Origin of the sequence: Xanthobacter dioxanivorans, from assembly GCF_016807805.1 — a bacterium.
GTDB lineage: Bacteria > Pseudomonadota > Alphaproteobacteria > Rhizobiales > Xanthobacteraceae > Xanthobacter > Xanthobacter dioxanivorans.
The window spans coordinates 2,118,699-2,175,149 of record NZ_CP063362.1 but is presented as its reverse complement, the minus strand read 5'-3'; the positions used below and the strand labels follow the sequence as shown (position 1 = coordinate 2,175,149).

General features: G+C 64.2%; 55 protein-coding genes and 3 pseudogenes (2 of these 58 running past the window's edge). 33 read left to right on the top strand and 25 right to left on the bottom strand.

What is annotated here, in order from left to right:
* On the top strand, positions 1–1,071 hold the 3' portion of the coding sequence (locus EZH22_RS10310; protein WP_203195541.1) for an acyl-CoA dehydrogenase family protein. 33 nt of this gene lie to the left of the window's left edge; the window shows 1,071 of its 1,104 coding nt (coding positions 34–1,104); its start codon lies off the left edge, out of view; the stop codon is at positions 1,069–1,071.
* Between the two features lie 68 nt (positions 1,072–1,139).
* On the opposite strand, the gene EZH22_RS10305 is transcribed toward EZH22_RS10310, so the two are convergent.
* Complete coding sequence (locus tag EZH22_RS10305) at positions 1,140–2,405, bottom strand: ABC transporter substrate-binding protein (RefSeq protein WP_203195540.1); 1,266 nt, start codon at positions 2,403–2,405, stop codon at positions 1,140–1,142.
* Between the two features lie 263 nt (positions 2,406–2,668).
* Between EZH22_RS10305 and EZH22_RS10300 the strand changes: the two genes are divergently transcribed.
* On the top strand, positions 2,669–3,442 hold the full coding sequence (locus EZH22_RS10300) for an enoyl-CoA hydratase/isomerase family protein (RefSeq protein ID WP_203195539.1): 774 nt from the start codon (positions 2,669–2,671) through the stop codon (positions 3,440–3,442).
* Between the two features lie 179 nt (positions 3,443–3,621).
* Here EZH22_RS10300 and EZH22_RS10295 read toward each other — a convergent pair whose 3' ends face one another.
* The 9 genes and pseudogenes from EZH22_RS10295 to EZH22_RS10255 all read right to left on the bottom strand — a co-directional run bounded on the left by EZH22_RS10295 (position 3,622) and on the right by EZH22_RS10255 (position 14,346).
* A complete protein-coding gene (locus EZH22_RS10295; RefSeq protein ID WP_203195538.1) occupies positions 3,622–4,320 on the bottom strand; it encodes an ABC transporter ATP-binding protein in 699 nt (232 codons plus the stop codon).
* Positions 4,313–5,080, bottom strand: a complete 768-nt coding sequence (locus EZH22_RS10290) for an ABC transporter ATP-binding protein (protein WP_203195537.1) — start codon at positions 5,078–5,080, stop codon at positions 4,313–4,315. Before EZH22_RS10290 ends, EZH22_RS10295 begins: the two co-directional genes overlap by 8 nt.
* Complete coding sequence (locus tag EZH22_RS10285) at positions 5,080–7,104, bottom strand: ABC transporter permease (protein WP_203195536.1); 2,025 nt, start codon at positions 7,102–7,104, stop codon at positions 5,080–5,082. The genes EZH22_RS10290 and EZH22_RS10285 overlap by 1 nt, the downstream gene beginning before the upstream one ends.
* Before the next feature lie 214 nt (positions 7,105–7,318).
* Complete coding sequence (locus tag EZH22_RS10280) at positions 7,319–8,857, bottom strand: class I adenylate-forming enzyme family protein (protein ID WP_203195535.1); 1,539 nt, start codon at positions 8,855–8,857, stop codon at positions 7,319–7,321.
* Between the two features lie 61 nt (positions 8,858–8,918).
* A complete protein-coding gene (locus tag EZH22_RS10275) occupies positions 8,919–10,637 on the bottom strand; it encodes an AMP-binding protein (protein WP_203195534.1) in 1,719 nt (572 codons plus the stop codon).
* Between the two features lie 15 nt (positions 10,638–10,652).
* Positions 10,653–11,719, bottom strand: a pseudogene (locus EZH22_RS10270) (CaiB/BaiF CoA transferase family protein).
* An 80-nt stretch (positions 11,720–11,799) separates the two neighbouring features.
* Entirely contained in the window at positions 11,800–12,483 is a 684-nt protein-coding gene (locus tag EZH22_RS10265) for an enoyl-CoA hydratase/isomerase family protein (RefSeq protein ID WP_231711514.1), read from the bottom strand.
* 49 nt (positions 12,484–12,532) lie between these two features.
* Complete coding sequence (locus tag EZH22_RS10260) at positions 12,533–13,519, bottom strand: beta/alpha barrel domain-containing protein (RefSeq protein ID WP_203195532.1); 987 nt, start codon at positions 13,517–13,519, stop codon at positions 12,533–12,535.
* Complete coding sequence (locus EZH22_RS10255; RefSeq protein WP_203195531.1) at positions 13,516–14,346, bottom strand: enoyl-CoA hydratase/isomerase family protein; 831 nt, start codon at positions 14,344–14,346, stop codon at positions 13,516–13,518. Before EZH22_RS10255 ends, EZH22_RS10260 begins: the two co-directional genes overlap by 4 nt.
* Before the next feature lie 236 nt (positions 14,347–14,582).
* Here EZH22_RS10255 and EZH22_RS10250 point away from each other — a divergent pair, with 236 nt between their 5' ends.
* Entirely contained in the window at positions 14,583–15,407 is an 825-nt protein-coding gene (locus EZH22_RS10250) for a cyclase family protein (protein ID WP_203195530.1), read from the top strand.
* An 82-nt stretch (positions 15,408–15,489) separates the two neighbouring features.
* Here the strand turns inward: EZH22_RS10250 and EZH22_RS10245 are convergent, their stop codons facing one another.
* The 4 genes from EZH22_RS10245 to EZH22_RS10230 all read right to left on the bottom strand — a co-directional run bounded on the left by EZH22_RS10245 (position 15,490) and on the right by EZH22_RS10230 (position 21,968).
* A complete protein-coding gene (locus tag EZH22_RS10245; RefSeq protein ID WP_203195529.1) occupies positions 15,490–16,737 on the bottom strand; it encodes an ABC transporter substrate-binding protein in 1,248 nt (415 codons plus the stop codon).
* A gap of 345 nt (positions 16,738–17,082) precedes the next feature.
* A complete protein-coding gene (locus EZH22_RS10240) occupies positions 17,083–18,474 on the bottom strand; it encodes a porin (RefSeq protein WP_231711411.1) in 1,392 nt (463 codons plus the stop codon).
* A 511-nt stretch (positions 18,475–18,985) separates the two neighbouring features.
* A complete protein-coding gene (locus EZH22_RS10235; RefSeq protein ID WP_203195527.1) occupies positions 18,986–20,809 on the bottom strand; it encodes a flavin-containing monooxygenase in 1,824 nt (607 codons plus the stop codon).
* Between the two features lie 229 nt (positions 20,810–21,038).
* Positions 21,039–21,968: a BKACE family enzyme gene (locus EZH22_RS10230; protein WP_203195526.1), complete on the bottom strand. Its 930-nt coding sequence runs from the start codon at positions 21,966–21,968 to the stop codon at positions 21,039–21,041.
* 199 nt (positions 21,969–22,167) lie between these two features.
* Here EZH22_RS10230 and EZH22_RS10225 point away from each other — a divergent pair, with 199 nt between their 5' ends.
* Together EZH22_RS10225 and EZH22_RS10220 are read left to right on the top strand one after the other, a co-directional pair.
* Positions 22,168–23,451 carry an acetyl-CoA hydrolase/transferase family protein gene (locus tag EZH22_RS10225; protein WP_203195525.1) on the top strand — a complete coding sequence of 428 codons (1,284 nt, stop codon included), beginning with the start codon at positions 22,168–22,170 and terminating at the stop codon, positions 23,449–23,451.
* A 9-nt stretch (positions 23,452–23,460) separates the two neighbouring features.
* Positions 23,461–24,309, top strand: a complete 849-nt coding sequence (locus EZH22_RS10220; protein ID WP_203195524.1) for an HpcH/HpaI aldolase/citrate lyase family protein — start codon at positions 23,461–23,463, stop codon at positions 24,307–24,309.
* A gap of 146 nt (positions 24,310–24,455) precedes the next feature.
* Here EZH22_RS10220 and EZH22_RS10215 read toward each other — a convergent pair whose 3' ends face one another.
* Both EZH22_RS10215 and EZH22_RS10210 read right to left on the bottom strand, forming a co-directional pair.
* Positions 24,456–25,610: an acyl-CoA dehydrogenase family protein gene (locus EZH22_RS10215; protein WP_203196488.1), complete on the bottom strand. Its 1,155-nt coding sequence runs from the start codon at positions 25,608–25,610 to the stop codon at positions 24,456–24,458.
* 72 nt (positions 25,611–25,682) lie between these two features.
* Complete coding sequence (locus EZH22_RS10210) at positions 25,683–26,534, bottom strand: alpha/beta fold hydrolase (RefSeq protein ID WP_203195523.1); 852 nt, start codon at positions 26,532–26,534, stop codon at positions 25,683–25,685.
* A gap of 130 nt (positions 26,535–26,664) precedes the next feature.
* Here EZH22_RS10210 and EZH22_RS10205 point away from each other — a divergent pair, with 130 nt between their 5' ends.
* The 3 genes from EZH22_RS10205 to EZH22_RS10195 all read left to right on the top strand — a co-directional run bounded on the left by EZH22_RS10205 (position 26,665) and on the right by EZH22_RS10195 (position 29,004).
* Positions 26,665–27,846 carry a thiolase family protein gene (locus EZH22_RS10205; protein ID WP_203195522.1) on the top strand — a complete coding sequence of 394 codons (1,182 nt, stop codon included), beginning with the start codon at positions 26,665–26,667 and terminating at the stop codon, positions 27,844–27,846.
* Entirely contained in the window at positions 27,843–28,229 is a 387-nt protein-coding gene (locus tag EZH22_RS10200; RefSeq protein ID WP_203195521.1) for a Zn-ribbon domain-containing OB-fold protein, read from the top strand. The genes EZH22_RS10205 and EZH22_RS10200 overlap by 4 nt, the downstream gene beginning before the upstream one ends.
* Before the next feature lie 70 nt (positions 28,230–28,299).
* A complete protein-coding gene (locus EZH22_RS10195) occupies positions 28,300–29,004 on the top strand; it encodes a TetR/AcrR family transcriptional regulator (RefSeq protein WP_203195520.1) in 705 nt (234 codons plus the stop codon).
* A 332-nt stretch (positions 29,005–29,336) separates the two neighbouring features.
* Here the strand turns inward: EZH22_RS10195 and EZH22_RS10190 are convergent, their stop codons facing one another.
* Entirely contained in the window at positions 29,337–29,621 is a 285-nt protein-coding gene (locus tag EZH22_RS10190; RefSeq protein WP_231711410.1) for a PepSY domain-containing protein, read from the bottom strand.
* Positions 29,622–29,814: 193 nt separating this feature from the next.
* Here EZH22_RS10190 and EZH22_RS10185 point away from each other — a divergent pair, with 193 nt between their 5' ends.
* From EZH22_RS10185 to EZH22_RS33150, 8 genes and pseudogenes are all read left to right on the top strand, one after another.
* A complete protein-coding gene (locus EZH22_RS10185; RefSeq protein WP_203195518.1) occupies positions 29,815–30,486 on the top strand; it encodes a response regulator transcription factor in 672 nt (223 codons plus the stop codon).
* Positions 30,483–31,844, top strand: a complete 1,362-nt coding sequence (locus EZH22_RS10180; RefSeq protein WP_203195517.1) for a sensor histidine kinase — start codon at positions 30,483–30,485, stop codon at positions 31,842–31,844. The genes EZH22_RS10185 and EZH22_RS10180 overlap by 4 nt, the downstream gene beginning before the upstream one ends.
* A gap of 81 nt (positions 31,845–31,925) precedes the next feature.
* On the top strand, positions 31,926–32,294 hold the full coding sequence (locus tag EZH22_RS10175; protein ID WP_203195516.1) for a hypothetical protein: 369 nt from the start codon (positions 31,926–31,928) through the stop codon (positions 32,292–32,294).
* Between the two features lie 35 nt (positions 32,295–32,329).
* Entirely contained in the window at positions 32,330–32,800 is a 471-nt protein-coding gene (locus tag EZH22_RS10170; protein ID WP_203195515.1) for a DUF2271 domain-containing protein, read from the top strand.
* A gap of 17 nt (positions 32,801–32,817) precedes the next feature.
* Entirely contained in the window at positions 32,818–35,010 is a 2,193-nt protein-coding gene (locus tag EZH22_RS10165; RefSeq protein WP_203195514.1) for a PepSY domain-containing protein, read from the top strand.
* Positions 34,991–35,946, top strand: a pseudogene (locus EZH22_RS10160) (FAD:protein FMN transferase). Before EZH22_RS10165 ends, EZH22_RS10160 begins: the two are co-directional and overlap by 20 nt.
* A 158-nt stretch (positions 35,947–36,104) precedes the next feature.
* The gene (locus EZH22_RS33155) at positions 36,105–36,692 is read left to right on the top strand and encodes a ferric reductase-like transmembrane domain-containing protein (RefSeq protein ID WP_333473720.1); all 588 of its coding nucleotides are present in this window, start codon (positions 36,105–36,107) and stop codon (positions 36,690–36,692) included.
* Positions 36,692–37,456 carry a hypothetical protein gene (locus EZH22_RS33150; RefSeq protein ID WP_333473719.1) on the top strand — a complete coding sequence of 255 codons (765 nt, stop codon included), beginning with the start codon at positions 36,692–36,694 and terminating at the stop codon, positions 37,454–37,456. The genes EZH22_RS33155 and EZH22_RS33150 overlap by 1 nt, the downstream gene beginning before the upstream one ends.
* A gap of 307 nt (positions 37,457–37,763) precedes the next feature.
* Here EZH22_RS33150 and EZH22_RS10150 read toward each other — a convergent pair whose 3' ends face one another.
* Complete coding sequence (locus EZH22_RS10150) at positions 37,764–38,330, bottom strand: Spy/CpxP family protein refolding chaperone (protein ID WP_203195513.1); 567 nt, start codon at positions 38,328–38,330, stop codon at positions 37,764–37,766.
* Between the two features lie 167 nt (positions 38,331–38,497).
* Here EZH22_RS10150 and EZH22_RS10145 point away from each other — a divergent pair, with 167 nt between their 5' ends.
* From EZH22_RS10145 to EZH22_RS10085, 13 genes are all read left to right on the top strand, one after another.
* The gene (locus EZH22_RS10145) at positions 38,498–39,853 is read left to right on the top strand and encodes an IS1380-like element ISPme1 family transposase (RefSeq protein ID WP_012112698.1); all 1,356 of its coding nucleotides are present in this window, start codon (positions 38,498–38,500) and stop codon (positions 39,851–39,853) included.
* Between the two features lie 409 nt (positions 39,854–40,262).
* The gene (locus EZH22_RS10140; RefSeq protein WP_203195512.1) at positions 40,263–41,750 is read left to right on the top strand and encodes an aromatic/alkene/methane monooxygenase hydroxylase/oxygenase subunit alpha; all 1,488 of its coding nucleotides are present in this window, start codon (positions 40,263–40,265) and stop codon (positions 41,748–41,750) included.
* A gap of 96 nt (positions 41,751–41,846) precedes the next feature.
* The gene (locus EZH22_RS10135; RefSeq protein WP_203195511.1) at positions 41,847–42,095 is read left to right on the top strand and encodes a toluene-4-monooxygenase system B family protein; all 249 of its coding nucleotides are present in this window, start codon (positions 41,847–41,849) and stop codon (positions 42,093–42,095) included.
* A gap of 7 nt (positions 42,096–42,102) precedes the next feature.
* Positions 42,103–42,465, top strand: coding sequence for a Rieske 2Fe-2S domain-containing protein (locus EZH22_RS10130; protein WP_231711409.1), 363 nt, complete (start codon positions 42,103–42,105; stop codon positions 42,463–42,465).
* A gap of 11 nt (positions 42,466–42,476) precedes the next feature.
* Positions 42,477–42,773: an MmoB/DmpM family protein gene (locus EZH22_RS10125; RefSeq protein ID WP_203195510.1), complete on the top strand. Its 297-nt coding sequence runs from the start codon at positions 42,477–42,479 to the stop codon at positions 42,771–42,773.
* Between the two features lie 24 nt (positions 42,774–42,797).
* Positions 42,798–43,820, top strand: coding sequence for a ferritin family protein (locus tag EZH22_RS10120; protein ID WP_203195509.1), 1,023 nt, complete (start codon positions 42,798–42,800; stop codon positions 43,818–43,820).
* A 70-nt stretch (positions 43,821–43,890) separates the two neighbouring features.
* Positions 43,891–44,880, top strand: a complete 990-nt coding sequence (locus tag EZH22_RS10115; protein ID WP_203195508.1) for a 2Fe-2S iron-sulfur cluster-binding protein — start codon at positions 43,891–43,893, stop codon at positions 44,878–44,880.
* A gap of 130 nt (positions 44,881–45,010) precedes the next feature.
* A complete protein-coding gene (locus EZH22_RS10110; RefSeq protein ID WP_203197009.1) occupies positions 45,011–45,412 on the top strand; it encodes a luciferase domain-containing protein in 402 nt (133 codons plus the stop codon).
* Positions 45,413–45,441: 29 nt separating this feature from the next.
* Positions 45,442–46,503: an alcohol dehydrogenase catalytic domain-containing protein gene (locus EZH22_RS10105; protein WP_203195506.1), complete on the top strand. Its 1,062-nt coding sequence runs from the start codon at positions 45,442–45,444 to the stop codon at positions 46,501–46,503.
* The gene (locus tag EZH22_RS10100) at positions 46,500–46,904 is read left to right on the top strand and encodes a 2Fe-2S iron-sulfur cluster binding domain-containing protein (RefSeq protein ID WP_203195505.1); all 405 of its coding nucleotides are present in this window, start codon (positions 46,500–46,502) and stop codon (positions 46,902–46,904) included. Before EZH22_RS10105 ends, EZH22_RS10100 begins: the two co-directional genes overlap by 4 nt.
* 87 nt (positions 46,905–46,991) lie before the next feature.
* Entirely contained in the window at positions 46,992–47,642 is a 651-nt protein-coding gene (locus EZH22_RS10095; RefSeq protein WP_203195504.1) for an OmpW/AlkL family protein, read from the top strand.
* Positions 47,643–47,857: 215 nt separating this feature from the next.
* On the top strand, positions 47,858–48,259 hold the full coding sequence (locus EZH22_RS10090) for a hypothetical protein (protein ID WP_203197006.1): 402 nt from the start codon (positions 47,858–47,860) through the stop codon (positions 48,257–48,259).
* Positions 48,256–49,095 carry an alpha/beta fold hydrolase gene (locus EZH22_RS10085; protein ID WP_203195503.1) on the top strand — a complete coding sequence of 280 codons (840 nt, stop codon included), beginning with the start codon at positions 48,256–48,258 and terminating at the stop codon, positions 49,093–49,095. The genes EZH22_RS10090 and EZH22_RS10085 overlap by 4 nt, the downstream gene beginning before the upstream one ends.
* 195 nt (positions 49,096–49,290) lie before the next feature.
* On the opposite strand, the gene EZH22_RS10080 is transcribed toward EZH22_RS10085, so the two are convergent.
* The 3 genes from EZH22_RS10080 to EZH22_RS10070 form a co-directional block, all read right to left on the bottom strand.
* On the bottom strand, positions 49,291–49,818 hold the full coding sequence (locus EZH22_RS10080) for a lysozyme family protein (RefSeq protein ID WP_203195502.1): 528 nt from the start codon (positions 49,816–49,818) through the stop codon (positions 49,291–49,293).
* A gap of 128 nt (positions 49,819–49,946) precedes the next feature.
* Positions 49,947–50,480, bottom strand: coding sequence for a hypothetical protein (locus tag EZH22_RS10075; RefSeq protein ID WP_203195501.1), 534 nt, complete (start codon positions 50,478–50,480; stop codon positions 49,947–49,949).
* 21 nt (positions 50,481–50,501) lie between these two features.
* Positions 50,502–50,834, bottom strand: coding sequence for a hypothetical protein (locus EZH22_RS10070; RefSeq protein WP_203195500.1), 333 nt, complete (start codon positions 50,832–50,834; stop codon positions 50,502–50,504).
* A gap of 331 nt (positions 50,835–51,165) precedes the next feature.
* Here EZH22_RS10070 and EZH22_RS10065 point away from each other — a divergent pair, with 331 nt between their 5' ends.
* Genes EZH22_RS10065 through EZH22_RS10055 form a run of 3 tightly spaced genes read left to right on the top strand, consistent with a single transcriptional unit; the run spans position 51,166 to position 52,782 of the window.
* Positions 51,166–51,465 carry an ArsR/SmtB family transcription factor gene (locus EZH22_RS10065; protein ID WP_203195499.1) on the top strand — a complete coding sequence of 100 codons (300 nt, stop codon included), beginning with the start codon at positions 51,166–51,168 and terminating at the stop codon, positions 51,463–51,465.
* Complete coding sequence (locus EZH22_RS10060) at positions 51,462–52,526, top strand: permease (RefSeq protein ID WP_203195498.1); 1,065 nt, start codon at positions 51,462–51,464, stop codon at positions 52,524–52,526. Before EZH22_RS10065 ends, EZH22_RS10060 begins: the two co-directional genes overlap by 4 nt.
* Before the next feature lie 19 nt (positions 52,527–52,545).
* Complete coding sequence (locus tag EZH22_RS10055; protein WP_203195497.1) at positions 52,546–52,782, top strand: thioredoxin family protein; 237 nt, start codon at positions 52,546–52,548, stop codon at positions 52,780–52,782.
* A 193-nt stretch (positions 52,783–52,975) separates the two neighbouring features.
* Here the strand turns inward: EZH22_RS10055 and EZH22_RS10050 are convergent, their stop codons facing one another.
* From EZH22_RS10050 to EZH22_RS10035, 4 genes are all read right to left on the bottom strand, one after another.
* The gene (locus EZH22_RS10050; RefSeq protein ID WP_203195496.1) at positions 52,976–53,839 is read right to left on the bottom strand and encodes a tRNA nucleotidyltransferase; all 864 of its coding nucleotides are present in this window, start codon (positions 53,837–53,839) and stop codon (positions 52,976–52,978) included.
* A gap of 127 nt (positions 53,840–53,966) precedes the next feature.
* Positions 53,967–54,467, bottom strand: coding sequence for a type III secretion system chaperone family protein (locus EZH22_RS10045; protein ID WP_203195495.1), 501 nt, complete (start codon positions 54,465–54,467; stop codon positions 53,967–53,969).
* 348 nt (positions 54,468–54,815) lie between these two features.
* Complete coding sequence (locus EZH22_RS10040; protein ID WP_203195494.1) at positions 54,816–55,115, bottom strand: accessory factor UbiK family protein; 300 nt, start codon at positions 55,113–55,115, stop codon at positions 54,816–54,818.
* Positions 55,116–55,200: 85 nt separating this feature from the next.
* Complete coding sequence (locus EZH22_RS10035) at positions 55,201–55,680, bottom strand: DUF1579 domain-containing protein (protein ID WP_203195493.1); 480 nt, start codon at positions 55,678–55,680, stop codon at positions 55,201–55,203.
* Between the two features lie 295 nt (positions 55,681–55,975).
* Here EZH22_RS10035 and lgt point away from each other — a divergent pair.
* Positions 55,976–56,451 (top strand): annotated as a pseudogene (lgt, locus tag EZH22_RS10030) (prolipoprotein diacylglyceryl transferase); it runs 342 nt beyond the window's last position.

Genomic DNA, 56,451 nt, shown 5'->3' with positions numbered 1-56,451 from the left:
GTCGCGCGCTTCGTCCGGGACAATTGCACCCCCGAACGGCAGGTGGCCTGGCGAGCCGGTCACGGTCTCGACGCGGTGTGGCGCGAGATCGCGGAACTCGGATGGATCGGCGCGTCGGCGCCCGAGACGGTCGGCGGCGCCGGCGGGTCTGGCGTCGAGGAAGCGGCGATCATGGCCGGCATCGGCCGCGGCCTGCTGACCATTGCCTATATCCCCTGTGCCGTGATGGCCGTCGAAATCCTCGGCTCCGCCCCCGCCGGTGCGGATCTGCTGCGGCAGGTGGTGGCCGGCGCGCGGCGCCTGACAGTGGCGGACGACGAGCCGGGGCGGGCCTGCGGGCAGGCCCCCTCGGCGGAGGTCTCGGAGGGCGGAACGAGTCTTCTCCTGCGCGCGTGCAAGTCGCTCGTCCTCGGCCTGGACGAGGCCGACGAGATCCTGGTGTCGGCACGCGACGGTGCGACTGGCGAGAGCCTGATCGTCCGCGTCGACGCGCACGACCCGGGCATTCGCCGGCGCGATGTCGTGCTCATGGACGAGCGCCGCGCCAGCGACCTCGACATCCGGGCCGAGATCCCCGCCGGGACCGTCCTGCTGCGTGGTCGCGAAGCGGACGCGGCGCTGGCCCGCGCCAGCGACCGGGCGGCGATCGCCGCAGCCGCCGAGGCGGTGGGCGCCATGCGCGGCGCGGTCGAGTTGACGCGCGAACATCTCGCGACGCGCCGGCAGTTCGGGGCGTCGCTCGCGTCATTCCAGGCCCTGCGCCACCGTTTCGCCGACATGGTGCTGGACCTGCAGCTGACGGAAAATCTGGTGACCGCCGCGGCGGCTTCGCTCGACGATCCTGATCAACGCAGCACGATGGCCTCCGCCGCGAAGGCGCGGGCCGCGAAGGCCGGCCGGCTGGTGGGCGAAGCTGCGATCCAGCTTCACGGAGGCATCGGCCTTACCGCCGAATACGCGGTGGGCCAGTATTACAAGCGGCTGATGGTGCTGGCGGCCCTGTTCGGCGGAAGCGACGACCACCGTGACCGGGTCGGCGCGACCTATCTTGCCGCAGGTCGGTCGAGCTGAGGACCGGGCGGGCTCGCCGTAGACCCCGGTACGGCGCCGGGCGCTCCCGAGGGGCGCCCGGATTTACCTCAATGCCGTGTGCACGCGGGATTGGATGTCGAGCGCTGGGCGGGGTCGAGGGGAATGGCCTTGACGACCTCGAAATAGTCCCATGCCACTTTGACCTTTTCCGCCGGCTTGATGCGCATGAGATACATGTCGCGCATCAGCCGACCGTCCTCGCGGATGAGGCCGTCCACTATCGTGGCATCGTTCACCCGCATGGCCCGCATGGCGGCGGCAACCGCGGTCGCGTCCACGGTTCCCGCCGCCTTCACCGCCTTCAGATAGTGCAGCACGGAGCTGTAGACCCCGGCCTGAATCAGGGTCGGCGGGCGTTTCATACGTTCGAAGAAGCGCTTGCTGAAGGCCCGCGTCGCATCATTCGTATTCCAGTAGAACGGCGTGGGGATGAGGAGGTCGTCCACCGCCTTCCGGTCCATGCTGTTCACGTCGGTGATGAAGAGAAACTGCGCAACCAGCTTTTGCCCGCCGCGCGCTACGCCAAAGTCGTGCGCCTGCTGGACCAGACGGATCGCGTCGTGGCCGGCCTGCGCGAAGCCGATATAGGTGGCTCCGGAGGCCTGGGCGGAGGTGATTACCGAGCCGTAATCCATGGTCCCCACAGGCATCCGCGTTGCGCCGATCACGGTGCCACCCTGGGCCTCGATCTGCTTGCGCATCAAGGTTTCCATCTCGATGCCATAGGTGTAGGCGGGGCTGATGAGGAACCATTTCGCCCCGGGCTCGGCGGCGGCCTGAACGGCGGCCCTGGTCTGCAGCGCGGTATCGAACATCCAGACGAAGCTGGTGGAGGTGCAGTTGGTCCCGAACAGGGCCTGCGTTCCGGATCCGGCGATCAGGATGATCTTGTTCTTGTCACGTCCGATCTGCTGCGCCGCCAGGGCGATGGGCGACACGGTGAGATCGGCCACCGCGTCCACGCCCTCCACGTCGAACCAGCGCCGGGTGATGGTCGCCGCCAGATCGGGCTTGAACTGGTGGTCGGCGCTGACGATTTCGACGGGCTTGCCGAGAACCGGGCCACCCATGTCTTCTACGGCGAGCTCGGCCGCCACCACGGAGCCTTGGCCGGCGGCGTCGCCGATGACGCCGCTCATGTCGGTCAGAACGCCGATCTTGACCGCCCAGGCCGCCGATCCGCCACACAGGGCCAGAAAGGCGGCGAGGCCGAGGCTGGCAAACGCCGCCCCCCCCCGGCGCGGAGGTGCACCGACCGTTCGCCGGCGGACACCCGGCCACCACGCGCGAGCGTGTCCCGTTGAACTGTTCATTGCCCTTGCTTCCTCCGCGAAGCCCCTTTTCGGGGTCGTATACATTGATATAATGGACTGACCAATATATGAATAGGTCACCGGGGCGATTCATGCAACGTCCTGCCCGGGGCCCGGCGATTTCCCACCGCAGCGCGCGCCCAGGCCGGGCGGGGGGGGCGGGAGAATCGGGCTTGCGCCCCCTCCGCGGCGACCCTTCGCAACGCGGAGCCGGAGATCCCGACGCCGGGTGCCACCGGCGCCACCACACTGAGGCAAACGCCATGAACGACGCGGTGCTCCTGGACCGGCAAGGCTCGATCGCAATCCTCACGCTCAATCGACCGGACAAGCGCAACGCGATCGGCGATGCCATCCGAGAGGCGCTTGTGCCGCTGCTGGGTGAGATTGCCGCCGATCCCTCCTACCGTGCGGTGGTGCTGACCGGGGCGGGGGGCGCCTTTTGCTCCGGCGGCGATCTGGGCGAAATGCGCTCTCGCTGCATGCTCGAGCGCCGGGCGCGGCTCGAGGGCTGGCGTAGCGCGATCCGCCTGATCACACGAAGCCCGAAGGTCTTCGTCGCGGCGGTGGACGGGCCAGCCTATGGCGCGGGCTTTTCCCTGGCCCTGCTGTGTGACCAAGTGGTGGCCGGCCCGACTGCCCGTTTCTCCGCGGCGTTCGCGAAGGTGGGACTGATGCCGGACCTCGGCCTTCTGTGGTCACTTCCGGGACGGGTCGGCCTTGGGCGAGCCAAGGCGCTGATGCTGAGCGGCAACGTGCTGGACGCGGCGGAAGCCGCGCGCCTTGGCATTGCGGACCATCTTGCTTCCGAGGGAGGCACCCTGGATGAAGCCATCCGGTGCGCATCCCGATTCGCCGATGCGGCGCCGGGGTCGGTTTCGCAAATCAAGGCCGCCCTGGCGCGCGGTCCGGCCCGGCTCGAAGAAGTGCTCGATTGGGAGCTGGACGGGCAGCCGCTCCTGGCAGGCACCGAAGACCACGAAGAAGGAAAGCTCGCCTTCCTGGAACGGCGCCCACCTCGATTTAAGGGAACATGATATTCAACACCGGATCACCGAGAACAAATTCCCAGGAATCAACAAAATATACCCATCGCGACTGATCGCTCGAACCGCCCTTCGCCACCATCACGCAAGATGTTATAGCTTTCTCAAGTGGAAAATTTCAATTATTGATTTAAATTGTCGAGGCTCACCATGCTGTATTTTTCTTAATATTATATTCCAATGTATCTTTTCATTACATCTTCAGCTGCATCGAGCTCTTGCCAGAGACCAGAAAACACGAGACGTCCGCTATCGATGACATGCACATAATCCGTGCATCGGCGAGAAAACCAGAGGCTCTGCTCGCACAGGAGAAGGGAGCACCCGTTCCTACAAATACGCTGCACATCGGCCACCATGTTCTCGACGATCACCGGCGCCAGACCTTCCGTAGGCTCGTCGAGAAGCAGAAGTCGCGGATTGGAGATCTCAGCACGCGCCAAAGCGAGCAACTGCTGCTGGCCACCGCTCAACACGCCGCCAAGGCGTTCCTTCAGCGGCTTGAGCAGTGGAAACTGATCCAAAATTTCCTCCGGCGTCGCCATCCGGCCCGATGACGTGTGGCCCCGGACAATCTTCAGGTTCTCGAAGACAGTCAGGTTCCCGAGAATGCGCCGGTCTTCCGGGACAAAGGCCATTCCCAGCCGCGCACGGGCATAAGGCGCCATCGCCTTAAGATTTCGGCCATCCCAGCGGATCTCGCCTCGCGCCGTCGGGCCGGCACCCATCAGGCTCTTCAGAAACGTGCTCTTGCCGGCTCCATTTCTCCCGATGAGAGCCACACGCCCACCCGCCGGTACCGTAAGATCGATGCCATGAAGAATGTGGCTTTCTCCATAGTAGGAATTAAGACCACTCACCTCAAGCATGTGCGAGATCCTTCCCGAGGTAGATTTCCTGGACAACCGCGTTCGTTTTCACCGCCTCCGGGGGCCCGAAAAATATACGCTCTCCCTGGTTCATCACCATCAGATGCTGCGCCAGCTGGAAGACGAAATCCATGTCGTGCTCGGTGAACAAGATCGTGAGCCGCTGCTCCTCCTTGGTGCGTTGTATGAGATCGATGATGGCGATCCGCTCGGAAGGCGACATGCCCGCGGTGGGCTCGTCCAACATCAGGACCGACGGCTCCATAGCCAGCGTCATGGCCAACTCCAGGCGCTTGCGGTCGCCCAGCGAAATGTGCCGCGCCTCCGTTCCATGCAACCTGGCAATTCCCATCATGGCGAGCCGATGATGGGCCTCGTCGGCGACCGCCTGTGACGGGCGAACGTTCAGGATGCCATTCCGGCGACCTCGCGCGCGCTGACGCGCTTCGATGGCGACGATGAGGTTCTCCATGAGGCTGAACTCCGGAAAAACCCTGACGATCTGAAAGGTCCGACCCAACCCCATTCGGGTCCTCATCTCCGCCGAGACACGTGTGATGTCGGCATCGCGGAGAAAAATCTGCCCGCTGGTCCTCACGACTTCGCCCGTCAACATCTTGAAGAGCGTGGTCTTTCCGGCTCCATTCGGTCCGATTATGGCCAGCGTCTCCCCTGCCATGACTTCAAATGAAACATCTTTCAAGGCATGAAATCCGCCATAGGTCTTGCAAAGGCCTTCCGCCCTGAGAAGAGGTGACATCACAGCCTCTCCACCGCAGGACTTGGCACCGATGCTGCGCCCGAGGATCTCGCCGAAAACAATCGGCGCAATAACCTCCTGAAAAGCCCTGCCACCCCAGACGGCGCCACCAGGACCACGAGGAGCAGCGTTATTCCCATAATGAACTCCGACAAGCCGGCGAACGTGCGGGTCCCGTAGTCAATGGCGGAAAAAATCGCCGTGCCCAGAGCAGGCCCCCAGAACGATCCCGCGCCTCCCAGCAGCGTGTGCAACATGGGCTCGGTCGACCTCGAGATGCCCGCGACCTGAGGGGTCACGATCTGGCTCAACGGCGCAGACAGGGCCCCGACATAGGCCGCGATCGCAGCGGCCAGCACGAATGCCTGCAGCCGGAAGCGGTCGACATTGATGCCGAGGAACATCGACCGCTCAGCATCCTGCCGGATGGCACGCAGCGTCCGCCCAAAGCTGCTTCGGCAGACATTGCGCAGAATCCAGATCATCAACCCGCAAGCGGCACAAAGGAAAAAATAGTAGCGTGCATCGGAGGCAAGATGAATGGACCAGCTTCCAAATCCGATGCTGGGCCGCGGCACGGCGCTTAACCCCTCGTCGCGCCCGAGGGCGGGCGCATAGCTGATAAGCACGCGCAGAACCTCGGCCAGCGCCAGCGTGAGGATGGCGAGCTGGACTCCGGTAGCCCGACGCAGGGCCAGTATGCCCACCGGAACCGCCACGAGCCCCCCAAGGACGAATGCTCCGGCGAGAACGAAGCCAAAGGACACCCCCGGCTCATACTTGAGCGCATAGGCCGAAAGGTAGGCACCGATGGCGAAGAACGCCGCATGTCCGAAGCTCGCCACCCCGGCGAAGCCGAACATCAGGTTCCACGACATGGAGAAGACGGCCGAAATCAACCCGATGCCGACGACGAAGACCAGACCCGCCCCCGCCCAGAACGGAACGGACACCAGGGCCAGAAAGAGAAGGATGAAACATGCCGTCTCGGCCACGGAGCCTCCGCCGGGTCGCGCCGAGGCCGGCGCGGAGTGGAACGCATCCGGAACACTCTTCCCGCTAACTCCGGCGGGCGTGGCGCCCTCCCGGCCCTTGGCCGCGCTTCCCAGCCCTTCCCAGAGCCAAGACCAGGACCAGAAGCCGGGCCGCGGCGAGATCCGCCGCGCGACAAGCCCTTGCGGCCGCAAAATGAGGATCACGATCATGCCGAGATAAAGGGACAAGCTGGGCATGACAGTGGAGCCGAAGCTTTCAGCTATCCCGAGCAGCATCGCCGCCAGAAAAGCGCCCCTGATGCTGCCGAGCCCACCCACCACCACCACGGCAAAGGCCTGGATGATCATATGCCGCCCGAGGTCCGGTGCGAGCACCTGGTTGGGCGACAGGACCGCTCCGGCAAAGCCTGCGAGGAAGAAGGCAAAGAAGACTGCGAGGATTTCGAGCTGACGGGGATTGTGCCCGAGAATGTCCATGATCCACCGATCATCGGAAACGGCCTGCAGCGTCTTCCCCATCCACGACCGGGTCAGCACAAGATCCACGAGCAGGAAAAGCACAACCCCGACCACAAGCAGAAGCACGGAAAACGAAGGGATCGCAAGCGGTCCCAGGAAAATCGCCCCATCCAAGCCCTGCGGGACATCCACCGAAATATAGTGAGGCCCCCAGATCAACTCCACTCCGCCGTCCACCACAAGCATCAAAGCGAAAGTCGCGATGAGGGCAACCGCTTCGTCCAGTCCTTGAAGCCGCCGAAAGATGACCCGATCCACCACCAGACCCGCGAGCCCGACGAGGATGCCGGCCACAGCGGCAATCCCAAGGAAGGCTGCAATCCCATAGCCTGGGACAGCGCTGAGCAGCGTGCTCGCGAGATAGGCGCCGACCATGATGAAGCTGCCATGGGCGAAATTCAGCATCTTGAGAATGCCGAAAAGTATCGCGAGCCCGGACGCGGCGATAAATAGCGTTATACCGATGGAGACTCCGTTCGCGACAAGGAACAGACTTGACTCAAGCATCATTCGGCTCCTGCACGACGCATGTTGGATTATCTCCGGCGTCGCAACTCCGAGGCATTGGCAATGTCAATGGCACCCGCCCGCTGCCGCGGGCGGGTGCCGGGGGCGCAAGCAGGCCACGCGGCGGCATGGCCCGCATGGTCCGCGCGCGCTCCCGGAGCGCGATCGGTCCGGGCTCCGGCATCCCGCGAGGGCCGCGACGAGGCGGATGTGGGCATTAGGAGCCCTGCAGCGCGCCCTCTTTCGCCCAGAACGCCTCCCGCAAGGCTTTCCGCTGAACCTTTCCCACCGGCGTGCGCGGCAAGGGCTCGCCGCGAAAGATCACCTTGGTCGGGCGTTTCAACGGCCCCAGGCGTTCCTTGCAGCAATCGACGACCTGCTCCTCCGTCAACAGCTCCCCGTCATGCAGGACTACGATGGCTATCGGCGTTTCTCCCCAGCGTTCGTGGGGGCCGCGAACCACGGCAACCTCGCGGACCTCTGGCAGGGTGGAAATGGCCAGCTCCAGTTCGGCCGGCCAGATGTTGAAGCCGCCGGAGATGATCATGTCGTCCTTCCGGTCGACGAGATAGAGATAGCCGTTCTCGTCCAGCCGGCCGACGTCGCCAGTCACCAGCCAACCGTCGATCAGCCGCTGTTTGGTGAGCTCGGGCTCGTTCCAGATCGCTTCGATCTGTCCGTCGTTCTTGATGGTGACGACACCGACCTCCCCGACCGGCAGCCGCCGACCAGCCTCATCCCTGATTTCCAGGTATGCGAAGGGCATCACCTTGCCCGCCGCCAGCAACGGATTCGAGCCAGGCACCTCGGCGAACCATTCGTTCGGGGTCATCCATGCGGCCGGCGTGGCTTCGGTCTCGCCGTACATCTGGTGCAGACGATGGCCGAAGATCTCGCGCGCCGCCAGGGCCGTCGACGGCATGATGGGCGATCCGCCGATGACCATGGCCTTGAGCCCGTCGAAAGCAAGGTCGCGGGCGTCGGCGCGCGCGCTCACCAGGTCGCCGACCATCGTGGGAACCGTAAAGAAGTATCCCCCGTGCTGCGCGAGCAGCTTTAGCACCTTGGGCGCGTCGAACTTGGGGGCGAGAACATTATAGCCGCCGGCCATCCAAACCGGAATGAAGAGATAACCGGAGCCATGGGAGATCGGCGCAACATGGACGCACGCATCGCCCGCCTCGATGGGGGGCAGGCGCAGGATCCAGTCGCGCTCCATGTTCATCCATTGCCGGTGGGAAAAGGCCATGCCTTTCGGCAGGCCAGTCGTTCCGCCGGAATGACGGATGATGTAGAGGTCGTCCAGATCGATCACAGGGTCAGGATCAACGTCCGACTGCTGCGCCAGCCAGGCCTCGTAACCATCATCGCGGACGATGACCTGATCGAGACCCGGAAGGGTGTCCCGAGCATGGGCGAGTTCGTGAGCGTAGGCCTCCGACACCACCGCCGCACGGCAGCCCGTATGACCGATCATGTGCGCGTGCGCTTCCGGCGAATTGCGCTTGTACAACGGGACGCGCACGAAATTTCCGATGGCCGCAGCCAGGAAGAAATCAGCCGCTTCTACGCAATTGTCCTCCAGAACCGCGATGCGGTCCTGTGGCCTCAGGCCCATGGCGAGCAGGCCATTGGCCAGCCTGATCCCCCGCGTCCAGGCCTCGCCGAACGTGAGCGTTCGATCGCCACTGATCACCGCGGTGCGATTCTGGTGCCATTCGGCAGCGCGACGCATCGCATCACGAACATCAATCAAACGAGCCTCCCGGTTATGATAGTTGTTCTTTCTTATGTATTAGATCAAACCATGTCGAACGTCAACATGTATGTTGACGGTATATATCGCCTTGATCTGTCGCCCGGGCTGGCGCGCCGCCCAATGGCACAGGAACATCGCCCGCCCTGGAAGCGTCCCAGGATCCCGGCGGAAAGACGCCATGGCGGGTCACGGTCCATCCCGCGGCCTCGCGATCCCAGGTGCAAGCACTCCGTCCGGTGGCCCGGATCTTGTATTTCTCGACCTTCGCGGTAGACGTTCTAGGCAGATCATCAACAATATCGATAAATCTGGGTATCATGAAATACGGCATATGCAGGGAACAGTGCCGCAGCAGGTCCTCCGGCAACAGGGTGTGATTCTCGCGCAGCAGAACCAGTACCCAGACCTCGTCTTCGCCGACCTCGGAGGGAGTGGCCACCGCCACCGCCTCCGCCACGGCCGGATGCTTCGCCACCAGCAACTCCACCTCGAAGGATGAGATGTTTTCGCCGCGACGTCGGATTGAATCCGTGGCGCGGTCATCGAAATAATACCACCCGTCCGCATCGAAATGACCGCGATCCCCAGAGTGCAGCCAAAGATTGCGCCACGCACTGATCGTCCGGTCCGGCATGGAAACGTATCCCGAGCCGATCAGGAAGGGCCTCTTGGGCCGCACCACGATCTCTCCGGTTTCCCCGACGCCCAGCGGCTGGTCGTTCTGGTCCACGATCTGAACGTCGCAATAAGGGCTGATCCGGCCACAGGAGCCCGGCCGATACGCGTCGTGAACGCCGCGGAACAGGGGAAGCCCCACCTCCGTCGAGCCATAGACGGTGGTCAGCTTGCAACCGAAGCGGCGCTCGATTTCCCGATGGATGTCGGCGGGATCGGGAACCGCGTAGATGGTCCGGATCGTCGAGTTGGCGTCATCCGGGTTCTCGGGGCGCGAAATCAGCATGTTGCAGATTCCCCCGACGCCGACGAAGTTCGTCACCCGGTGTGCCCGCACCTCGTCCCAGAACGTCGAGATGCTGAGACGCGGCTGAAGCCGCATGCGCCCGCCGCAGGCGAGCGTGGCGATGGTGAGAAACTTGGCTGCGATGTGGAAGAACGGCAGGAAATTCAGGATGACGTCGTCGTCCTGAAGCCCGTTGATCTCGGCATACATGAGACCGTAGGCACAAAGATAATGGTGCGAAAGCATCACGCCCTTGGAGGGGCCCGTGGTGCCGGAAGTGAAGATGATGCTCGCGATGGCGTCGTGTTGCAAAGGCTTGCGAAGGTCGCTGTCGTCGGCGGGATCGAGCAGCGATCGAAAGTCCCGGAACACGCCGGCCGGAGCCACGGCGTCCCCCGACCGACAAAAAACCAGCTCGAAAGGAGCGCCTTCCGGATAGACCGCTCGAAACACATCCGTGAACTTGTCATCAAGGATGCAGACAGTGGCTTCGCAGGTCGCCAGAACATGTTTCAGGAGATCGCCGCGGAAGGCGGTATTGATCGGAATCTCCACCGCTCCAAGTTTGGACAGCGCAAGCCAGAGGCATAGGTAGTCGACCGACGTTTCCATCAGCACGGCCACGTGGGTGCCGGTGGTGATGCCGAAGGTCTCGAGGTTGCGTGCCAGCCTGTTCGACGCGGCATTGAAGTCGCCGAGCGTGTGGACGCCATCGCCAAAGCTGAAGAAAGTCGCCTCAGGCGTCTCCGCGGCGCGGCGCTCCAGCAGCACATGCACCATGGCGTCGGCTGGCGCGATCCCGTTCAGATATTCCATTGGGCTCCTCCGGTGTCAGGCCACGGCGCCTAAGGCGCGCATCCTTGCAATTTCCGCCTCGGTTCGCCCGAGGTCGCGCATCACCCGGTCCGTGTGCGCTCCGGGCGCGGGCGAGGCTGCCGGGTCCGCCGTCGCCCCGCCACTGCCGAAACGCGGCGCCGGCGCGGGCTGCGCCATGCCAGGCCGGCCCATATAGGTTCTTCGCGCGACGTGGTGGGGGTGCGCGAAGGCCTCCCCGAAGCTGAGCACCGGCGAGACACAGGCGTCGGTTTCGGCGAAGGTCGCCTCCCAATGGGCTCGATCGTGGCGGCGGAAGCTTGCCGCGAACATTTCGGCGATCTCGGGCCAGCGGCCCGGATCCTCGCGCGCGCACAGGTGGGGATCGAGACCCAATCCCCTGACCAAGGCGTCGTAGAACGGCGGCTCGATTGCTCCGACCGCGATGAAGCCTCCGTCGCGCGTAGCGTAGGTCCGGTACCAGGGCGCCGATCCGTCGAACGCGTTGGTACCGCGCGGGCCCCACTGACCCTCGGCCAGCATGCCAAGGGTCGCGGCGGTGAGCGATGCGACGCCGTCGACAATGGCCGCATCCAGCGTTTGGCCCTTTCCCGTACGCTCGCGCTCACAGAGCGCCGCAACGATGCCGAGCGCCACGAACACCCCACCGCCCGCATAATCGCCCAGCAGATTGAGGGGACGGGCGGCGGCGTGTCCGGCGGCCCCATGGCATCCAGGGCGCCGCTGAGTGCGATGTAGTTGATGTCATGGCCGGCCCGATCGGCCAGCGGACCGGTCTGGCCCCATCCCGTCACGCGCGCATAGATCAGCCTCGGGTTGAGCCCGAGGCACGTCGTCGGCCCCACCCCGAGGCGCTCGGCCACCCCCGGCCGCATTCCCTCGATCAGCACATCCGCGCGCCCGACGAGATCCAGCAGGACGGTCCGCGCCTCCACGTTCTTCAGGTCGAGCGCGATGCTGGACTGGCCGCGCCTGCGGGGGTCCGCAGCGGGTCGGACCGAGACCTGCATCGGTGACGTCCGGTCGACGATGACCACGTCGCATCCCATATCGGCCAGGAGCATCGTCGCGTAGGGGCCCGGCCCGAGGGATGCCAGATGCACCACCCTGACACCTGCGAGAGGTCCGGATTTCTCCTTCGCCATTATGGTCCCTGTCTCCGGCGTGTCTTGAATGCGAGGAATCCGGCCAGGGCCTCAGGACGCCGGTAGCCTTCCGCAGCCACTTCGTCTTCCCATGCCACGGCCTCGGCGAGAGGCAGGTGCTGCGCCTCGTAGACAAGCTGCTTTGTCTTCTGAACGGCCCAGGGATCGAACCGCGCGATCGCGCCCGCCCATGACAACGCCGTCTCGAAGACCGCCCCCTCCTCGGCAACGGCATGCACGAGACCGATGCGCTCGGCCTCCTCGGCGCCGACGCGCTGGGACAGAAGCAGGATCCCGAGCGCCCTGCTGGCGCCGATCAGCCGCGTCAGGCGGCTGATGGTCTGGGCACCCTGAACCGCGCCGAGCCTGAGCCCGGTCGGGCCCATCTGCGCATGTCGTCCGGCAATGCGCAGGTCGCAGCTGATGGCGAGGCTGAAGCCGCCGCCGAGGGCGTATCCCGTTATCGCCGCGATATAGGGCTTGCGCGAAGGATAGGGCCGAGGAATCTTCGGCGGACCTGAACCTTCCGGCCCGAAGGCATTCGTCTCGAGATAGCCGTCGATCGATCCGCCGGAGCAGAACGAACCGTCCTCGCTGCCGCGGATGATGGCGACGCGGACGCGCTCGTCCGCCTCGATCGCGGCATAGGCCTCGGCAAGGCCGGCGCGCATGGGCTCATCCACCGCATTGTGGCTTGCCGGGTTGTCAAGCGTGATGGTCGCGATGCCATCCTCAAGACTGAGGGAAACTCGGCCCAATTGCGTCTCCCACGTTGGCGACGAGACCTGCACGCTGGACGCGGCTCGCCAGCGGACGACCGAGGATATCCTCCGCGAGCAAGCCGGCGGCCATCAGGCGAGCGAGGTCTATGCCGGTGTCGATGCCCATCTCGGACAGGACCGCGACAAGGTCCTCGGTCGTGGTGTTGCCCTGATCGCCCACGACACCCAGTTCGACGCCCCTCGGCTCGCCGCCGAGGCCGCCGAGGCAACTATCCACTGCGCGCGCGCCGTTCGCGATGGCCGCGAGCGAGTTGGCGACGCCGCACCCGCGGTTGTCGTGGAAATGGGCGATCAGTTCGATCTCCGGCCCGATGGCTCGGGCTTCGCCGAACAGCCGGGCAACACCGCGCGGGTTTGCCATGCCCGTGGTGTCGCCGAACATGATGGCGGTGACACCGTGACCATGGCCCCACTGCGCAATGGCCAGCGCCTCCTCCGGGTGAACGGCCCCTCTGATGGGACATCCGAACGCGGTCACCACCCCCAGAAGAGGTTCGATTCCCGCCTCGCCAAGCATGTCGAAGATGCGCGCGAGCTGCTCGCGATGCTCGCTGTGGGTGCGCCGCAGATTGGCGATATTGTGCGCTTCGCTGACCGAAAAGGGCATACCGCAGCGGGCGATGGCACCCGTGCGCCGGTGCAGTTCAACGACGCGCGCGGCGCCGGCGACGCTTGCCGTGAGCACCCGAACTCGGGCAGGGACGTGGGCGGCCAGCACCTGCTCGGCATCCGCGAACTGCGGCACCAGCCGGCGGGAGACGAACGATGTGACATCCACTTCTCCGACGCCGGCGGCCGCGATCGCCTGAAGCATGCGGATCTTGTCCGATGTCTCCACGAAGGTGGGCCAGCCCTGGATTCCGTCCCGCAGCCAGACTTCGCAAACCGAAATGCGCGGTCCCGGTTCGAGCGTCGCGTCCGCCGGGCCCGGCATCATGCACCGCTCTTCCATGAGGCCGTCCGCTTCTGCACGAAGGCCGCAAGACCTTCCACGGCGTCCGGCATCGAGAGATTGACGGTCAGCAGCGCCTCCAGCATGCGGAGCCGCGCGTCGACATCGTGATTGAGCACGGCATAGAACGCGGTGCGGCCGAGGGCCATGGACTGCGGGGAGGCATCGGCCAGCCGCCCGACGAATTTCGCCAGCACCGCGTCCAGCTCCGCGTGCGGTGCGATCTCCGTCACGAAGCCCAGCCGCAGGCCTTCCGCAGCGCCGACCCGCTCTCCGGTCATCATCAGCTTGAGGGCCTGCTTCGGCGCCATGGCATGGAGGAGCGGCACAGAGATCATGTAGGGCCACAGGCCAATGGAAATTTCAGGGATGCCGAACACAGCCCGCTCGCTGGCGATGATGAAATCGCACGCGGCGGCGAGCCCGAAGCCCCCTGCGAGGGCGTACCCCGGCACGCGGGCGACGGTGGGCTTGCCCAGCTCCCAAAGGTCGCGGAAAAGCGCAGCCAGCTGGCTGCGCCCCCGGTGCGCTTCATAGGCATCCGAGCTCGCATCGCCCATCTGGCGCAGGTTTCCACCGGCACAGAACGCCTCGTCCCCGGTGCCGGCGAGAACGAGCACCCGCGCGGACCGATCCGCCTTGACCGCGGCGACACCCTCGCGCAATCCGGCAAGGACCTCGTTCGAGAGCGCGTTCCGCTGCTCCGGGCGGTTGATCCGCAACACCGTATGGTCGCCGTTCCGCTCGACGATGACGGCGTCTTCCACCACGGCCGGGTTCGCGGAAGCGATGTTTCCTTGCGCGTTGGTCAATTGGTCCTCCAGAGCTCTTCAGAGGCTAGGGGGGTGAGCAGGGTTAGTCAACGCACTTGTTGACACTCATCCAAAAAATCAACATCACTGTTGACTGACGAGCACGCGCCTTTTATTTTGCACTGCAATAAGGCACGAGTGATCACCCCTCACACGTTTGCATACACCATCTATTCGGAGCATTTTTCGTGAACCGAGCCAGGTATTCCGGCGCCCCAACCACCCAAAGCGGAGCTTTGCGATACATCGACGAGGCGGCGGTCGCCAGAGGCATTGCGACCGTCAAGCAATTCAAGCCCCTGTCCGTCGGGATGCGAATCGTCGACGGCGGAGGCCCGATCGCGCCGATGCGAACCCCGACGCAGCATTTCATGCGTCGCGACGGGGGGGACTATGCGGTCGGCGTGCGCCGTGAAGTGGAAGGCTTCGGCTTTTCCGACGACGTCATCATGCTGTCCACCCATGGGACCACGCACGTCGATGCCCTGTGCCATGTCTTCTGCGGCGGGCACATGTTCGGCGGCATCCCGGCGAGCGAGGTCAGCAGTTTCGGTGCCAGGCAGCTCGGCGCCGAAACCATTCCCCCCATCGTGACACGGGTGATCGTGGTCGATGCGGTCCCGGATGGACGCAGCTGGCTGTCGCCAGGCGAGGCAATCCCGGCTCAAAGGCTCGACGAACTCATCACCGCGGCGGGTCTCGAATGCCTGCCGGGAGACGCCCTGTTTGTTCGGACAGGATCGCTGAAGGCGTATTACTCAGGTGAATCCCACGAACGCTCATCGCCCGGCCTGGGAGCTGACTGCATCGACTGGATCAAGGAGCGCAAGATTGCGATTGTCGGCGCCGACAATATGGCGGTCGAGGTGATACCGTCCGGCGTTCCGGGATGGGCGACCCCGCTCCACGTGCGACTGATGCAGGGCGAAGGCGTTCTGTTCGTTGAACTCCTCGACCTGGAGGCCGTGGCGGGGCGAACTTTTGCCGCCCTGCTGACGATCAACCCGCTGAAGATCGTGGGCGGCACGGCGAGCCCCGTCTCACCCATGCTTCTCCTGTGACGACGACCGGCAAGGTGCAGGACGCGCGCTGAAATCTTGCGACGGCCCCGCCGGGCATGTTTGCCAGGCGGGGCCGGTCCGGTCATTTCAGGATGTAGGGCAGTCCGGGCGTCGCGGGCTCGATATAGTCGATGGACAGCAGCCGTACGACATCGTTAACCTGGAGGCCTTCGGGTTCTTTCGGCGCTGCTCCGAAATTGATGAAGGTCATCTCGCCGGTGTAGGTGTGATCTTCTTTACGGAAGACCACAGGACCCACCGCTCCCAGCGGCCGCCCCTCTTCGAGCGCGGCGATCACCGCCGGGGCGCTATCGGATCCGGCCCTTCTGATCGCGTCGGCCAAGGCGATCACGGAGTCATGGGCAAGGGCAATGAAACCATAGGGAAAGGGCGTCCCGGTCCGCTCGGTGGCGATCTTGTACAATTCCTGCGACACCGGATTTCCGTCGCCCTGAGCATACCAATAATAGGGCGTCCACACCGATTGCGGAACGGCACTGGCGATCGTCTTCATCGAATTCAGGTTGGCACTGACGTCGGCGAATACTTTCACCTTGCGATCGAGGCCGAACGATTTTGCCTGCTTGTAGAAGGTCAGGCTGTCGGAGCCGACGAGCGAATTCAATACGCCGGTGGCGCCGGAATTCATCAGGCTCGAGATCTGCGCGCGAAAATCGCCGGCGCCGGCCTTGGTCAGAACGATATCTCGAATGGTGACATCCACGCCTTTCGCCGCATGGGCCTTCTTCAGCGATGCCATAAAGATGTTGGAAAGGTCGATATTGGCCTGCTGATCCGAGCTGATCGCAATCCAGTCGCGCACTTCGGGCGCCTTGTCCGCAACCACCTTTCCCAGTCCGGCAAAAACTGGCACCGAGGTGAGCTGGAGACGAAACACGTTCTTGTTGAACAGTTCATGGGTAATGGACAGGTTGTTCGGCCCGGCTGCGATCAGCACATTGTCCGTATCCTTGAACAAGGGGGCCAGGGCAACCACGGTGGAGGAGATTGGACCGGCCAGAAACAAGCGAACGCCCTGGGCTGCCAGATCCCGGAAGGCAGCCACCGTGCTGTCCGACGAAGCCTTGTCGTCGCGCAGCACAATTTCGATCTTTCGCCCACCAACCCCACCGGCGGCATTGATCCGCTCGGCGGCAATCTCTGCGCCGATGCGGTTCGCTTCGCCGTAGATTTGCGCGAACCCGGTGAGGGACGTGATTACGCCGATGCGAATCGGCTTGGCTTCCGCGCGTCCCAGCCGCGGGCCCGCCACCACGCCGACCATCGCTGACGCGAGGGCTCCCGAAAATTGTCGCCTGCTGAGCTTCATTTCTCTTTCCTCCACATATTATTTAGGTACAAAGCACCTGAATTTATTTTTATTGAAAGTTCATGCCTTCATAAGAAACATACCAAATGCGATTTTATAGTCAACGATAGTGTTGATGAAACGAATTCCATCGCCACCACATCAATTGGAAGACGTGGGGGAGGCGACCCGAGCGCGATACGCATGTTGCTCCGCTGGGCTGACGCGCACGACTACCTCCGCGAGGAAATCTGCACCCGGCCGGCGCAGCAGAATCCCAGCCAGGCGGAACCGGACACTCCCATCAAAAAGAAGCCCCGGCAGGACACTGCCGGGGCTCCAGGAGCCGGCCTTGGAGGAAGCCGATCAAAAAATGCGCTGCACCCGAACGCCGCCGGACCAGATATCGGTCGAACCGCCGACCAGAGACCCCTGAAACCCGCCCGTCGCGTTGACCGCCGAATAATTTCCAAGCGGCACGGATCCATCCACCTTCGTATACAGAACTTCAAATCCGACATCGACGTTCTTTACCGGCGACCAAATGGTATTGAACACTGCCTGATAAAGATTGAAATCGAACGCCGCGACAATGTTTTGGGGCACCTGATAGGACACATAGCCGAGCGCGAACGCTGAGCGCACGGTTGGTACCCAATAATGGCGGAATTGGCCCTGGACTGCCCATCCGGAGGTCAGGCTGTAGTCGCCAAGCAGGTTGGTGGCGACCGCGTCAGCTATATTGTAGAATGCGCCGGTGCCGGACAACCCTCCTCCCACCTGCTGCAGATCGATGGCGCCCACAGCCACCGAACGTGCCTGACCGGCACCCGACAAGCCAAGGAAGTTGGCACCTCCTTGCTCATAGCTCGCTTGAATGAAAGCACTATCACCCGGGGCGAGCATGGGCAGCTTGACCTCGACATGCGCACCGATCGCCCAACCCCACATATCCGAAGAGTTCACTCCGGGAACGAAACCCGCATAAAAAGGGCTGGTCGCCACAACCTGATGCAGAGCTCCGGAAATTTGGGCCGTGCCCCAGGCCTGATCGAGACGGATGTTGGCGACGAAATCCGGCAGCTGCTGTCCAGCCTGAAAGTTCGTATAGGACAGTCCGGTCGCGACGGTGTTTATGTTGAAGATCGGCTGAACCGTCGAGCCCGTCAGCTGCACGCCTGTTGTCCGATTGGCGGCATCTTCGATCGACACCGTTGCCGACAGCCCCCCGCCGACCTGCGCCGTATAAGCCGCCAAAGTCGTCCAATTATACGACCCCGTGAACGGGACCGTCATCATATAATCCAAACCCGGATCGAAGAATGATTGGGTATATCCGAACGTAAATCCTGAAAATTGGATAAATGCCCGCTCGAAATACAATGCGCTCCCGGCGCCCACTCCCGCACCCGCCTGTGAGTTCCATTCCGCACCGAAGCGCACATAGGATCGCAACGTGCCGTACTCTGTCTGCGTACGCGCATCGAATTCCGTGACGGCGCGAGCCCGGGTCAGGTACTGGGGATCATCGTCATCGCGGAAGGGATAGCCGAAGCCGCCAGCGGTGCCCGGGCCATTGAACGCCGTCGCAGCCGAAGGCGACACGATTGTCGGAATGAACGTGCCGACAGCGTTGACATATGCATCAACCCGCGCGAGACCGCCGATCTTCAAGCAGGTATCGGTGCCGGGGATATAGAAATAGCCCGCTCCGTAGGTTGCGCACACCTTCACATATTCGGCAGGGCTGGCCTTCACGGGAAGGTCCGCGCCGTGCGCGCCACCCGAGATGACCACACCGCCGACGCCGACACATAGGACGTACCGCACTCCCCGCATTACCGACCTCCCCATGATTATATTTTTTCGATTTATGCTTCGCAGCCGCACTCTTTGTGTCTTGCGGCCGAGACTCTGTTCCGCCAAGGCTAACGGCCTAAATATGATTGTCAACACGTTAGTTGACACATTTATCGGCCTCATCCTTCAAGGGCCCCGCATAACTCGCGATGCGGCTACCATGCCGCTTCCGCCAAGGCCGAATGAAGCTGCCGATTTTCGCGGGCGCTCCTGGGCGCCCGACGGGCATTGCTGCAGATCACGACGGTCGGCACCCTTGCCTTCAGGCCATCGAACAGCGACCAGAAAGCATGCGCGGTTCAGTCCGGCTTGACGCCACCTTGCCGCGACGGCGAAACTTGGCCTGGCGGCGGTCAAAAATACGAACCGGCGGCTCCAGGCCGCTTCCTCGTTTCGGCGAGGAACGAGATCAACTGTCGCCTCGGGTGCGCGGAATGATCGGCATGGAAGCGCGGTCCGGCAGCAGGCCTTCCAGCGACGCCTTGATCTCGATCGCGAGAAAGCGCGAGTACAGCCTGGCATCGATCAGCGCCCCGCCCATGAGCCACAGTCCATCCCGTGCCGTGCGCCGCCACATGTTCCGCATCTGGTAATCCTGATCGAAGCCCCAGACCGGCCCGAGCGCATCGGCAATTTCGTCGCCAAGCATCTGGCGGATGCCTTCCTGCATGTTCCGGAAGCCTGTCGCCAGCACGACGAGGTCGAGGGGCACGATGGTGCCATCCTTCATCCGCAAGCCCTCCGCGACAAACCGGTCCGCGTCGCGCGCCTGGACGACTCCCACCTTCCCTTCGATAATGAGATCCGAGCAGCCGACATTGATGTAATATCCGCCCTCTCCGCGCAGATACATCATATGAAACCCGGTTCCGTCCCTTCCGAAGTAGGTTTCAAAGCCGGCCTTGTTGAGCGCATCCAGCATTTCCTTGTCTGCATCACCGGCACGCTTTGTCATGAACTTGTAGGTGTCTTCGAGCACCGGGAATGGGATGGCGGATGTGAGCAGGTCGATCTCGTCAACAGGCCCTTCGCTGTAGATCTTGAAGACCATCGCCGCGCTCGGAACCAAGCTGACGACACACGTCGGGCTTCGCTGGTAGAGGGCGACCTGCGCCGCACCGTTGACGTGAAGGTCCTGCGCGACGTCATGGGCGCTGTTGCCGGTGCCGATCACCAGCGCTCGCTTGCCCGCATACGCGGCGCCCCGCGTGTACTCGCCCGAGTGCCGGACTTCTCCATTGAAGTCCGAAAGCCCCGGAATATCGGCGATGTTCGGAACGGACCCGCTGACGCCGGTGGCGATGACGAGATGCCTGCACCGCAGCCTGCGCCCCGAGCCGTCCATGCCCTGCCGCAGGTCGACCGACCAGGTGCCGCTGGCCTCGTCGAACGATGCGCCGGCAAGGGAAGTTTCGGTCCAAACGTTGAGTTCCATCGCTTGGGCATATGCTTCGAGCCATCCCGCGAGCTGATCCTTCGGCAGCCATACCGGCCAGGTCTCCGGAAATGGCATGTATGGCATATGGTTGGCGGTGCTTTCGTTGTGCAGCGTGAGTGAATGGTATCTATTGCGCCAAACATCGCCGATGCGGGAATTCTTCTCAACGACGAGCGTGTCGACACCCATCTGCCGGAGCCTGGCGGCGAGAATGAGCCCCGCATGCCCGGCTCCCACAATGATGACTTCCGGATCACGGTCGGCGAAGAGGCGGCGCGCTTCAAAATCATCCTGCCAATTATTTGGCGTGGTGTTCATGGCATATTCGTCGCCTGAAGGGCGCCGCGCACCAATCTTCTCTTCGAAACCCCGCAGCTCCTGAAGCGACGTCAGCATCAGCCAGATCTTGGGATCGTCGGGCGACAGCTCATCGTGAAGCAGCCGCACGAACGCCGTACCACGCCCCATTTCGACATCGAAGTCGAAGAAACCTTCTATGACTTTCTTCGCGGAGCGGCGCAGCAACTTCGGCGCACTCCTGCCGATCGCCTCCCGCGCCGCGCGCGGCCTGAAGATCGGCAGGCTGGCGGCGAAGGCGTCGCGTATTTCGGATGGCCCTGAAAAGGTCCGGTGCTCCCACGAGAACGACAGATAATCCTTCCAATAACCATCCGCGCCAAACATGCCCGCCAACGTTTCCGCGTCTCGCTTCTCGAGCGCGGCGGCGAACCTGGCCAGCCAGGACCGAAAGATGGCGCCTGCGTTGGGCGCCAATGCGGGATCCACCGCCGTCATCGAGAGCTCCTTTATCTTCAGACCGAGCGCCCGTCGCCTTGGGCGCGCCATCGGGCATGGAGCCAACCTAGATTTGCCATCTTCAACAGTCAACATTGATGTTGACTGTTGAAGATGGTTTTCGCGCGGCTAGTTTTAAACCCTTGATGCTGAACAGCGCCCTGCCAGATCCACGAACGCTCCAACCCGGAAGGCAACCCACCCGACAATCGCCGTTCACCGAACGGTCTCAGAAGCCCACCTGGTCTCCCCCCTTCAGCCCGAGCATCGTCCGCGCTTCGTCCGGGGTTGCGATGTCATGACCAAGATCTTCAAGGATCCGCCGGACCTTCGCCACCTGCTCCGCGTTGGACACCGCCAACCTGCCCCGAGAGACGTAGAGAGAATCCTCGAGACCGACCCTGACGTGCCCTCCGAGTTGCACTGCTGCGGCGGCGAGTGGCATCTGCGCCGCTCCGGCGCCGAGCACGGACCAGCGGTACGCGTCGCCAAACAACCGGTCCGCAGTCCGTTTCAGGAAGACGAGGTTGTCGAGATCGGCGCCGATTCCACCGAGAATGCCGAGGACGAACTGAAGGAAGATGGGCGCCTTGAAAAGGCCCGTATCCATGCAAAACTTCAAATTGTACAGGTGACCGACGTCGTATATTTCATGCTCGAATTTGACATCATGCGGCGCGAGCGTTTGCGCGACCTCTTCGATATCTGCGAACGTGTTTCTAAAAATATAACTCTTGCTGTTGGCTACGTAGGCCTTTTCCCAATCGAATTTCCAGTTCTCATACCGCTCGGCGAGAGGGTGGAAGGAAAAATTCATGCTGCCCATGTTTAGCGAGCACATCTCCGGGCGCGCCGCCATGGCCGGAGCGAGGCGATCGCTGATCGTGCTCGTCATGCTGCCGCCGGTGGAAATGTTCACCACCGCCGACGTCGCCTGCTTGATGACCGGAAGGAAACGCGCGAAGTCGGCGGGCTCCATCGAAATCGATCCGTCGTGCGGATTGCGGGCGTGCAGATGCAGGATCGCGGCCCCGGCCCGGGCGGCATCGATCGCCTGGCCCGCGATGTCATCCGGCAGATAGGGCAAAGCATCTGACATGGTCGGCGTGTGTATCGCACCGGTGATCGCGCATGTAATAATTGTCTTCTGTCGCGACATAATTGTTTTCCGCCTCTGGCCTCCTCACGCGAACACCAAACGGCCCCTGAGCACGGCTGTTGAACGCGGGCCCAACGAAGCTAAAAGGACAGACTCAAGTCGTCAACAACGGTGTTGACATGGCGCCACTGTCTGCCGAAGGTTGGGCTTTGCGATTGCCCCCGCGAGATGGCGTGGAGGCACTGAGGAGCTGCATTCCATGAACAAGCCCGACCAGTTCAAGCGGGTGGATGCGTCGGGCGCTGGCAGATGGCGCTCGGCCGCCGATGCGGTCGACCTCATCGAATCGAAAAGCGTCGTGGCGCTCGGCCACCTCGGAGCGGAGCCGATCACGCTGACAAAGGAGCTGTGGAACCACGCGGATCGGCTTCGAGACGTAACCCTTCTTTCGGGAATGATGGTGACGGGTTATGGCTTCCTCGGCATTCCGGACAGCCCGTTCCGGCTGAAGACGTGGTTCATGCCCGGCACGCTTCTGAGTGGAAGCATGCGCGACGTCGCCGCCGAATACCTGCCGCTGAACTGGACGCAGACATCCCGCTACCTGCGTTCGGGCATCGTCGATACCGCCATCGTGCAGGTGAGCGACGCCGACGCGGATGGATACCACAGCCTTGGGATATCGGTGGGCCAGCATCGCGCGATGGTGGACGGTGCGCGGCTGGTCATCGCCGAGGTCAACAGCGCCATGCCGCGCACCTGCGGCGATTCCCTCATCCATCAATCGCGCATCGACATCCTCGTGCGCGGGGATCACGACCTCCTGCCCTTTCCCAACCGAGAGCCGGGCGAAGCGGATTTCCTCATCGGGCGCCAGGCCGCGGAGCTGATCCCGGATGGAAGCTGGGTTCAGTTCGGCATCGGATCGATTCCGGGGGCCATGCTGAAGGGGCTCATTGATCTCGGCCGGCGCAATCTGCGCATCCTCTCCCAGGTCACCGACCCCGCCCGCGAGCTGATCGAGGCCGGGTGCTGCGTGGAAGACGGGCCGAAGGCCGTTATCGGGGAGGTGCTGGGCACACGCGACCTCTATGCCTGGAGCAACGCCAATCGCGACCTCTGCATGGCTGACGCGCTGGCAACCCACAGCCTGGAAAGCTTCGCCGCTCGCGAGCGGTTCGTCTCGGTGAATTCCGCCCTCGAGGTGGATCTGCTGGGGCAGGTCAATTCCGAGTGGCTCGATGGCCGTCAGGTTGGGGCGATCGGTGGAAGCATGGATTTCGCCGCGGCCGCGCAGATCGAGGGAAATCGCACGATCATCGCGATCACCTCAATGACCAACAAGGGAAAATCCCGTATCGTTCCGATGCTCGGCCGAGGTCCGGTTACCGTGCCGCGAAGCCTCGTCCAGTTCGTGGTCACCGAGTTCGGCACCGCAGATCTGCGAAACCGCACCATGCATGAACGCGCCCTGGCTCTCACCGCCATTTCCCATCCCGATCACCGCGAAGAGCTGGAAAAGGCTGCCTTCGCCCTCCGCTAGGACTCCCAGATGACCGACGCCCCTCCCCTCATCGGACCCGCGCTCCTGTTCTGTCCCGGAGATCGACCCGAACGTTTCGACAAGGCCCTGGCGGCAGCCGATGTCGCGGTGCTCGATCTGGAGGACGGCGTGGCCGCAGCGGCGAAAGCGCGCGCGAGAGTTCTCGTCGCAGACTATCTGCTCGCCCGCGGCCCGGACCGCCTCGCCATCCGGATCAACAATCCCGGATCGGCGGCAGGCCAAGCCGACGCCGCGGCCCTGCAGGCCGCCGGGGCCCAACTCCTCCTCTTGCCCAAGACGGAGGGGCCGGAGGAACTCGATGCGATCGCGGGCATCACCGACTGCGCCTTCATCGCCACCGTCGAGACGGCCCGCGGGTTTCTCGCGGTGAACGACATCGCCGCCCATGCCCGCGTGGTGGCGATCAGTTGGGGGCCCTACGATCTTGCCGCCGATCTCGGGATGCGCACGGTCAGAACCGCCGCCGGTGATCTGCTCCCCCCGCTCGGGCACGCCCGCAACGGTTTGATCTTCGCGGCGGCGGCGGCGGGAAAGATCGCGCTCGACACCGTCACATCCGAACTGAACGATCCCGCCGTCTTGGAACGGGACGCCGGCGAGGGGGCGCTGCTTGGGTTCCGAGGCAAGTTCGCCATCCATCCCGCGCAGGTGCCCGTCATCCGCAAATCCTATCGCCCGCATCGGTCCGAGGTGGAGCGCAGCCGCAGAATGCTGTTGGCGGCGGCCGGCCGGGGCGCGTTCCTGTTCGAGGGGGAGATGGTGGACGAGCCCATGCTGCGTCGTGCGCGCCGCATCATCGATACAGCCGAAGCAGCCGATGCACGCCATGCGCCATAGGCCATGCGATGGCGCGGCGGGATAAAGACCCCGCCCGACCCCCGAAAGGCTCGCCGGCGCAAGAAAATATGTAGGAAAAGCGGTGGGGCATTCCCGAGATTGTCCAACCGCTTTCTTTTGAAGACCGAATTCTTGAACAGTCAAACTCAGTAAGACTTCGGCAAGCCGAGCACCCGTTCGGAGATGAAGTTCATGATCATTTCCCTGCTGACGGGCGCGATCCGCGGCAGCATGATTTCCCGCAGATAGCGCTCGACATGGAATTCGCGCGCGTAGCCGAACCCTCCGTGCGTTCTCACGGCCCGGTCACAGGCATCGAAGGCGGCATCCGCCGCGAGGAACTTCGCCGCGTTCGCCTCCGCGCCGCAGGGCTTTCCGGCATCGTAGAGGGCGGCGGCCTTCCAGACCATCAGGTCCGCGGCCTCAAGCGCCATCCAGCTGGCGGCCAGAGGATGCTGAATGCTTTGGTTTTGCCCGATGAACCGGCCGAAGACGCGGCGCTCATTGGCGTATGCGGCCGCCTTCGCCAATGCCCGCCTGCCAACACCGACGCATTCGGCCGCGACGAGGATCCGTTCGGGATTCAGGCTGTCGAGCAGCATCCTGAAGCCTTCGCCCTCCGCGCCGATGCGGTGATCCACCGGAATGGGAAAATCACGGTAATAGGTGGCATTGGAGTCCACCGCATTCCTGCCGAGCTTGTCGATGGCCTGGATCTCCACGTAACGGCGATCGAGATCCGTGTAGAATAAGGTCAGGCCGCTGGTCCGGCTCTTGGCCTCCTCACGCGGTGTCGTCCGCGTGAGCAGCAGGATCTTGTTCGCTTCCTGCGCAGTGGTCGTCCAAACCTTCTGGCCGTTGACGATGTAGCGGTCGCCGTCGCGCACGGCCCGGGTGGTGATGGATGTCGTGTCGAGCCCGGCATCCGGCTCGGTAACGCCGAATGCGACGATGTCAGCCCCCGTGAGCAGCGGCGGGATAATACGCCGACGCTGCTCTTCCGTGCCGTAGAGAACAACGGGATGCGGTCCGAACAGATTGATGTGAAAGGTGGAGCAGGCAGAGATCGCGCCGGCCGACTGCGCGACCGTCTGCATCATCAATGCCGCCTCGGTGACGCCCAGGCCAGCGCCGCCATACTCCTGCGGCATGGTTATGCCAAGCCACCCCTCCTGGGCGACGGCTGCGCGAAACTCGTGGGGAAATTCGTGCTTCGTATCCTTTTCGGACCAATAGCGATCATCGAAACGGGAGCACAATGCCTTGATCGCTTCTCTGATCTGGCGACGCTCTTCGGTCATTTCCAGACCCGATGGCTCAAATTCCAGCACCGAGACTTCTCCTCTCCAAGATTATTTGTTTATTTGAAAAAACTATTCGACAGAAGTGACATGGGCGAGGAACGCAAGGATCGTTTCATTGAAGGTGCTGTTCTTGTCGCCGACGACCATGTGGCTCGCGTTTTCCACGCGCATATATTCGGCGTGCGGCACAAGTGACCTCAGATGAGCGATCTCCCTCGGCCCCACCACGTCGCTGTGAGCAGCGTGAACCAGAAGGACCGGGATCTCCAACGCCCGCGCCGCCGCTTCCAGGCGGCCCATGGCCGCGGCATGGCTGGGATGCCAGCTCCCGAGAAAGCGAGCATCCCAATGCCAATAATATTTCTCGCCGACCTTTCGCAAGTTGCGGAGCAAACCATCATTTGCCGCGGGACGCGGGCGATCGACGGCGTAGGCCGCGACGGCATCGGCGGCATCGTCGAGGCTCGCAAATCCATCGGGATTGGCCTGCATGAAGTCCTGGATGCGCTTTACCCCGTAGGGATTGGTCTGTACGGCGACATCCACCAGAACAAGGGTGCTCACGGCCCCCGGGCCACCTTCTCCTGCGGCGAGAAGGCCGTTGATGCCGCCCAGCGAGGCGCCGATCACCACCACGTCTTCCCCGATCTGCCGGATCACGTCCTTTAGATCGCGGGAAAAGCTGTCCGGCGTATAGTCGCCACTCGGACTTCGATCACTGTCTCCGTGCCCCCTTGCATCGAGCGCGTAGGCCCGGTGGCCGCGCGCAGCGAGAACGTCGATCGTATCGCGCCAGCTTCCGCGGGTTTGTCCACCGCCGTGAAGCAGCAAAACGGGCTTGCCGCCCTTCGGCCCGGCAACGTCGGCGGCGATCTTCAACCCGTCTGAAACGATGAACGTCATACCCTGTTTTTCGGTCATGTCTCCTCGCTATGCTTTGGCGGACACTAGTTCCTCATCCCAAGCCGTTCGTCAACGTAATTGTTGACAGCACCCGAACGCCTCGATACCGTGAGACAGTGTCCGGTGAGACAATCCATAAAGGCGGAACGTGGCACAAGCGAACCGGCGCGATGCGGTCATCGACGGAGTGGGATGCGCCGGCCCTGCGCGCCGTTCGTCCAGCACTGTCGAGGAACTCGCCTTGCAGGCGATCGAGCATGCGCTCGAAGACGCGGGCCTGCATCCCAGGGAAATCGAAGCGGTCGTCACCGAAAGCTCCCTGTGCCCGGCAGCCACGCCGCTCGATCGCATCGCACCCGCAGCGCGGTTGACCGGCCTCCGGCGTTCAGCTCAGTCGACGCCGGTGGGCGCAGGGATCCTGGCGGCGCTCGGCATGGCCGTGGACATGGTCGAGCGCGGCGAAGTGGAAACCGCACTCACATGGTTCGCCACGGGCTGGGGGTCCTCGGCGGAGGGACCAACCTCCTATCATTCCAAGATGCAGGCGAAGCACGTCATCGAGGAGCCCGCGGGCTTCAGCGGGCCGCCGCTTTATTTCGCGGCTGCCGCGAAGCGATATCAGTACGAATACGGGTTGAGCGACCTGCAAATGTCGCAGATGCTGTTCGACATCGTCGCGGCCACGCGTGCCAACGCCGCGCTTCACCCCCACGCGCAGGCGCGTTCGGTGGTGGACGAGGACGCTTACCGGCGCAGCCCCATGCTGGCCGAGCCGCTTCGGCAGGCGGACTGTTCGCTGCTGAGCGACGGAGCGGTCGCCCTCGTCGTCACGCGCAAGGACCGCATGCGCCGGTTGCGCCCGGAGGTGGGCCTTGCCGCCTGGTCCTATGCGGTCGACCCCATCAGCGATGCAGACTTCTATACCCAGAGCCCGCGGCTGCCTTCGCTTCCCGCAGCCGAGCGCGCCGCGGCCCAGGCGTTCGCGGCCGCAGGACTGACACCGGCAGACATCGACGTGCGAGGCCTATACGATTGCTTTTCCATAGCCGTCGCCCTGCAGCTCGAGGCCGCGGGCTTTTGCCCCAAGGGAAAGGCCGCCGATGTGGTGCTCGGGGGCAACCTGCGGCACAACGGGAAGCTGCCGACCAACACCCATGGGGGCTTGCTTGGACATGGGTATCTGCTCGGCGCCAACCATGCCGCGGAAATGGTGATCCAGCTTCGCGGCATGGCCGGGGAACGCCAGGTCACGGACGCCCGCAGGGGATATGTGGGGGCCGGGCCGGGTCGCCAATACAGTGCGCTGATTCTGGAGCGGATCGACCCATGAACGATGCGGGGATTTTCGCGGGCTGGGACGACGCCATCCGTGCCGGTGAGCTGCGCTTTCCACATTGCCGGGCTTGCGGGACCTGGAACTGGTACCCGTTGCCACGCTGTCGTGGCTGCGGATCTGCGGCCCAGGAGTGGACGCAGGTGCCGCCACAGGGCACGCTCCACAGCTGGACACGCGTGCACCGCGTGTTCGCTCGGGAAGCCGTTGCCGACGTCCCCTACGTCACCGGGCTGGTCGAGGTCGTGGCCGGGGTTCGCCTCGTCTGCCTGCATCGCCCCGGCTCGCCAGTCGAACCATGGATCGGGATGCCGGTACGACTCAGCCTGGATCGCGCCGGAGGCTCGGCCCGATGGCTCTTCGATGCTCGAGACGGGTGAATCGCCGCAGGACTTGTCAACACGTGCAGGCTTACTATGGTCGCGGATTGGCGACCAAGGGCGACACCGAATGGCAGCGAGAACGGGGATCGGCAAACGCCGCGAAGCAAATGCGGACGCCAGCAGTGAATTTTATCAGGAGCGGCGCAAGGCGATCATCGACGCGGCGGCGGAGGTATTCCAGGAGCGCGGCTATGAAGCCGCGACGCTGGGCATGATCGCGGAAAAGCTGAATACGGATCGGGCCAGCCTGTATTATTATTTCGGCTCGAAGCAGGAGCTCTTCCGTGAGATCGTGCGCGAAGTGGCGCGCAACACGATAGAAGAAGCCGAGGCTATCGCGAAATCAAACGCTTCGGCAAAGCTGAAACTGGTCGAAGCTTTTCGTTCGGTAATGGGCAGCTACAATTCGTCATACCCCTATATGCATGTTTTTCTTCAGGAAAACTTCCCAACCCTCTCTGGAAGCAAGGATGATTGGAGCGCGGAGGCACGCGACTGGGCGCAGCGTTATTACCTCGCCATCCGTTCAATCATCCAGCAGGGTGTGGACGAGGGCAGCTTTCGCCTGCCGCTCTCGGTGGGCCTGACCACGCTCGGTGTTCTCGGCACCGTCAACTGGGCCCATCGCTGGTACAAGCCGGGGGGGCCGCTGGCTGCTGAGGACATAGGCGAGGGCTTTGCAGACATGATCCTCAACGGGGTCGCGCCCCTCGAAACGCAGGCGCCGGCCGATGCACCGCGGCGGTCGCGGAGGACACCCAGGAAGGCTTAGCCATCGCGCCCATATTGCGTCGCCGGCTCGATGATGTCAGCGCTCAGGACCGCCTCGTCGGCACAGCTCCTCGGAACCTTACGTAGCGTCGATCCACGCTGCCCTGGATCCGGCACGCCAGCGGCTCGGCACGGGCCAGTTCTTCAAGAAAGCCGGAATATCCATGAACGCGGTGCAATGCCGGCGAAACCAAGGAGCATACCGCGCAGAATTTGACAGCCGCTCGACGCAAGGCATCTCAAGTTGAGATTCTTGAGTATTCGCGGAGCGGAAAGATCGAGAAGCCGCATCACCGTTTCTGATTTTGAGGACGGATCTTCCATCCGACGATATCAGTCGTCGCCCCCGCCATCCCGCCCATGGCGGATACGCTCGAGGCTGGCGGGATCGTACTTGGCCTTCAGACTCCCGCCTTGGACATTGGTGGCCAGAACCTTGTAGCAGCCATCGTCGGAGCGGATGGACTGAACGGTCCAGCCCTCCGCCTCGAGCTTTTTCCGTAGCACGTCGCGAGGTTGCCAGTCGGCGAGGGGCACATTGCAGTCCCGGTCGGCCGCCGCCGACCCTGCGGCGAGACAGGCGACGAGCAGGCAGCCTGCGAACCATGTGCTTTTCACCTTGCGCTCTCCTGCCACACGCCCCGCGCCTAGGAGAAGCATGCGGAGCTGACGCCCACCTGAACGCCGGGGTCGATTCCGCCGCCCCATCGTCAACCGGCGCGTGCTCTAACTTAAGTGAGAGGACGATACACCGATCAGAGTGAGCCAATCTGATCGGATCGCGTTCTAAGTTGGCGCGCCGAGGTGAAAGATGCGTATCCTGCTGGTCGAAGACGATCCCGTTCTGGGCACGGCCGTGCGTGACCAACTGGTCGTGGACGGGCATAGCGCCGATTGGGTGACGCGCCTCGGCGAGGCCGGTGTCGCCCTTCATGCCGCCGCCTTCGAGCTCGTCCTGCTCGACCTCATGCTGCCGGACGGCCGCGGCTCCGACTTCCTGAAGCGGCTGCGCAGCGCCGGCGACGTGACGCCCGTCATGGTGCTGACCGCGCGCGACCAGATCTCCGATCGTATCGCGGCCCTCGACGCCGGGGCCGACGACTATCTGGTGAAGCCGTTCGACCTGTTCGAGCTCAGCGCCCGCATCCGCGCCGTGGGCCGGCGCTACGCGGGCAATCCCAACCCGCTCGTCACCCTCGGCGATATCGAGGTCGATCTCGCCGCCCGCTCGGTGCGGCGGGCGGGGCGGCCGGTGGCGCTCACCGCCCGGGAGTGGTCCTTGTTCGAGGCGTTCGTGCAGCGGCCGCACCAGCTCATGTCGAAGCCGCAGCTGGAGGAACGGCTCTATTCCTTCGATGCGGAAGTGGAGAGCAACACCATCGAGGTCTATATCGGCCGCCTGCGCAAGAAGCTCGGCGCCGATGTGATCGAGACCGTGCGCGGCATGGGTTATCGCCTCGGCACGCCGGGAGCGGGGGCGTGAGCGGCCCGGGCCGCGCACGCCGGTGGAGCCTGCGCCGGCGCCTCGGACTGTGGCTCGCGGCCGCGGTGGCGGCGCTGTGGCTCGCCGCGGCCACGGTCGCGGGACTGGTGCTGCAGCACGAGATCGACGAAGTGTTCGACAGCGCGCTGCAGGAGGTGGCGCAGCGGGTGCTGCCTCTGGCTTATTCCGAGCTGCTGTCCCGTGAGGCCGGGGACGCTCCCCAGCACATGGCACCCATCGGGGTCCATCGGGAATACATCACCTATGTGGTGCGCGACGGCGCGGGGCGCGTGCTGCTCCAGTCCAGCGACGCGGAGCAGATGGCGATTCCGGCCGGCCTCGCTCCGGGCTTTCACACCACCGATCGACTGCGTACCTATACCGAGGCGGCGGTGCGTGGCACCATTGTCGTCACCACGGCGGAGGAGCTTGGCCACCGCGCCGCCGCGGTGCGGCGGGCCGTGATGGCGCTGATCTGGCCGCTCGTCGCCTTGGTACCCATCGCGCTGGCCGGCGTCTGGCTTTCGGTCCGGCTCTCGCTCAAGCCGGTGCTGGCATTCCGGCAGGCGATCGCGGCGCGCGGCCGCGGCAATCTCACCCCGGTCGCCGCGGACGGCCTGCCGGAGGAGATGGCGAGCATCGCCGTCTCGGTCAACGCGCTGATGGAGCGCCTGCGCGGGGCGCTGGAGGCGGAGCGGGGCTTCACCGCCAACAGCGCCCACGAGCTGAGAACCCCCATCGCCGCTGCGCTGGCGCAGACCCAGCGCCTGCTGGCCGAGCTGCCCGAAGGCGCCCCCCGCCAGCGGGCGCGGGACGTGGCCGGCGCGCTCCGGCGCCTGTCCCGCCTCTCCGAGAAGCTGCTGCAGCTGGCGAAAGCCGAAGGTGGCGGCCTTCTGGCCGAGCACCCGGCACCGCTCGGGCCGGTGCTGCGCCACGTGATCGCCGAGCTCGACCGCCAGACCGACCGGGGCTCCGACCTTGTGTTGGCGATTCCGCCGAACGGCGGCCCGATCAGCGATCTCGACCCGGACGCCTTCGCCGTCCTCGCCCGCAATCTCATCGAGAACGCCCTGAAGCACGGCGCGCCCGAAACCCCCATCCATGTAAGGCTGAGCGCTGACGGCTTCGAGGTCGCCAATCGCGGCCCGGTGGTGCCGGCCGACCGGCTGTCGGCGCTGCTGCGCCCGTTCGAGCGGGGGCCGACCCAGGCCGAGGGCTCCGGCCTCGGCCTCGCCATCGCCGCCGCCGTGTGCCGTGGCGCCGGGCTGAGGCTCGATCTCGCCTCTCCGGTCCCAGGGGAGGCGGACGGCTTCCAGGTCACGGTGCGCTTTCCGGTCCCGATCCTGACGGGAAGCTGAACGTAATAGCGCTCGCGCTTCAGGTCCGCGTCAGGTGCACGCACGAGGGTGAGCCCGGTCAACACCAGCCGGGAGGCATCCATGAAAACGCGCACCCTGATCGGAGCGGCTCTTCTCTTGTCCACCACGGGCATCGGCATCGCCATGGCGGCGGCGGACCTCCCTTCCCTGTCGCTGTTCGGCCACGAGCGGCACGAGCGCCGGGAGGCTTCCGAGCCTGCCGGGGCAATGCGCCTCGCGGACTCGAAGTCCGAGCACAGGCGAGATGGCGCGCATGACCGCCGTCACCGCGAAGATGACGACGACGACGACGACGATGATGACGATGACGACGACCGCCGCGGCGGCCGCAGCGCCCTGCCCCAGGCCGGCCCCGCCGATCCCAACGCGCCGATGCCCGACAACGGCCTCTTCAACGGCAAGGCCCGGCCCAAGGTCGAGGTGCAATGAGCCCGTCCCCGTCCGTCCCCTCCAGGAGCCAACCGATGAAATTTGTTCTCCCCGCCATGGCCGCCACCGCCGCGCTGGTGGCCCCCGCGCTCGCCGAAGCCCGGCAGGTCACCTTCCAGGCCACGCTGAAGAGCTACGGCGGCAACGGCGCCTATGTGGTGCTCTACGTCACCGACGCCGCCGGGGCCTACAAGGGCACCTTGTGGATGGCCGGCGGCAAGGCGAAATACCATCGCCACCTGTCCGACTGGCAGCGCGCCTCCGGCGGGCGGGCCACCGAGATCGACGGCATCACCGGCGCCAGCATCGGCTCCGGCAAGACGCTGAAAATCAGCCTCGACCTTGCCGACGCCATGATCGGTGCCGGCTACCAGGTGCATGTGGACACCGCCGTCGAGGACGGCCTGGACAATCCCTCCGAGGTCGTCGTGCCGCTCGATGCCGCCGCCTCCGGCAAGCCTTTTGCCGGCAAGGGCTACGTCAAGTCCCTCACCGTCACCTTCTGACCAAAACGGACCTCCTCATGCTGCGCCGTCTTCATGGGCTCCCGGGCGTCGTGCTGGCGCTCGGCCTCACGGTGGTCGCCGTCACCGGCGCCGTGCTCTCGCTCCAGCCGGCGCTGGACCGCGCAACCGTTCCAACGGTGCCGTCTGGCACCAACGTCGCGGACCTTGCCGCGCAGGTCGCCGCGCGCCACCCCGGCATCGCCGCCATCCGCCAGCGGCCGGATGGCGGCATCACGGTGGCCTTCGACGACGGCGACGCGCGCGGCGTGGAGCGGGTCGATCCCGCCACAGGCGCGGGGCTCGGCCCCTATCAGGTGTCCGAGGCGACGCGCGTCATCACCAACCTCCACCGTTCGTTCCTGGCGGGCGACGCGGGGCGGGCGGTGGCGGGCATCGGCGCTCTGGCCATGCTGGCGCTGAGCCTGTCCGGCACGGCGCTGCTCGCGCGACGGCTCGGCGGCGCGGGGGCGCTGCTGCGGCCGATCCGCGGCACACCGGCCCAGCGCTGGCATGGCGAACTGGGGCGGCTGGCCGGCGCCGGGCTGGTGCTGTCCTCCTTCACCGGCCTGTGGATGTCCGCCGGCACCTTCGGCCTCATCCCCGAGGCGCAGGGAATCACCCGCGTCGTCACCGCAAGCAGCGGTGCGCCAGCGCCGGTGGGCACCCTCGCCGCGCTGCGATCCGTACCGCTGACGGACCTGCGCGAGCTCCGCTTCCCCGACCCCTCGGACCCCACCGACATTTTCACCCTGCGCACTGCCGCCGGCGAGACGCAGGTCGACGCCGGCACCGGCGCGGCCCTGGCCTTCGCTCCGGCCACCACGCTGGAGCGGATCAATGACCTTGTCCGCACCCTTCACACCGGGCGCGGCGCCTGGCTGCTCGGCCTGCTGCTGGGCCTCGCCTCGGCCGCCGTGCCGGTGCTGGGGGCCACCGGCATCATCCTGTGGGTGCGGCGGCGGGCGGCCCGTCCGCGCGTCGCGGCGAATGCGCCCGCGCACGGTGCCGATACGGTGATCCTCGTGGGCAGCGAAGGCAATTCCACCTGGGGTTTCGCCGGCACCTTGCATGCGGCCCTTACCGCTGCGGGGCACCGCGTACATATCGCGGCCATGAACGATGTGGGCACGGCGCATCTTGCCGCCGACCGTCTTCTCGTGCTCACCGCCACCTATGGCGAAGGCGATGCGCCAGCCTCGGCCAAGAGCTTCCTGTCCCGCCTCGCGCGTCTTGAGGGGCGTCCGCCGGTGGCAGTGCTGGGCTTCGGCGATCGCAACTTCCCGCACTTCTGCCGGTTCGCCCAGGAGGTCGCCGACGCGCTGGAGGCCAAAGGGTGCCCGCGCCTTCTTCCCATGAAGCGGGTGGATCGGCGCTCGTCTCAGGAATTCGCCCAATGGGGGCGGGACCTCGGCGCCGTGCTGGGGCATGACCTTACGCTCTCCCACGTGGCCGAGCCGCCGAAGAGCGTGCCGCTGACGCTCGCCGGGCGTGAGCTTTATGGCGAGGCGGTGGGCACGCCAGTGGCGATCCTGCGCTTTGAGGCCCCACTCGATCCGCGGACCGGCGCGCCCGGCCGCCTGCCGTCCTTCGCGGCGGGGGATCTGGTGGGCATCCTGCCGCCGGGGGACGCCATGCCGCGCTTCTATTCGCTCGCCTCGTCCACCCGCGACGGGATGCTGGAGATCTGCGTGCGGCTGCGCGAGGGCGGGCTGTGCTCCACCTTCCTGCACGCGCTGGCGCCTGGTGGCACCGTCAACGCGTTCATCCGCGAGAACCCGGCGTTCCGCCCGACGGCAGGGCGCGCGCCGCTCATCCTCATCGGCGCCGGGGCCGGCATCGGGCCGCTTGCCGGCTTCGTGCGCGCCAATGCGGAAGGACGGCCCATGCATCTTTATTGGGGCGGGCGCAGCGCCGCCTCCGACTTTCTCTACGAGCACGAGCTGGCCCAGCATCTGGCGGAACGGCGCCTGACCTCCCTCGCGACCGCCTTCTCCCGGGATGCCGAGGGCGGCGCCTATGTCCAGGACCGCATCGCCGCCGATGCGCCCCGCCTGCGGGAACTGCTGAAGCAGGGCGCGCAGATCCTGGTGTGCGGCGGCCGCGACATGGCCGAGGCGGTGACCCGCGCCTTCGAGCCGGTGGTGCGCCCCCTCGGCCTCGACCTTGCCACCCTCAAGTCGTGTGGACGCTATGTCGAAGATGTCTACTGATCCGGCCGAAGGTCCCATGGCGCTCCGCCGCCACGCCCTGAGCGGCCCCGCCATGGGCGCGCGCTGGTCCGCCCGGTTCCATGCGGTCGACCATGTGGACGAGGCGGCGCTCGCCCGGCGCCTCCAGGGCGCCGTCGAGCGGGTGGAGCAGCAGATGTCCACCTGGCGGCCGGCGTCGGATCTGGAACGGCTCAACGCCGCGCCGGTGGGCGCCTGGGTGGAGATCCCCGCGAACTGGCGCATGTTCTCGCCACCGCCCTGGAGATCGGCCGCCTGTCGCAGGGGGCGTTCGATATCGGCGTGGGCGACCTGGTCCAGGCTTGGGGTTTTGGCGGCGGCGCGCGCGTACCCGATGGCGGGCGCATCGCCGCGATCGACGGCCGCCCCTCGTTCGAGCCACCGAAAACGCTTCAGCTCGATCCAGCCGGCTGTCGCGCGCGCCGGCTGGCGCCGTTGCGGCTTGACCTCTCCGGCATCGCCAAGGGCTTCGGCGTGGACGAGCTGGCGCGGGAGATGCAGGCGGCGGGCCTGTCCTCCTGGCTGGTGGGCATCGACGGCGAGATGCGGGCCGAGGGCACGAAGCCGGACGGACGGCCCTGGACCATCGCCCACGAAAAGCCCACGCCGGGCGCGCGGGAGATACTCGGCGTGCTGGAACTGTCCGGCGCCGCCGTCGCCACCTCCGGCAACTATCGCCACCAGATGCAGGTGGCGGGGCGGACCGTCTCGCACACCATGGACCCCTTTCGCGGCGCGCCGCTGGACAACGACCTCGCCGCCGTCACCGTGCTCAGCGAGACCTGCATGGCGGCGGATGCCTGGGCCACCGCCCTGATGGTGCGCGGGGCGACCGATGGCCTGGCGCTCGCCCGCCGCCTCGGTCTCGCCGCGCTGTTCGTGCGGACCGATGGGGAGGTGGTGTCGACATGGCCATGAGCGGCCCGCTGGGGCCGACGACCGGCGCGGCCCGGGCCCAAGACCTGCCCCTTGAGCCCTCTCAATGCGGCATCCGCCGTTTTCGGGTGTCCTTCCCAAAGGAGAGGCCCGTTCAGGGTCAATGGCTGCTCGTTGCGGCGCGAAAGGGAGCCTGAGACATGCGACACATCAAGCTGGCCCTTTTCGGCATCCTCGCTTTCATGTCCGTGCTGTGGATCGCCGCGGAGCCCGGGGTGTTCCAGCGGAATGGCTTCTTCGCAGTGCGGGCGGCAGCCGTCCAGTACACGGGCGTGCTCGCCATTGCGGTCATGAGCGTGGCGATGATGCTGGCTCTGCGCCCGCGCTGGCCCGAACGCTGGATGGGCGGCCTCGACAAGATGTATCGCCTCCACAAATGGCTGGGCATCACCGCCCTTGTCGTCGCCGTCATCCATTGGCTGTGGGCGCAGGGGCCGAAATGGGCCGTGGGCTGGGGCCTTCTGGAGCGACCCGCCCGCGGCCCACGCCCGCCCATCGCGAACCCGATCGAGGCCTTCTTCTCAAGCCTGCGCGGCACCGCCGAGGGCATCGGCGAATGGGCCTTCTACGCGGCCGTGGCGCTGATCGCGCTGGCCCTGATCCGCGTCTTTCCCTACCGCTGGTTCTACAAGACCCACCGCCTGCTGGCTGTCGCCTATCTGGTGCTGGTGTTCCATACGGTGGTGCTCCTGAACTTCGCCGACTGGATGACGCCGCTCGGGGTGTGATGGCGGTGCTGCTGGCCGGCGGCACCTTCGCCGCGGGGGTGGTGCTGCTGCGCCGGGTCGGCGCCGCGCGGCAGGTGAAGGGGCGGATTGCCGGGCTGAACTATTTTCCGGGGGTGAAGGTGCTCGAAACCATCATCCATGTGCCCGCCGGCTGGCCGGGGCACCGGGCGGGCCAGTTCGCCTTTGCCCTGTCGGATGCCTCCGAAGGCGCGCATCCCTACACCATTGCATCGGGGTGGCATCCGGAGCATCCGCGAATCACGTTCATAACCAAGGAGCTGGGCGACCACACCCGACGCCTCAAGGAGAGGCTCAAGGTGGGCCAGGAGGTCCGGGTCGAGGGGCCCTATGGCTGCTTCACTTTCGACGACGACTGCCGCAACCAGATCTGGATCGGTGGCGGCATCGGCATCACCCCGTTCATCGCGCGCATGAAGCACATGGCCCTGCGCGGCGAATCGCCCGATTGGCCGCTCGGCCAGACCGCCGACCTGTTCCACACCACCTCCGATGTGGACGAGGGAGCGCTCGCCAAACTCGGGGAAGACGCAAGATCCGCCAAGGTGCGCCTGCATCTGCTGGTCAGCGCGCGCGATGGCCGGTTGACCGGCGCCCGCATCCGCGAGGCCGTGCCGAACTGGCGCGAGGCCAGCATCTGGTTCTGCGGTCCCGCCAGCTTCGGGGCGGCACTGCGGCGGGATTTTGCCGCCGTGGGGTTTCCCGTGGAGCAGAGGTTCCATCAGGAGCTCTTCGACATGCGGTGAGGCAGGCTCAACCTCCGGCGTCCAAAACGGAGGAGGGCGCCCAGACGGTACGCGGTACCGCCGGCCGCGGTTCCCCGCTGCGGCGGCCCACCGCCTGGAGACGCGCCTTCTGCAGCGGTTGGGGGCGTCCCGCACATCATGCCGTTCTTCATCAACGGCGTGACTGTGGCGGGGCCGTCGGTCGGACGACAATCCCGGCAACATCCGCCTGGCGGAGCCAGCCTGATGAGACAGGCCGGTCGCGACAAAGTCCGTCAGAGGCGGCGGGCACCCGCCCGGGCCGGCGGCGAGGCGCGCCCCGTCACGCTCACATCATGCATCCCATGCCGGTGAGCAGCTCATTGGCCTTCTTCTTCTGGCCATCGCTGAGCGCGGCGTAGAGGTCGCTTAGCGGCTGCTTCATGCCCTTGAGAGCGGCGACGCGGGCTTCCATCACCGCGACGCGGGACTCGAGGCGCTCCATCGGCGTATCAGCATCAAAGCTGGCGCGCATGGACTGGCGCAGGCCCTGCATGCTGACGAAATTGTTCTTCATCGCCACCACATAGGCATCCCATGCCTTGGCCTGCGCATCGGTGACGCCGAGCTCGGCCTTCAGGAAGGCGACACGCCCCTCGATGAAGGCGGGTAGCTGGCCATCGGCATCACCCGTCATCCCGCCACCGCAGCCGCCCATCATGCTCCGGGCCGAGCGATGGAACCCGGGGCCCCAGCCCCCCTGGCCGGGACCCATATAACCCTCACCCTGACCCATCATGCCCGGACCATAGCCGGGCCCACCGCCCATCTGGGCGCTCGCCGGCACAGCGGACAATGCCGCCGCGGCCAGCGCGAACGCTGCAACGCCCGTAACGGAAACAGACTTGATCTTCATGACGCTCTCCCTTCTTGCGGGCGGACACGTCCGCCCCTCCGACCTGCGCCGGGGTTGAGCCCGAACATTTTAGCCCACATTCTCCAAGTAAGTCGCTGATTTCGCTGTCGTAATCGTGATATTTCGCATATAAATCATGGCGTTGACGGCTGCGAGGGGCGCGTTTCATGGATCACCTGGAGGGTGCGGGCTTGGCGCGGGGAGATCGGGTTGATTTCGACCGCCGTGTGCGTCTGGAGTTCCGTGGTGCGCAGATCAGTTCAGACGGTGGCCTGCTGGTGATGCGCGAGCTTGATGACGTGCTCGGCCTGTCCAATCTGGCGTCGGAGGCGCTGCGAGACAGCCGCACCGGGAAGAACACGCTCCATCGGCTTGACGGATTGTTCCGGCAATCGGTGTTCGGACGACTGGCCGGATACGAGGATGTGAACGATGCCGACCGCTTGGCCCTCGATCCCGTGATGCGTCAGGTCGTTGGCGGCAGGGCCGTCGAGGCGCAAGCTGCTTCGGCATCGCAGATGGGACGGTTCGAGACCGAGACGCTGGCTCTGGCCGCGAACCGGGCGGCGCTGGCCGATCTGAACGGCCAATGGATCGACCGGTTTCATGACCGCAACGGGTTGAAATACATCGTGCTGGACATGGACAGCTCGGTCAGCCCCACCCACGGCGATCAGGAAGGTGCTGCCTGGAACGGGCATTTCGACTGCACCTGCTATCACCCCATCTTCTTGTTCAACCAGTTTGGCATGCTGGAGCGCTGCGCCCTGCGTAACGGCAATGTCCACAGCGCCGATGGCTGGCGGGATGTCCTTGATCCCGTCATTGCCCGATATGCTGGCCGCGACCTTGGTGGACGCTTCTTCCGGGCCGACGCTGCCTACGCGATCCCCGCGATCTATATGCGGCTGGAAGAAGCCAGGTTCTTCTACGCCATCCGTCTGCCCGCCAACGCCGTCTTGCGCGAGAAGATCGCGCATCGGCTGACACGGCCCGTGGGACGGCCTTCGCTGACCAAGGTCAAACGGTTCTTCGAGGACTTCGAGTATCAGGCGGCGTCCTGGGACAAGCCGCGCCGCGTCATCGCCAAGATCGAATGGCATCCGGGCGAGCTGTTCCCCAAAGTCGGCTTCATCGTCACCAACCTGCCGATGGAGCCAGACTGGGTGGTGAGGTTCTACAACCAGCGCGGCACCGCAGAGCAGCACATCAAGGAAGGCAAATATGCCTTTCGCTGGACGCGGCTGTCATGCCGGAAGTTCCGGCACAACGAGGTGCGGCTGCAACTGCACGCGCTGGCCTACAACCTGGCAACCTTCCTGCGCTGCATCGAACTGCCCGAGGCCATGGCGGACTGGTCGTTGACCAGCCTGCAACTCAAGCTGATCAAGATCGGCGCCCGCGTCGTCCGCCACGCCCGCGCCATTACCTTCCAGTTGGCCGAGGTCGCCGTCACCGGCCCGATGGTGCGGGCCGTCCTTGCCGCCATCCGCCGTCTTCGAACGCCTCCGTCATGCGCATGACCACGATCCATGCCCAAGCTGAACGAAAGCGGCAGGACAGGTCCGTCTGCCGCGCGGAAAAGCGGCTCTGCCGGGCCAGAATGCTGCGGGTTCGAGGCTTGATCCACCCGACTTCGGCCGTTTGCGCGACGACAGACACCGCTCGGGGCGAAAAACGCTTGCCCAGCGAGCAAAATCAGGCGATCTTGAAGTCAAGCGGCAGGCCACTTGGGGAATGTCGGTGCATGAGCGAGTACGATCTCAAGGGTTGGACCAAGTCCGACCTGATCAATCCTTGGGATGTGAACGTTCTCAAGGCCGTCGCCAAGATGTGAGGTTAACCGCTTCTGCAGGCGCCGCCACGATCCTGCGGTAATAGCCACTCATGGATGTAATGCGGGAGTAATTCCCGACTAGGGAGGAGATTAGAATGCCCAAACTCCAAAGGCAGGACTACTACGATACAGCCAGAGACATGAACTGGGACTTAAGATATGTCACCGAGGAGGAAGCGTTCCCCGAGGTGCTTTCTAAGAGCTTTGGGACGACTAATCGCGATTGGTGGGGCTGGGATGAACCCTACAAGCTGACGTTCCGCGAATATGTCCACAACCAGGCTGGCAAGGACGCCGGAATCTACTCCATCCGTTCGACCATCGCGCGCTCGGACATGTACGAAAAGCTCGATCCGGGCTGGAAATCTGCGGTGAAGGCGCACTACGGTGCAATTCCGGTCCCTGAATACCTGGCCTCGATCGGCGAGGCACGTATGGCGCGTTTCGGTCGCGCAGCAGCTTGGCGCAACATGGCAACGTTCGGCACGCTGGATGAAGCCCGCCACGGGCAAGCCCAGATCTTCTTCCCGTACTGTCTGCTCGACAAAGACCCGCAGATGGATTGGGCACACAAGGCGGCGCATACCAACGGATGGGGTGCGATTGCCGCGGGAAGCTTGTTTGACGACATGTTCACCGCCAACGACGCGGTGTCCACGGCGATCCAGCTGACCTTCACCTTCGAAACCGGCTTCACCAATCTGCAGTTTCTCGGCATGTCGGCCGACGCACTGCATGTGGGCGACATCGAATTCGGAGCATTGATCTCTTCCATCCAGACCGACGAGGCCCGTCACTCGCAGCAGGGCGAGCCGACGCTGAAGATCCTGCGTAACGCCGGTAAGGGTCCGGAAGCACAGAAATTGGTTGACCAGATGTTCTGGCGGGCGTGGAAGATCTTTGCTCTGCTCACCGGCTTGTCGATGGACTACTACACGCCTCTCGAAAACAGGACCATGAGCTTCAAGGAGTTTATGCAGGACTGGATCTGCCGCCAGTTCATGGACCAGTTCAAGGACCTGGGCATGGATCTTCCTTGGTACTGGGAAGAGCATTTCCTGCCGGAGCTGGAATGGTTTCACCACGCGATCCATCTCGGCGTGTGGTTTTGGCGGCCCACCGTCTGGTGGAACCCGGATGCCGGCATCTCGATGCAGGAGCGGGACTGGCTCGAGCAAAAATATCCCGGCTGGAACGACAGGTTTGGCAAATACTGGGATGTCATCGTGGACAACGTGCGCGAAGGCCGGATGGAAAAAACCTATCCCGAAACGCTGCCCGTCGTTTGCAACTGCTGCCAACTCCCGATCTGTTCCCCCACGGTGGACAAAGCCCCGAGGTTGACCACGCACAAGGGGCGCAAGCTCACGTTCTGTTCGGATATCTGCCAATGGGTCTGGCAGAGCCAGCCTGAGCGCTACGACACTCATCTGTCGATCGTCGATCGCTTCCTAGCCGGTCACATTCAGCCACCCAACCTGGAAGGCGCACTGAAATACATGGGCATCACCCCAGATGTGGCCGGCAACGATGCCGATAACTACGCATGGGCCAAGGAACGGATGCCATTGGCGGCCGAGTAAGCGCCACACACACCAAAGAAACCAACATCCGCGCCGGCACCAACGGCCTATGCCAGGAGAAGTTTGCCTTCGGCTCGGGCGAAAGGGAGGAAATTCATGGCCATGATACCGCTTCAAACCAGCTTTCGCGGCGACTTCGTCGTGCAGCTGGTCCCCGTCGAAGATACCGACGACATGAACACCGTGGCGGAAAAGATTGCACATCACGCGGTCGGACTGCGGGTGGCGATCCGGGACGCGCCGAAGCGCGTCTATTTCAACGGCAAGGAACTGCCGCCCGAGATGACGGTGGCCGACAGTGGCATCGGGGTGATGGACTATGTCGAGGCTGGATATGTCGGATGATCCAGGCGTGAAATGGGTCAAGGTGGCCACGCTCGATGACCTTTGGGAAGGCGATATGTTGGACGCCAAGGTCGAAGGTGAAGAAGTGATCCTGATCCACCGCGAAGGCGGACGGATTGTCTGCTTCCAGGGAATGTGCCCGCATCAGGAAATACTCCTCGCAGACGGCAACTTCGACTTCGTGAAAGGCACGATCACTTGTTCTGCCCATGAATGGGAGTTCGACATGAAAGACGGCAGGGGGCGCAATCCGCTCGGCTGCAAGCTCTTCCAGTACGACGTGAGGCTTGAGGGCGAGAACATCATGGTCGGCGTACCTACCGACGGACGCCTGCGTCGATTGCGTCACAGCGTCGAAGAAGAGGCATAGGGAGGAAGAACATGACGAATACTGAAGTCAGACTGGTCGGTCCGGTCATCCGCGGCGTTGATGAAGACATCATCAACGCCGTGATCGAAGCGGCCGAACAGGACAATCCTGACCGTGAGATCATAGTCGAGGATCGGGGTGGCTATGTCCGCATCCAGGCAGATCACGAATTCTGTCTGACCGAGAAGAGCATGGTCCAGATGCTCGGTCGGCCCTTCCGGCTGACCGAGATCGAACCGAGCCTCGTTTCCTTCGCCGGACGACTCAGTTCGACCGACGAGGCATGGACCTGGACGATTCACAACTAACGAGCTTTCTGGGAGGAAAGAAATATGGCAGTCAGATCAGCCGGCCGCAAACGCAAGACGACATGGAGCCAGTGGGAAGAGCGTCGCGTCCCCTCGGAATATGAGGCCGTCACCTACAAGTTCCACAACCATTTTCGGAAGGAACCAGCGCCTTTTGAACTGTCCGAAAACTGGTCGCTGAACGTCTTCTACAAGCAGAACCGCGAAGGCTCGCCGCTTGTTTCTTCCGTCGACGACTGGGAGGGCTTTCGCGATACACGCGCCTTCACCTATCGTCGCTACATCGAGATGCAGAAGGATCGCGAGGTCTACCTCGACAACCTCATCGACGAATTCGAGAGCCGCGACCATTATCGCTCGCTCCCGACCGCGTGGCTCGATTTCCTGCGCAACAATTACCTGCCCGTGCGCTTTCCCGGCCACGGCATGCAGATGAGCGCTGCCTATGTGGCGCAGATGGCTCCGTCGGCCTTCGTCACCAACACGTTCTATTTCCAGCTCGGGAATGAAATGCGGCGTGTGCAGCGTCAAGCCTATGTGGCGCAAGTTCTCGCGATGGATAATGAGCGCCCCGATCTGGCTGACAGTGACGCGACCCGTACGAGGTGGACCGATGGACCGCAATGGCAGGGCCTGCGTGAGCTGATCGAGAAGCAGCTCATCGCGTATGATTTCGGCGAAGCCTTCGCCTCGCGCAATCTGGTGGTGCGACCGATCTTCGACCACATCTTCAACAGCGAGATCGCGACGCTGGCTGCCGCCAACGGTGATGATCTCCTGCAGCTGATGCACGATGACTTCCGCAATCACGACCAGGTCTATGCCGAGGAAAATACCAAGGCGCTGGTCGACTACGCCGTCGGCAAGGCAGCCTCCAACGAGGAATTCTTGCGCAAGCAAACTGCCAAATGGCTGCCTCTTGGAGAGAAGGCGGCGCGCGGCTTGGCCGAGGCCTTGGCAACCGCACCTGGTGCCGAAAGTGCCGCTTCGATTCTGGATCGCACCTTGGCCGCACAGCGCCGTCTCATGGGCGAATGCGGCCTTTAAGCCGCTTCAGCACCGGGGTCGATTTCGTGGCCCCGGTCATCGCGTCGAGCCAAATGAGATCGTGCCACCAATGTCACACAAGATCCAAATCGCACCTGATGGCCCGATATTCGAGGCACGGCCCGATGAAACCATCCTTCAGGCTGCACGGCGCAACGGCCAGATCCTGCCCTATGAATGCGGCTGGGGGAGTTGCGGGACATGCAAAGTGGGGCTTGTCGAAGGTTCTGTCGACCTGATCTTCCAGGACGCCCCTGCCGTAAGTCCACGCGATGCGCGGCGCGGACGTGTTCTGGCCTGCCAGTCTCGCCCGACAAGTGACATCATCATCACTCCTCCCCCGGGACACTGGGAAGGACTGCCCTTGCCCTGCCAGGAATGCACCGGCGAACTGATCGCTGTCGAGGAACTTGCACCTGAAATCCGCCGTTTCACCTTTCGCGTTGAGGGCGGAGCCGAGTTTCTTCCTGGCCAGTACGCGATTCTTCACCTGCCGGGTGGCATCCGGCGAAGCTATTCCATGTGCAATCTGCCATGTGGCGACACGCTTCAATTCATCGCCAAACGTTACGACGGCGGAGCAGGGTCAAACGCCCTGGCCGATCTTGCTGTAGGCACCTGCATCACCATCGAAGCGCCTTTTGGCGTGTGCACCCTGCGCAAGAAGGCGGGACGCAAGGTGTTCGTGGCCGGCGGCACCGGCATCTCGCCGATCCTTTCGATGATCCGGCAGGCAGCCGAAGAGGCGGTCGATTTCAATGCGCCTGTCGATGTGATCTATGGCGCCCGCAGCGCTGTCGATCTTGCGGCGGGGAATGAGCTTGCAGCAGCGGCGGCGCGGGTCCGCCATGCACGCTATACGCCGGTCGTGGAGATGCCGCCGGAAGGCTGGGGCTACCAGCAAGGCTTTGTGACCAATGCAATCACGGCGCTAATCAACGCACCGACAGAGGCTGAATTCTACGTCGCCGGCCCGCCAGTCATGGTGAACAGTGTCAAAGCTCAGCTCAAAGAAGCTGGAGTACCGATAACACAGGTGCACTATGACAGCTTCGGCTAAGAATCTGTCGGAGATTCAGGTCTGGGAGCTGGCACCCTCACTGCGCAGTTTGCAAAAGAGGGTTGGCGCCCCCCCGCACCTAGATGCGAAATGGCCCTGTTTACAGGATGAAGATCGGGCAAGTCCCGCATTGCTGGCCGCAATCGCGGCCTTTGCGGGCACCTTGCCCGGCAGCACCTCCTGCGAGGCGCCATTCCAAACGCCCGGACATGGCTTCGCCCTTGACGAAGAACTCGCGCGGGGCCAGCCCGAGGCCTTTGTCAGCGACCCTGTCTGGCTAATCCTGCGCGCCGACGGCGCGATGCATCTCGGCTTGCGCCCGGAATGGGCACAACGGATTCTGACGCTTGGCTGGGGAACCGTTCATCCCTTCGCCCGCTACATGGCCGGTGCGGTGCCGCCGCAAAGCCTGATCGTCTTTGCCCCAAGGGACGAAGAAGAGCTGATCGCCGCGCGTTCGATCATAGAGGCTGCCTACGGATATGCTGTTGGCAGGATCGGCGACGTCATCCTGCCGGACACGCGTTGGTAGAGAACAAGGAAACAGGGAGGAAACCGCACATGAAAGCCGCTGTCTATTTCGGCCCCAAGGATATCCGCACCATCAATGTGGACGATCCGAAAATCACCGAGCCGCACCAGATTCTGGTGAAGGTGCGCGCCACCTCGATCTGCGGGTCGGATCTGCACATCTGGCGCGGCACCCTGGATCAAGCGATGGGAAAGGGTCATTCCACGCTGGGCCATGAACTCTCGGGCGAGGTGATCGAAACCGGTGCCGAGGTCGGCAGGTTTTCTAAGGGCGACCGGGTTTCGATGGGCTATTCGGCCTCGTGCGGTGACTGCTACCAGTGCCGGCATCACAACACGGCACACTGCCAAGTTACGAAATCCGCAGTCTACGGATTCGGTGTCGGCTTCGGCGATCTCAATGGGACGCAGGCGGAGTACATGTCGATCCCCCATGCCGATGCCCATACGATCAAGATCGACGATGCGCTGACGGACGCGCAGGCGCTGACGCTCTCATGCAACCTGCCCACCGCGATCCTGGCCAATAAGCTGGTGGACGTCCAGATCGGCGAAAGTCTAGCGATCGTTGGCCTTGGACCTACCGGAATGATGGCCCTCGATCTGGCGACCAAACGCGGTCCGGGCAAAGTCTTTGCCTTCGATCCGGTCGCGCACCGGCGCGAGGCCGCCAAGATGCGCTATGGCATCGAGGTCTTCGAGCCCGGTGAAGCGGGGGTAGAAGCCGTTAAGGCAGCCACCGGCGGACGGGGTGTCGACAAGGTGATCGAGATGGTAGGCACCGGCGAAAGCCTCGATCTGTCATTCTCGCTGATCCGCGCTGGTGGCACGATGGCGGGCCTCGGCATGTTCACAGACATGGCGCATCCTGTGAACCTCCTCGATGTGTTCTTCCGCGACATCACGTTGCATATGCGCGGTTTCGCAAGCGTCTGGCCGGAGATGTGGAACGCTCAGCGTCTCATCACGGAGGGCAAGATCACGTTGACTGAGATGTTCACCCACAACTTCTCGCTCGACCAAGCCGGCGAGGCCTATCGCGTGTTCGGCGAGCGGCTCGACAACGTGGAGAAGGTGCTCATCCGGCCATGAGCTGGGCATTCAGGGTCACACTGGAACGGCCGGACGGTGTCTGGTCGTTCGAGGCGCCGGACAACGAGTATCTGCTCTACTCGCTTATCGATGCGGGGTTGGAGAGCCCGATGATTTGCGAGCAGGGCTGGTGCTTGGCTTGCGCCGCGCGGCTGATCGAAGGCGAAGTCGATACCTCGGGCGCACTCACCCACTATCCGGAGGATGATGCGGCTGGCTTTGTCCTGATCTGCTCTGCGCTGCCGCGGTCGGACCTTGTGCTGCGGCAGCATGAAACGGAGACCCGCCGCGAAATGACCCAGATGCGCATCGCCCACAACCTCCTGGCCCGTGCCTTTCCCTCCGGAAAGCGATCGGGGCATCGGCGCGGTCGGGCACAGGGAGTTCAGAACGCGGAATGACGAAGCTAACATGCTTCGATATCGCCTGATGGGCGAAGATTGGCGATCGGGAGGCCATTGTGGCGACGATCCACACACACGGGGGGAATGAAGAAAATGAAGAAGATCTTATCAGCTCTTGCGATATTGACCATGTCTTCGACCGCACAAGCACAAGACGCATCGAAGGAGGGTTGGTTCGTTCGTACCGGCCCACTTGGCGTCCTGTTTGACTCGAAGGCAGACATCTCGGTTGGCGGCGGTGTCATCCCCGGGGCGAGTGCTGACACTAAGGACAATCTCACACTGGGGTTTGACGTGGGATATCGCTTCGACAACAACGTGAGCCTGATGTTGACGGGAGGCATTCCGCCCAAGACGACGCTGACAGGTACGGGTCCGCTCGGCGGCGTGACACTTGGGAAGACGTACTACGCACCCGCCGTCCTCGCAGCGCAGTACCATTTCACCAACTTCGGTCCGAGATTTCAGCCCTATGTCGGCGCAGGGGTGAACTATACACTCTTCTTCGGCACCTCCGATGGCGCCGTCGCCGATCTCAAAGTCAACAACGCCTTCGCTCCGGTTCTTCAGGCGGGCTTCGAATATGATATCGACAGCAAATGGGGGGTTTACATGGACGTGAAGAAGATCTTCCTTTCCACCACGGCGACTGGCACCGTCGGCGGAAATCCAGCTCGGGCAGAAGTGACAGCCAACCCAACTCTGTTGAGCGCCGGCATCGTCTACAGATTCTGAAGATTCTGACAGGACTAATCGGCGGGGGGCGATGTGCGCTCCGCTGGCTTCACGGATGGGCCTGCAGTCGGCGTTTTGCAGTTTGGTCTCCACCTCTGGAATCCAAGAAACGGTGCTGACAATTCCCAAAGGTATCGACGGATACCCGAAACGTCATTGAATGGCTACCGGCGCCATCACATTGGCGAACAATCAACTGACGCCAAGGATGCCAAATGATCAGCCCGAAGATCCAAACTAAATTCAAGGCAATGCAGGCCGCACATAACTCCCGCACGCACCTTCTGCGTCTGGGAGCTCTCTTCAGTGAAACAGTGCTGATCGAGGTAGATGGGGAAGAAACCTATCTGCATTTCGAAAAAGGCCGTCTCATCCAGGTTCAATCCGGCCCCAGCCGCAAGACACCCTGGCGGTTTGGACTGCGCTGTGATCGCGATGCGCTCGAGCGCTTCTGGCAGCCTCTGCCGTCACCCGGTTTCCACGACATTTTCGGTCTGGTGAAGATCGGCCGCGGCCGTATCGATGGCGATATCCTCACACTGGTGAAGAACTTGCGCTTCTTCAAGGAATTTATGGCGCTCGGACGCGGGGCGCTCAAGGCGGAGGAAGCAGCATGAGCATCGAACCGATCACCGGTCGCTATGTTGCCATCGAGCAGGGCGGCGAGAGATACCGGATCTATTTCGAGGAAGCAGGCCAGGGGCGCCCCGTGCTGTGCCTGCATACCGCTGGTGCCGATACCCGGCAATGGCGCCATGTGATGAACGACCGGCGCTTCATCGCCCACAATCGGTTCGTCGCCTTTGACATGCCCTGGCACGGCAAGTCGCTGCCACCGGAAGGGTTCGAGACCCGCGAATACCTGCTGACCACCGAGGCCTATGTAGAAACCATCCTGGCGCTCATGGTGGCGCTGGGTCTCGACCGGCCGGTACTGGCCGGCTGCTCAATGGGCGGGCGCATCGCGCTGCAATTGGCCGCGCTGCATCCCGATCGGTTCGCCGGTTTCATTGCCATCGAGGCCAGCGACTACCAGCCCGCCTGGTACGACATCGACTGGTTCCACCGTCCCGATGCCCATGGCGGGGAAATGGGCGCAGCGCTGGTTTCGGCCAATATCAGCCCTCATGCGCCCAATGCCGAACGCTGGAATACGCAATGGATGTTCATGCAATCGGGGCCGGGCGTGTTCCGCGGAGACCTGAGCTTCTACACCCGCGACAACAGCCTGGTAGCGCGGCTGAACCTGATCGACACGAGCAAAACTCCGGTGCACCTGCTCGTCGGCGCCTATGACCTGACCTGCACGCCCGAAGACGCCAGACGGACCGCCGATGCCATCTCCGGCGCCACGCTGGCCGTGATGGATGAACTCGGTCATTTCCCGATGAGCGAGCATCCCGAGGGTTTTGCTCCCTTCTTCGCGGATGCGCTCGCGCGAATGCCGAAATGAGAATGGGATACGGAGCGATGCTTTGACGGCATGAGCGCGCGATGAAGATCATACGACGCGGCTCCGGGTGGGCGTGGCAGCGCTTTGCCGCCGCCTCGGCCTTCCCGATGCCTGCTTTGGCGCAGGCCAGAAAGAATAGGATTTCCGACTGTCCTGCGTGTGGCCTCGTTCGGACCTCACTCTGGCGAAACCTATCTATGGATCTCTTCCAGTACCAATGGGGGAGAGGTCGATTCGAATTCCAGCGTGGTTCGGATCGAGCGCCTCTCCGTCTTGAACCGCCGTCCGGTCGGGAACCGTAGCGGGATCGGGGTCTTCGCCGGTAACGCTGGGTACCTCGTCATGATCGAGTTCCGCTTCCGCCGTGGATAGCGGACCCGGATCGGCCTCGCCGAAGACATATCGGCCCTCGAACATGCCCGTCCGCCAAGCCTCGAGGGATTGGGTGAACGCCGACCCGTCGGCCGCGCCGCGGGCGTGAGTGACAATCCGGTGAACCTTTCCAAATAGAGCAGTTCCCATGCGGATGTTCTCGCAAGGATCGACCAGGCCGGGACTGAGCTCGGAGGGGTCGGATATGCCGTGGCCGGCCGGATAGCGCGTCACTCCGACCCGCACTATCGCCTGGCCGACAAACTGCTCAATGAGGCGCATTGCGGCCTCGGGCGTGCGGGGCGGCTCCGGCAGGATGACGCGATTCCCGGAGGTGATCGAGATCGCCAACGGATCGTCGGCGCCGGCCTCGGCGATGAAGGGGTCGGCTCCGGCTGAGGGCGGAATCCTACGTTAAGGGTTTTATCAATGTCCTACGTTTAGCGGCGGCTTCAGGGACCAGATTGCTCACCAATTGCTCACCCGAGCCGATTAATTCGCTCAGCCATGGCTTTGAGGGCGCTTTGCACGATGAGTTGGCTTTGGGGAGCAACGTCTGAAGAGCGAAACAACTCGACCAGGCGCTGCAAATCCGCGCCCCATTGCCGTTTCAGGCTGTCGAGTTGGTCGACGTGACGGGCGAAGTCACCGCAATCCACGGCAGACTGGAAGGCACGTTCGAGATCGGCCGCACTGGCCATCAATGCAGCCAAGCTCCGCTTCAGCTTCTCGGGAAGTTCAGGCAGATCGCGGTAGGGGTGCGTTCCCGCCTCGATCATTTGCTGATTTCTCTCGGACATGGACTCCATCATATCCGCATAGCGATAGAAGCCCGGATAGCGCTGACACAGGTTCGACAGCACCTTGTCCGAAGCCGTGTCGTAAATCTGCTGAAGACCCTGCATATAGCCAAGCATATGATGGACGACCGCCGCTCCTTGAATGCCCTGCTTTTCCAGTTGTCGCATTCGCAGATCGATGGCGGCGGCGATCCGATGGTTTTCTTGTGACATGGAATAGCTTTCTGAATAGGGCTAGAGATTGGTCAGGTCTTCCGGGAACTGACCGCCTCTCTGGACGAATTGGCTCCAGGTTTCCTCGCCACGTTTCGAGACGACCCGGTGTGCAGGATCATCGTCATCAGCCTCAAGCAGGCCAAGACGTACGAGCGGTGCGACCGTCTTGTCACCGAATTGCTTTTCATAGGTGTGCCCGGGCACGACAAGCATCCATCCCGATGTTCCGCGTTCGGTGATGGCAGGGACAAGGCGTCCGCCTCGGGCGGGCCTGTCGCCGCGCGAAAGCGTGAACAGGCAGATGCTCCAGAACGCGTTTCTTGGACGTGGCGGTATCAACGCCCAATCCATTGGCCCGTTGTCTGGATATTCGATTATGGGAGCGGGCCTGTTTTCGCCGCCGTTGATGCCTTCCCGGTAGGCCCTCTCAAGCGCATTGGCGATTGCGCCCGCCGTATCGACGTTTAGGCCGCGCCTGCGCCTCCTGCCGCATCGATCCACGCGCGGTGCCCCAATCGTGATGCACGGCGGCGGTTTCCGCGGTCCTGCCGCGCGAACCACAGCGGCGGGCTGGCACACCCGAAACGGTCGTCACCGATGGCCAAAATCACCGCGCTACCGGCGATAGACCCGATAATAAATGCGCTTGCACGCATATGCGCATGAGAGTAACAAAACTCCCATGCCGTCCACCCTCACCCTTCTGTCGGCCCTGGCCGAACCCACCCGCCTCGCGGCGGTCCGCCTCCTGTGGGATGGGCGCGAGCATTGTGTCTGCGAACTCGTGCGCGTCCTCGGCGTCACCCAATCCCGCATGTCGCGCCATATGGCGGTGCTCAAGCAGGCTGGCGTCGTGGTGGATCGGCGGGACGCCCAATGGGTGCGCTACCGACGTAATCCTGAATTGCCGGCCGAGCAGGCGGCCATCATCAATGCTGTCCTCAACAGCCTGGACGCTTCATCGAACAGGAGAGCCGCATGAGCGCCGACCTGTCATTGACCAGGCGCAAGCCGCCCCGGGAGGCATCGCCTCTGGCCTGGGCGGCGGCGACCGTCGCGGCGATCGCCCTCTGGTTCGTGGTCTATGCCCAGCTCGCGCCGTTCTCCCAATGGCTGGTGGCCCGCCTGCCGGTGGAGCCCGGCAGCCATCTCGCCGAAGCGGTCGCGTTCTTCATCTACGACACGCCCAAGGTGCTGATGCTGCTGACGCTGGTGGTCTTCGCCATGGGCGTGGTGCGCAGCTTCTTCTCCGCCGAGCGCACCCGTGCGCTGCTCGCCGGAAAGCGCGAGGGACTCGGGAATGTCGCGGCCGCCGGCCTCGGCATCGTCACGCCCTTCTGCTCCTGCTCGGCGGTGCCGCTGTTCGTCGGCTTCGTCTCCGCCGGCGTGCCCCTCGGCGTGACGTTTTCCTTCCTCATCGCCGCGCCCATGGTCAACGAGGTGGCGCTGGGCCTCCTGTTCGCGCTGGTCGGCTGGAAGGTGGCGCTCACCTATCTGGCATTCGGCCTCTCCATCGCCATCGTCGCCGGATGGATCATCGGCCGGCTGCACCTGGAAGGCTGGCTGGAAGACTGGGTGCGCAATGTGCGTGCCAGTCCGGTCGAGCTACCGCCAAACGGCATGACGCTGGTGGACCGCATCAGGGCGGGTCTCGACGCGGTGCGCGACATCGTCGGCAAGGTGTGGATGTGGATCATCGCCGGCATCGCGGCGGGCGCCTTCATCCACGGCTACGTGCCGGCGGATCTGCTCGGCTCCATCATGGGGCGGGATGCGTGGTGGTCGGTTCCGGCCGCGGTGCTGCTGGGCATTCCCATGTATTCCAATGCTGCGGGCATCATCCCGGTGGTGGAGGCCCTGCTGGCCAAGGGGGCGGCGCTGGGCACCGTGCTGGCCTTCATGATGGCGGTGATCGCTTTGTCTCTGCCGGAAATGATCATCCTGCGCAAAGTCCTGAGCCTGAAGCTGATCGCCGTGTTCGTGGGCGTGGTCGGCACCGGCATACTCGCCGTGGGGTTCCTGTTCAACGCGCTGTTTTCCTAGAACAAGAAAGGCAAAAGCCATGAAAGACGTGAAGGTGCTCGGCCCCGGCTGCTCCCGCTGCGAGGCAACGGCACAGATGGTGCGGGATGAGGCCGCCAAGCTCGGGCTCGACGTGAGCGTGGAGAAGGTCACCGACTATGCGGTGATCGCGGGCTACGGCATCGCCTCGACCCCCGGCATCGTCATCGACGGCAAGGTGGTGCACGCCGGCGGTCTGCCCAAGCCGGATGATGTCGCCCGCTGGCTCTCGGCTTGAGCGCCGCATGCATGATCAAGGGCATCGAGCGGGTGGCCCCGATGCTGAACTTCGAGCTGCGCGGGGGTGCTAATCTCCTGAGCCTGAAGGGGCCGGATGGGCGGCCGGCGGTTCTGACGCGGGGTCGGAAACTGCCCGGTCATGACGGCGAGTGCGGGACAGAGAGGCCCGGCCTCAGGTTATTTGATGCGCCTCACGCCTCGCTGTCGGCCCACCGCTCCGAGCGAAACGCCGTGGCGATGGCCTGGGCGCGGGCGAGGGAGAGGTCGGCGTCGTCCAGCCCGTCCGCCTCCACGCCGGCACAGGCGTCGCGTGCCTGCCCCAGCAGGTCCACCTTGGGGTGGGTCTCGCCGAGGCGGTCGCCATAGCCGAAATAGTCGCAGGTGGCGACCAGCAGCAATTTCTCGAACAACACGGGATCGCGGAACGCCCCGCTGCGCTCCAGCATGGCCGCCACCGGGCCGGCGCGCACGGGGGAGACACGGTGCACCCGCTCGCACTCGTTCAGCGCCATGAGCGCGAGGTCATGGCAAACCCCCGGCACGCCGAAGCGCTCGCAAATGGCGTCGATGCGGGGCACGCCACGCTCGATGTGGCGGTGGTGCACCGGCAGGTGCTCCCGCGGGGAATCGGATTTACCGGCGTGCATCACCAGAAGCGCGAAGCGCACCTCAAGGGGCGCATCGCGCCGCGCCGCCTCGGAGAGGGCGGCAAGGAGGAGCATGCCGAGGTCGATCTCGTCCGCCGTGTCAGTGATCTGCGGCACGCCGAACAGGCCCGCCACCTCGGGCAGCACCACCTCCAGCACGCCGCACTCGCGCAGCGCCTTGACCATGGTGGCCGGCGACGGGGCCATCAGGCCGCGCTCCAGCTCGGGCCACATCTCGCCGGGAGACAGGCTGTCGAGGGCGCCCACCTCCATCTGCTCGAACATGAGGTCGAGGGTGTCCTCGTCCGCCTCGCTGCCTTCGGCGAGGAGCGCCGCGAGGCGCAGGAGGGCGAGGCCCGGGTGCATCTGCACCAGATCGGACGGGAGGAAAGGCGGTTTGCGGTCCATCGGGAAATTGGACCACTACCGGGATGCTCAATGCAAGCTTTTGCTGAACGGCGGCCGCGCCACCGCCGCCACCGGACCGCAAGCTCCCCCGCGGGGGAGCGGTGCCACTACGCCGCGAGGACCGCGCTCAGGCCTCGCCGACCGTGTCGAAGAGGGCCGTCTCCATGGCCTCCTTGGCGGTCTTTCCGGCCCAGACCACGAACTGGAAGGCGGGATAATAACGCTCCACCGCGTCGAGCGCCGCGTCCACGATCACCTCGCACTGCCGGTCGGAGGCGGTTGCGCCGCCCGCCAGCACCAGGGCATGGCGGAACATGATCACACCTTCCTGCGACCACATGTCGAAATGGCCGAGCCACATCTGCTCGTTGACCAGGGCCAGGAGCTTCAGCACCTCGGCCCGGCGCCCCTCGGGCACCTTGAAGTCGAAGGCACAGGCCAGATGCAGCGCCTCCAGCTCGTCCATCCACTGGAAGGAGACATGGCAGTCCGTCCAGCGGCTGGTGAGCGAGAGGGTGATCTCGTCCTCGTCTGAACGCTCAAACGACCAATCGTGGAGGGCAGCGAGCTGCTCCACCAAATCGACCGGGTTCGCCGGCGCATCGGCTTCGATGTCGATGAGAGACATGGCCTCGACCTCGCGGTTTGAGGAACGCGGAGAGGGTCGAACGCGGCAACCTCCGCAAGCGAGGCCAGTGGCGATCGGGCCATGTGGCATGCGCAGCGCGGCGTGCCGGGCGGAAGCCCACCCGGGGGGCAGACATAACCCTTGGGTCGACATTCCTGGCGAGACTGCACCCCGTCGTATACCCGATACGACGAACCGGCTCCGAATCGCCACGAAAATCAGTATATCGCGGGTAAAGATTTTCCCGCTACGACAGATTGTGGTCCGTTCTCGCACATGCGACCGATTTTCGCATTGCGGCAAGTCGGCGCGGGAACAGGCACGGCAATCGATACGGGTCGGGCGCCCTCAGGCGGGCTGGTCCCCGGCCGCGGGATCGGCGGGGCGCGCGGGGGCGGCGCCGCGCAGGGTGGCCTCCAGCGCCTCCAGGCGGGCGGCGAGGCGCTCGTTCTCGGCGCGGGCGGCGGCGGCCAGGTCCTTCACCGCCTCGAACTCCTCGCGCTTCACCAGGTCCATGTCGCGCAGGAAGCGCTCCATCTGCGCCTTCATCACGGTCTCGGCCTCGCGCCGCACCCCCTGGGCGACCCCCGCGGCGTCGTTCACGAGACGCGCCATCTCGTCGAAGATTCGGCCGGTGGTCTGGGTCATGGGAGCCTCCTCGCGCGGGTTCGCGGCTTGGGCGCAAGATGGCGCCGCCCGCCCGTCGGCGCAAGGGCGGCCCGAGCAGACGCCCTCACGCGACCCGGCGGTAGCGCACGACGAACAGCTCCTTCCAGCTCCCGTCCGGTTGGCGCGAACGCGAGGTGAGGGTGCGCGCGTCCCCGCCTTCGAAGGCGATCACGTCCTGATAGTCCGTGATGCCGGTGCCGTCGAGGGCTGGCCCACGGGTGTCGAGCGTAACCGTGTCCGCGGCCGTGTCGATGGTCCCCTCATAGGTCCACATGTGGGTCATCATGGAGCCGATCCAGGACCCCACCACCTTCTGCCTCGCCGGATCGTATCCCAGGGTCATGATGTTGATGGCGGTGCCATGCTCCAGCAGCTCCATGCGGCCTTCGCACACGACCCAGACATCGCCCACGCAGCGCGCCGTCTCGGTGCCGGTGTACAAGGGCTCCCTTGTCGCCCTGGCCTCCGTGGAGGGAGCCTCCACCACCCATTCGCCCATGAGCCGCCGCAGCCACCGATGCTCCGCCTGGGGTTCGCCGTGCATGATGGTCCTCCCGGGTTGACCGGAACATTATCGTCTTCCGTTGCGGAATGTAATGCGGAACGAAGCGCTTCCGCTGTCCGCGTTCCGCCACCGCCCCCGGCTTGACGACCGGCACCCGGCGCGGCACATGACGGCCCCGTCCGGCGGCGCGCCCAACCGGGGATGCCCCAGTGGTTCGACCGCGACAGATGGTTCCATCTGTCGCGGTCGAACCATGAGCCTTTGATCTGGCGGAGCAATTTTTCGAAACGGATGGGTACCTATCCGTTTCGGTTGATCCACCAGGGGGGACCACATGCCCACCTTCGCCCTGCCCTTCCCGGCCATCGATCCCGTGCTGCTCCAGGTCGGCCCGCTGGCCGTCCGCTGGTACGCCCTCGCTTATATCGCCGGGCTGGTGCTCGGCTGGCTGCTGGCCCGCAGGCTGGTGGCGCGGCCGGCGCTGTGGGGCGGCACCTCGCCCATGCGCCCGCAGGATCTCGACGACGCCCTGTTCTGGGCGACCCTCGGCGTCATCCTCGGCGGCCGCATCGGCTACGTGCTGTTCTACAATCCCGCCTATTTCGCCGCGAATCCGGCGGACATCGTCGCGGTCTGGAAGGGCGGCATGTCGTTCCACGGCGGGCTCGCGGGCACCCTAGTGGCGCTCGCCCTGTTCGCCCGCTCGCGCGCCATACCGGTCATGTCCCTGCTGGACGTGGCCGGGGTGGTGGCGCCCCTCGGCCTGTTGTTCGGCCGGCTCGCCAATTTCATCAATGGCGAGCTGTGGGG

Bases quoted from the DNA above. Each gene is read 5' to 3' on its own strand.
- EZH22_RS10305 (WP_203195540.1), bottom strand. From the start codon at position 2,405: ATGAACAGTTCAACGGGACACGCTCGCGCGTGGTGGCCGGGTGTCCGC.
- EZH22_RS10300 (WP_203195539.1), top strand. From the start codon at position 2,669: ATGAACGACGCGGTGCTCCTGGACCGGCAAGGCTCGATCGCAATCCTC.
- EZH22_RS10295 (WP_203195538.1), bottom strand. From the start codon at position 4,320: ATGCTTGAGGTGAGTGGTCTTAATTCCTACTATGGAGAAAGCCACATT.
- EZH22_RS10290 (WP_203195537.1), bottom strand. From the start codon at position 5,080: ATGTCACCTCTTCTCAGGGCGGAAGGCCTTTGCAAGACCTATGGCGGA.
- EZH22_RS10285 (WP_203195536.1), bottom strand. From the start codon at position 7,104: ATGATGCTTGAGTCAAGTCTGTTCCTTGTCGCGAACGGAGTCTCCATC.
- EZH22_RS10275 (WP_203195534.1), bottom strand. From the start codon at position 10,637: ATGGAATATCTGAACGGGATCGCGCCAGCCGACGCCATGGTGCATGTG.
- EZH22_RS10260 (WP_203195532.1), bottom strand. From the start codon at position 13,519: ATGATGCCGGGCCCGGCGGACGCGACGCTCGAACCGGGACCGCGCATT.
- EZH22_RS10245 (WP_203195529.1), bottom strand. From the start codon at position 16,737: ATGAAGCTCAGCAGGCGACAATTTTCGGGAGCCCTCGCGTCAGCGATG.
- EZH22_RS10235 (WP_203195527.1), bottom strand. From the start codon at position 20,809: ATGACGGCGGTGGATCCCGCATTGGCGCCCAACGCAGGCGCCATCTTT.
- EZH22_RS10230 (WP_203195526.1), bottom strand. From the start codon at position 21,968: ATGTCGCGACAGAAGACAATTATTACATGCGCGATCACCGGTGCGATA.
- EZH22_RS10225 (WP_203195525.1), top strand. From the start codon at position 22,168: ATGAACAAGCCCGACCAGTTCAAGCGGGTGGATGCGTCGGGCGCTGGC.
- EZH22_RS10220 (WP_203195524.1), top strand. From the start codon at position 23,461: ATGACCGACGCCCCTCCCCTCATCGGACCCGCGCTCCTGTTCTGTCCC.
- EZH22_RS10215 (WP_203196488.1), bottom strand. From the start codon at position 25,610: ATGACCGAAGAGCGTCGCCAGATCAGAGAAGCGATCAAGGCATTGTGC.
- EZH22_RS10210 (WP_203195523.1), bottom strand. From the start codon at position 26,534: ATGACCGAAAAACAGGGTATGACGTTCATCGTTTCAGACGGGTTGAAG.
- EZH22_RS10200 (WP_203195521.1), top strand. From the start codon at position 27,843: ATGAACGATGCGGGGATTTTCGCGGGCTGGGACGACGCCATCCGTGCC.
- EZH22_RS10195 (WP_203195520.1), top strand. From the start codon at position 28,300: ATGGCAGCGAGAACGGGGATCGGCAAACGCCGCGAAGCAAATGCGGAC.
- EZH22_RS10185 (WP_203195518.1), top strand. From the start codon at position 29,815: ATGCGTATCCTGCTGGTCGAAGACGATCCCGTTCTGGGCACGGCCGTG.
- EZH22_RS10175 (WP_203195516.1), top strand. From the start codon at position 31,926: ATGAAAACGCGCACCCTGATCGGAGCGGCTCTTCTCTTGTCCACCACG.
- EZH22_RS10170 (WP_203195515.1), top strand. From the start codon at position 32,330: ATGAAATTTGTTCTCCCCGCCATGGCCGCCACCGCCGCGCTGGTGGCC.
- EZH22_RS10165 (WP_203195514.1), top strand. From the start codon at position 32,818: ATGCTGCGCCGTCTTCATGGGCTCCCGGGCGTCGTGCTGGCGCTCGGC.
- EZH22_RS33155 (WP_333473720.1), top strand. From the start codon at position 36,105: ATGCGACACATCAAGCTGGCCCTTTTCGGCATCCTCGCTTTCATGTCC.
- EZH22_RS33150 (WP_333473719.1), top strand. From the start codon at position 36,692: ATGGCGGTGCTGCTGGCCGGCGGCACCTTCGCCGCGGGGGTGGTGCTG.
- EZH22_RS10150 (WP_203195513.1), bottom strand. From the start codon at position 38,330: ATGAAGATCAAGTCTGTTTCCGTTACGGGCGTTGCAGCGTTCGCGCTG.
- EZH22_RS10145 (WP_012112698.1), top strand. From the start codon at position 38,498: ATGGATCACCTGGAGGGTGCGGGCTTGGCGCGGGGAGATCGGGTTGAT.
- EZH22_RS10140 (WP_203195512.1), top strand. From the start codon at position 40,263: ATGCCCAAACTCCAAAGGCAGGACTACTACGATACAGCCAGAGACATG.
- EZH22_RS10135 (WP_203195511.1), top strand. From the start codon at position 41,847: ATGGCCATGATACCGCTTCAAACCAGCTTTCGCGGCGACTTCGTCGTG.
- EZH22_RS10125 (WP_203195510.1), top strand. From the start codon at position 42,477: ATGACGAATACTGAAGTCAGACTGGTCGGTCCGGTCATCCGCGGCGTT.
- EZH22_RS10120 (WP_203195509.1), top strand. From the start codon at position 42,798: ATGGCAGTCAGATCAGCCGGCCGCAAACGCAAGACGACATGGAGCCAG.
- EZH22_RS10115 (WP_203195508.1), top strand. From the start codon at position 43,891: ATGTCACACAAGATCCAAATCGCACCTGATGGCCCGATATTCGAGGCA.
- EZH22_RS10105 (WP_203195506.1), top strand. From the start codon at position 45,442: ATGAAAGCCGCTGTCTATTTCGGCCCCAAGGATATCCGCACCATCAAT.
- EZH22_RS10100 (WP_203195505.1), top strand. From the start codon at position 46,500: ATGAGCTGGGCATTCAGGGTCACACTGGAACGGCCGGACGGTGTCTGG.
- EZH22_RS10095 (WP_203195504.1), top strand. From the start codon at position 46,992: ATGAAGAAAATGAAGAAGATCTTATCAGCTCTTGCGATATTGACCATG.
- EZH22_RS10090 (WP_203197006.1), top strand. From the start codon at position 47,858: ATGATCAGCCCGAAGATCCAAACTAAATTCAAGGCAATGCAGGCCGCA.
- EZH22_RS10085 (WP_203195503.1), top strand. From the start codon at position 48,256: ATGAGCATCGAACCGATCACCGGTCGCTATGTTGCCATCGAGCAGGGC.
- EZH22_RS10075 (WP_203195501.1), bottom strand. From the start codon at position 50,480: ATGTCACAAGAAAACCATCGGATCGCCGCCGCCATCGATCTGCGAATG.
- EZH22_RS10070 (WP_203195500.1), bottom strand. From the start codon at position 50,834: ATGGATTGGGCGTTGATACCGCCACGTCCAAGAAACGCGTTCTGGAGC.
- EZH22_RS10065 (WP_203195499.1), top strand. From the start codon at position 51,166: ATGCCGTCCACCCTCACCCTTCTGTCGGCCCTGGCCGAACCCACCCGC.
- EZH22_RS10060 (WP_203195498.1), top strand. From the start codon at position 51,462: ATGAGCGCCGACCTGTCATTGACCAGGCGCAAGCCGCCCCGGGAGGCA.
- EZH22_RS10055 (WP_203195497.1), top strand. From the start codon at position 52,546: ATGAAAGACGTGAAGGTGCTCGGCCCCGGCTGCTCCCGCTGCGAGGCA.
- EZH22_RS10050 (WP_203195496.1), bottom strand. From the start codon at position 53,839: ATGGACCGCAAACCGCCTTTCCTCCCGTCCGATCTGGTGCAGATGCAC.
- EZH22_RS10045 (WP_203195495.1), bottom strand. From the start codon at position 54,467: ATGTCTCTCATCGACATCGAAGCCGATGCGCCGGCGAACCCGGTCGAT.
- EZH22_RS10040 (WP_203195494.1), bottom strand. From the start codon at position 55,115: ATGACCCAGACCACCGGCCGAATCTTCGACGAGATGGCGCGTCTCGTG.
- EZH22_RS10035 (WP_203195493.1), bottom strand. From the start codon at position 55,680: ATGCACGGCGAACCCCAGGCGGAGCATCGGTGGCTGCGGCGGCTCATG.